This window comes from Dolomitihabitans soli (assembly GCF_022213955.1).
Classification (GTDB): Bacteria; Actinomycetota; Actinomycetes; order Streptosporangiales; family Streptosporangiaceae; genus Streptosporangium_A; species Streptosporangium_A soli.
In genome coordinates, this window is record NZ_JAKNTW010000039.1 from 56,346 (window position 1) to 112,284 (window position 55,939).

At 68.5% G+C, this 55,939-nt stretch carries 56 protein-coding genes and 2 tRNA genes (1 of these 58 running past the window's edge); 26 read left to right on the top strand and 32 right to left on the bottom strand.

Annotation, left to right across the window (positions count from 1 at the left end; genetic code table 11):
- Nucleotides 1-194 precede the first annotated feature (194 nt).
- Together MBA17_RS43555 and MBA17_RS43560 are read left to right on the top strand one after the other, a co-directional pair.
- A complete protein-coding gene (locus tag MBA17_RS43555; protein WP_238503904.1) occupies nucleotides 195-1,133 on the top strand; it encodes a phosphotransferase in 939 nt (312 codons plus the stop codon).
- Between the two features lie 29 nt (nucleotides 1,134-1,162).
- Entirely contained in the window at nucleotides 1,163-2,713 is a 1,551-nt protein-coding gene (locus MBA17_RS43560) for an amino acid permease (protein WP_238503905.1), read from the top strand.
- On the opposite strand, the gene lipB is transcribed toward MBA17_RS43560, so the two are convergent.
- The 3 genes from lipB to MBA17_RS43575 all read right to left on the bottom strand — a co-directional run bounded on the left by lipB (nucleotide 2,710) and on the right by MBA17_RS43575 (nucleotide 4,168).
- Nucleotides 2,710-3,345 (bottom strand): lipoyl(octanoyl) transferase LipB, encoded by a 636-nt coding sequence (gene lipB / locus MBA17_RS43565; RefSeq protein WP_238503910.1) that lies wholly within the window; start codon nucleotides 3,343-3,345, stop codon nucleotides 2,710-2,712. The two genes, MBA17_RS43560 and lipB, sit on opposite strands and share 4 nt — an antisense overlap.
- 17 nt (nucleotides 3,346-3,362) lie before the next feature.
- Nucleotides 3,363-3,575: a PspC domain-containing protein gene (locus tag MBA17_RS43570; RefSeq protein WP_238503912.1), complete on the bottom strand. Its 213-nt coding sequence runs from the start codon at nucleotides 3,573-3,575 to the stop codon at nucleotides 3,363-3,365.
- A gap of 92 nt (nucleotides 3,576-3,667) precedes the next feature.
- On the bottom strand, nucleotides 3,668-4,168 hold the full coding sequence (locus tag MBA17_RS43575; RefSeq protein WP_238503914.1) for an HAD domain-containing protein: 501 nt from the start codon (nucleotides 4,166-4,168) through the stop codon (nucleotides 3,668-3,670).
- Nucleotides 4,169-4,280: 112 nt separating this feature from the next.
- Between MBA17_RS43575 and MBA17_RS43580 the strand changes: the two genes are divergently transcribed.
- Nucleotides 4,281-5,810, top strand: a complete 1,530-nt coding sequence (locus tag MBA17_RS43580; protein WP_238503916.1) for a M28 family metallopeptidase — start codon at nucleotides 4,281-4,283, stop codon at nucleotides 5,808-5,810.
- Between the two features lie 103 nt (nucleotides 5,811-5,913).
- Here MBA17_RS43580 and MBA17_RS43585 read toward each other — a convergent pair whose 3' ends face one another.
- Nucleotides 5,914-6,948, bottom strand: coding sequence for a hypothetical protein (locus MBA17_RS43585; RefSeq protein WP_238503919.1), 1,035 nt, complete (start codon nucleotides 6,946-6,948; stop codon nucleotides 5,914-5,916).
- Complete coding sequence (locus MBA17_RS43590; protein WP_238503921.1) at nucleotides 6,945-7,445, bottom strand: SigE family RNA polymerase sigma factor; 501 nt, start codon at nucleotides 7,443-7,445, stop codon at nucleotides 6,945-6,947. The genes MBA17_RS43585 and MBA17_RS43590 overlap by 4 nt, the downstream gene beginning before the upstream one ends.
- Nucleotides 7,446-7,600: 155 nt before the next feature.
- Between MBA17_RS43590 and MBA17_RS43595 the strand changes: the two genes are divergently transcribed.
- The 4 genes from MBA17_RS43595 to MBA17_RS43610 all read left to right on the top strand — a co-directional run bounded on the left by MBA17_RS43595 (nucleotide 7,601) and on the right by MBA17_RS43610 (nucleotide 12,548).
- Nucleotides 7,601-8,437: an undecaprenyl-diphosphate phosphatase gene (locus MBA17_RS43595; RefSeq protein WP_238503923.1), complete on the top strand. Its 837-nt coding sequence runs from the start codon at nucleotides 7,601-7,603 to the stop codon at nucleotides 8,435-8,437.
- Between the two features lie 137 nt (nucleotides 8,438-8,574).
- Nucleotides 8,575-9,426, top strand: coding sequence for an SPFH domain-containing protein (locus tag MBA17_RS43600; protein ID WP_238503925.1), 852 nt, complete (start codon nucleotides 8,575-8,577; stop codon nucleotides 9,424-9,426).
- Complete coding sequence (locus MBA17_RS43605) at nucleotides 9,419-9,595, top strand: type II toxin-antitoxin system antitoxin (RefSeq protein ID WP_455432964.1); 177 nt, start codon at nucleotides 9,419-9,421, stop codon at nucleotides 9,593-9,595. Before MBA17_RS43600 ends, MBA17_RS43605 begins: the two co-directional genes overlap by 8 nt.
- A 106-nt stretch (nucleotides 9,596-9,701) precedes the next feature.
- The gene (locus tag MBA17_RS43610) at nucleotides 9,702-12,548 is read left to right on the top strand and encodes an ATP-dependent RNA helicase (RefSeq protein WP_455432965.1); all 2,847 of its coding nucleotides are present in this window, start codon (nucleotides 9,702-9,704) and stop codon (nucleotides 12,546-12,548) included.
- A 295-nt stretch (nucleotides 12,549-12,843) separates the two neighbouring features.
- On the opposite strand, the gene MBA17_RS43615 is transcribed toward MBA17_RS43610, so the two are convergent.
- Nucleotides 12,844-13,881: a CU044_5270 family protein gene (locus MBA17_RS43615; protein ID WP_238503926.1), complete on the bottom strand. Its 1,038-nt coding sequence runs from the start codon at nucleotides 13,879-13,881 to the stop codon at nucleotides 12,844-12,846.
- Nucleotides 13,874-14,473, bottom strand: coding sequence for an RNA polymerase sigma factor (locus MBA17_RS43620; RefSeq protein ID WP_238503927.1), 600 nt, complete (start codon nucleotides 14,471-14,473; stop codon nucleotides 13,874-13,876). Before MBA17_RS43620 ends, MBA17_RS43615 begins: the two co-directional genes overlap by 8 nt.
- A 37-nt stretch (nucleotides 14,474-14,510) precedes the next feature.
- On the opposite strand from MBA17_RS43620, the gene MBA17_RS50800 reads away from it, so the two are divergent.
- Together MBA17_RS50800 and MBA17_RS43630 are read left to right on the top strand one after the other, a co-directional pair.
- Nucleotides 14,511-14,789, top strand: coding sequence for an ATP-dependent helicase C-terminal domain-containing protein (locus tag MBA17_RS50800; protein ID WP_238504121.1), 279 nt, complete (start codon nucleotides 14,511-14,513; stop codon nucleotides 14,787-14,789).
- Between the two features lie 118 nt (nucleotides 14,790-14,907).
- Nucleotides 14,908-16,173 carry an ATP-binding protein gene (locus MBA17_RS43630; RefSeq protein WP_238503928.1) on the top strand — a complete coding sequence of 422 codons (1,266 nt, stop codon included), beginning with the start codon at nucleotides 14,908-14,910 and terminating at the stop codon, nucleotides 16,171-16,173.
- 80 nt (nucleotides 16,174-16,253) lie between these two features.
- Here the strand turns inward: MBA17_RS43630 and MBA17_RS43635 are convergent, their stop codons facing one another.
- The 3 genes from MBA17_RS43635 to deoC form a co-directional block, all read right to left on the bottom strand.
- Complete coding sequence (locus MBA17_RS43635) at nucleotides 16,254-17,120, bottom strand: aldehyde dehydrogenase family protein (RefSeq protein ID WP_238503935.1); 867 nt, start codon at nucleotides 17,118-17,120, stop codon at nucleotides 16,254-16,256.
- A 182-nt stretch (nucleotides 17,121-17,302) separates the two neighbouring features.
- The gene (locus MBA17_RS43640; protein ID WP_238503946.1) at nucleotides 17,303-18,730 is read right to left on the bottom strand and encodes an aldehyde dehydrogenase family protein; all 1,428 of its coding nucleotides are present in this window, start codon (nucleotides 18,728-18,730) and stop codon (nucleotides 17,303-17,305) included.
- Nucleotides 18,731-18,735: 5 nt separating this feature from the next.
- Nucleotides 18,736-19,674, bottom strand: coding sequence for a deoxyribose-phosphate aldolase (gene deoC / locus MBA17_RS43645; protein WP_238504123.1), 939 nt, complete (start codon nucleotides 19,672-19,674; stop codon nucleotides 18,736-18,738).
- Between the two features lie 285 nt (nucleotides 19,675-19,959).
- Between deoC and MBA17_RS43650 the strand changes: the two genes are divergently transcribed.
- The 3 genes from MBA17_RS43650 (at nucleotide 19,960) to MBA17_RS43665 (ending at nucleotide 24,033) form a co-directional block, all read left to right on the top strand.
- Nucleotides 19,960-20,136, top strand: coding sequence for a hypothetical protein (locus MBA17_RS43650; RefSeq protein ID WP_238503948.1), 177 nt, complete (start codon nucleotides 19,960-19,962; stop codon nucleotides 20,134-20,136).
- 123 nt (nucleotides 20,137-20,259) lie between these two features.
- Nucleotides 20,260-23,121, top strand: coding sequence for an ATP-binding protein (locus MBA17_RS50040; RefSeq protein ID WP_274386865.1), 2,862 nt, complete (start codon nucleotides 20,260-20,262; stop codon nucleotides 23,119-23,121).
- Between the two features lie 387 nt (nucleotides 23,122-23,508).
- Entirely contained in the window at nucleotides 23,509-24,033 is a 525-nt protein-coding gene (locus tag MBA17_RS43665) for a hypothetical protein (protein ID WP_238503949.1), read from the top strand.
- Nucleotides 24,034-24,112: 79 nt separating this feature from the next.
- Here the strand turns inward: MBA17_RS43665 and MBA17_RS43670 are convergent, their stop codons facing one another.
- From MBA17_RS43670 to MBA17_RS43695, 6 genes are all read right to left on the bottom strand, one after another.
- Nucleotides 24,113-24,679, bottom strand: a complete 567-nt coding sequence (locus tag MBA17_RS43670; RefSeq protein WP_238503956.1) for a TMEM165/GDT1 family protein — start codon at nucleotides 24,677-24,679, stop codon at nucleotides 24,113-24,115.
- Between the two features lie 227 nt (nucleotides 24,680-24,906).
- Entirely contained in the window at nucleotides 24,907-25,950 is a 1,044-nt protein-coding gene (locus tag MBA17_RS43675) for a UDP-N-acetylmuramate dehydrogenase (RefSeq protein WP_238503958.1), read from the bottom strand.
- 87 nt (nucleotides 25,951-26,037) lie between these two features.
- Nucleotides 26,038-26,466, bottom strand: a complete 429-nt coding sequence (locus tag MBA17_RS43680; RefSeq protein ID WP_238503960.1) for a MaoC family dehydratase — start codon at nucleotides 26,464-26,466, stop codon at nucleotides 26,038-26,040.
- Nucleotides 26,467-26,468: 2 nt separating this feature from the next.
- Nucleotides 26,469-26,918 (bottom strand): MaoC family dehydratase N-terminal domain-containing protein, encoded by a 450-nt coding sequence (locus MBA17_RS43685; protein WP_238503972.1) that lies wholly within the window; start codon nucleotides 26,916-26,918, stop codon nucleotides 26,469-26,471.
- 134 nt (nucleotides 26,919-27,052) lie between these two features.
- Entirely contained in the window at nucleotides 27,053-27,217 is a 165-nt protein-coding gene (gene rpmG, locus MBA17_RS43690; protein ID WP_030921771.1) for a 50S ribosomal protein L33, read from the bottom strand.
- 81 nt (nucleotides 27,218-27,298) lie between these two features.
- Nucleotides 27,299-27,372: transfer RNA gene (locus MBA17_RS43695), tRNA-Met, on the bottom strand.
- Nucleotides 27,373-28,022: 650 nt separating this feature from the next.
- Here MBA17_RS43695 and MBA17_RS43700 point away from each other — a divergent pair.
- The 5 genes from MBA17_RS43700 (at nucleotide 28,023) to MBA17_RS43720 (ending at nucleotide 32,831) form a co-directional block, all read left to right on the top strand.
- Entirely contained in the window at nucleotides 28,023-28,613 is a 591-nt protein-coding gene (locus tag MBA17_RS43700; RefSeq protein WP_238503974.1) for a nuclear transport factor 2 family protein, read from the top strand.
- A gap of 101 nt (nucleotides 28,614-28,714) precedes the next feature.
- Complete coding sequence (locus MBA17_RS43705; RefSeq protein WP_238503976.1) at nucleotides 28,715-29,254, top strand: EF-hand domain-containing protein; 540 nt, start codon at nucleotides 28,715-28,717, stop codon at nucleotides 29,252-29,254.
- A 227-nt stretch (nucleotides 29,255-29,481) separates the two neighbouring features.
- The gene (locus MBA17_RS43710; RefSeq protein ID WP_238503978.1) at nucleotides 29,482-30,900 is read left to right on the top strand and encodes a serine hydrolase domain-containing protein; all 1,419 of its coding nucleotides are present in this window, start codon (nucleotides 29,482-29,484) and stop codon (nucleotides 30,898-30,900) included.
- Between the two features lie 176 nt (nucleotides 30,901-31,076).
- Complete coding sequence (locus MBA17_RS43715) at nucleotides 31,077-32,264, top strand: UDP-N-acetylglucosamine--N-acetylmuramyl-(pentapeptide) pyrophosphoryl-undecaprenol N-acetylglucosamine transferase (RefSeq protein ID WP_238503980.1); 1,188 nt, start codon at nucleotides 31,077-31,079, stop codon at nucleotides 32,262-32,264.
- Between the two features lie 249 nt (nucleotides 32,265-32,513).
- Nucleotides 32,514-32,831, top strand: a complete 318-nt coding sequence (locus tag MBA17_RS43720; protein WP_238503982.1) for a hypothetical protein — start codon at nucleotides 32,514-32,516, stop codon at nucleotides 32,829-32,831.
- Nucleotides 32,832-33,164: 333 nt separating this feature from the next.
- Here the strand turns inward: MBA17_RS43720 and MBA17_RS43725 are convergent.
- From MBA17_RS43725 to MBA17_RS43740, 4 genes are all read right to left on the bottom strand, one after another.
- Nucleotides 33,165-33,240, bottom strand: a tRNA-Thr gene (locus MBA17_RS43725).
- Between the two features lie 275 nt (nucleotides 33,241-33,515).
- Nucleotides 33,516-33,947, bottom strand: coding sequence for a hypothetical protein (locus MBA17_RS43730; protein WP_238503984.1), 432 nt, complete (start codon nucleotides 33,945-33,947; stop codon nucleotides 33,516-33,518).
- Nucleotides 33,948-34,000: 53 nt separating this feature from the next.
- Nucleotides 34,001-34,210, bottom strand: a complete 210-nt coding sequence (locus MBA17_RS43735; RefSeq protein ID WP_238503986.1) for a transposase — start codon at nucleotides 34,208-34,210, stop codon at nucleotides 34,001-34,003.
- A gap of 313 nt (nucleotides 34,211-34,523) precedes the next feature.
- Nucleotides 34,524-34,832: a MerR family transcriptional regulator gene (locus MBA17_RS43740; RefSeq protein ID WP_238503988.1), complete on the bottom strand. Its 309-nt coding sequence runs from the start codon at nucleotides 34,830-34,832 to the stop codon at nucleotides 34,524-34,526.
- Between the two features lie 864 nt (nucleotides 34,833-35,696).
- Here MBA17_RS43740 and MBA17_RS43745 point away from each other — a divergent pair.
- A complete protein-coding gene (locus tag MBA17_RS43745) occupies nucleotides 35,697-36,977 on the top strand; it encodes a sensor histidine kinase (protein WP_238504001.1) in 1,281 nt (426 codons plus the stop codon).
- A complete protein-coding gene (locus MBA17_RS43750; protein ID WP_238504003.1) occupies nucleotides 36,974-37,633 on the top strand; it encodes a response regulator transcription factor in 660 nt (219 codons plus the stop codon). The genes MBA17_RS43745 and MBA17_RS43750 overlap by 4 nt, the downstream gene beginning before the upstream one ends.
- On the opposite strand, the gene secY is transcribed toward MBA17_RS43750, so the two are convergent.
- Nucleotides 37,623-38,936 carry a preprotein translocase subunit SecY gene (gene secY, locus MBA17_RS43755; protein ID WP_238504004.1) on the bottom strand — a complete coding sequence of 438 codons (1,314 nt, stop codon included), beginning with the start codon at nucleotides 38,934-38,936 and terminating at the stop codon, nucleotides 37,623-37,625. The genes MBA17_RS43750 and secY overlap by 11 nt on opposite strands.
- A 125-nt stretch (nucleotides 38,937-39,061) precedes the next feature.
- Nucleotides 39,062-39,646, bottom strand: coding sequence for a short chain dehydrogenase (locus MBA17_RS43760; protein ID WP_238504006.1), 585 nt, complete (start codon nucleotides 39,644-39,646; stop codon nucleotides 39,062-39,064).
- Nucleotides 39,647-39,679: 33 nt separating this feature from the next.
- Here MBA17_RS43760 and MBA17_RS43765 point away from each other — a divergent pair, with 33 nt between their 5' ends.
- Nucleotides 39,680-40,066, top strand: a complete 387-nt coding sequence (locus MBA17_RS43765) for a RidA family protein (RefSeq protein ID WP_238504008.1) — start codon at nucleotides 39,680-39,682, stop codon at nucleotides 40,064-40,066.
- Between the two features lie 45 nt (nucleotides 40,067-40,111).
- On the opposite strand, the gene MBA17_RS43770 is transcribed toward MBA17_RS43765, so the two are convergent.
- A complete protein-coding gene (locus MBA17_RS43770; protein WP_238504010.1) occupies nucleotides 40,112-40,444 on the bottom strand; it encodes a YnfA family protein in 333 nt (110 codons plus the stop codon).
- A gap of 99 nt (nucleotides 40,445-40,543) precedes the next feature.
- Nucleotides 40,544-41,842, bottom strand: a complete 1,299-nt coding sequence (locus tag MBA17_RS43775) for an erythromycin esterase family protein (RefSeq protein ID WP_238504012.1) — start codon at nucleotides 41,840-41,842, stop codon at nucleotides 40,544-40,546.
- A gap of 122 nt (nucleotides 41,843-41,964) precedes the next feature.
- Here MBA17_RS43775 and MBA17_RS43780 point away from each other — a divergent pair, with 122 nt between their 5' ends.
- From MBA17_RS43780 to MBA17_RS43790, 3 genes are all read left to right on the top strand, one after another.
- Complete coding sequence (locus tag MBA17_RS43780) at nucleotides 41,965-42,726, top strand: TioE family transcriptional regulator (protein ID WP_238504014.1); 762 nt, start codon at nucleotides 41,965-41,967, stop codon at nucleotides 42,724-42,726.
- Between the two features lie 509 nt (nucleotides 42,727-43,235).
- Nucleotides 43,236-43,511: a hypothetical protein gene (locus MBA17_RS43785; protein ID WP_238504016.1), complete on the top strand. Its 276-nt coding sequence runs from the start codon at nucleotides 43,236-43,238 to the stop codon at nucleotides 43,509-43,511.
- 452 nt (nucleotides 43,512-43,963) lie between these two features.
- A complete protein-coding gene (locus tag MBA17_RS43790) occupies nucleotides 43,964-44,275 on the top strand; it encodes a winged helix-turn-helix domain-containing protein (RefSeq protein WP_238504018.1) in 312 nt (103 codons plus the stop codon).
- A gap of 58 nt (nucleotides 44,276-44,333) precedes the next feature.
- Here the strand turns inward: MBA17_RS43790 and MBA17_RS43795 are convergent, their stop codons facing one another.
- The 8 genes from MBA17_RS43795 to MBA17_RS43830 all read right to left on the bottom strand — a co-directional run bounded on the left by MBA17_RS43795 (nucleotide 44,334) and on the right by MBA17_RS43830 (nucleotide 53,472).
- Nucleotides 44,334-44,927 (bottom strand): hypothetical protein, encoded by a 594-nt coding sequence (locus MBA17_RS43795; protein ID WP_238504020.1) that lies wholly within the window; start codon nucleotides 44,925-44,927, stop codon nucleotides 44,334-44,336.
- Nucleotides 44,928-45,066: 139 nt separating this feature from the next.
- Nucleotides 45,067-46,776 carry a nitroreductase family protein gene (locus MBA17_RS43800; RefSeq protein WP_238504032.1) on the bottom strand — a complete coding sequence of 570 codons (1,710 nt, stop codon included), beginning with the start codon at nucleotides 46,774-46,776 and terminating at the stop codon, nucleotides 45,067-45,069.
- Nucleotides 46,773-47,435 (bottom strand): hypothetical protein, encoded by a 663-nt coding sequence (locus MBA17_RS43805; protein ID WP_238504034.1) that lies wholly within the window; start codon nucleotides 47,433-47,435, stop codon nucleotides 46,773-46,775. The genes MBA17_RS43800 and MBA17_RS43805 overlap by 4 nt, the downstream gene beginning before the upstream one ends.
- 17 nt (nucleotides 47,436-47,452) lie before the next feature.
- Entirely contained in the window at nucleotides 47,453-48,802 is a 1,350-nt protein-coding gene (locus MBA17_RS43810) for a YcaO-like family protein (protein ID WP_238504036.1), read from the bottom strand.
- The gene (locus MBA17_RS43815) at nucleotides 48,759-49,658 is read right to left on the bottom strand and encodes a thiopeptide-type bacteriocin biosynthesis protein (RefSeq protein ID WP_238504050.1); all 900 of its coding nucleotides are present in this window, start codon (nucleotides 49,656-49,658) and stop codon (nucleotides 48,759-48,761) included. The genes MBA17_RS43810 and MBA17_RS43815 overlap by 44 nt, the downstream gene beginning before the upstream one ends.
- Nucleotides 49,655-52,117, bottom strand: coding sequence for a lantibiotic dehydratase (locus MBA17_RS43820; protein WP_238504063.1), 2,463 nt, complete (start codon nucleotides 52,115-52,117; stop codon nucleotides 49,655-49,657). The genes MBA17_RS43815 and MBA17_RS43820 overlap by 4 nt, the downstream gene beginning before the upstream one ends.
- 2 nt (nucleotides 52,118-52,119) lie before the next feature.
- Nucleotides 52,120-53,247 carry a hypothetical protein gene (locus MBA17_RS43825; RefSeq protein WP_238504065.1) on the bottom strand — a complete coding sequence of 376 codons (1,128 nt, stop codon included), beginning with the start codon at nucleotides 53,245-53,247 and terminating at the stop codon, nucleotides 52,120-52,122.
- A 36-nt stretch (nucleotides 53,248-53,283) separates the two neighbouring features.
- Nucleotides 53,284-53,472 (bottom strand): hypothetical protein, encoded by a 189-nt coding sequence (locus MBA17_RS43830; RefSeq protein ID WP_238504087.1) that lies wholly within the window; start codon nucleotides 53,470-53,472, stop codon nucleotides 53,284-53,286.
- A gap of 954 nt (nucleotides 53,473-54,426) precedes the next feature.
- Between MBA17_RS43830 and MBA17_RS43835 the strand changes: the two genes are divergently transcribed.
- The 3 genes in view from MBA17_RS43835 to MBA17_RS43845 are tightly spaced (at most 26 nt apart) and all read left to right on the top strand, a layout consistent with a single transcriptional unit that may run on beyond the window.
- Entirely contained in the window at nucleotides 54,427-55,266 is an 840-nt protein-coding gene (locus tag MBA17_RS43835; protein WP_238504089.1) for a hypothetical protein, read from the top strand.
- 26 nt (nucleotides 55,267-55,292) lie between these two features.
- Complete coding sequence (locus MBA17_RS43840) at nucleotides 55,293-55,604, top strand: hypothetical protein (RefSeq protein ID WP_238504091.1); 312 nt, start codon at nucleotides 55,293-55,295, stop codon at nucleotides 55,602-55,604.
- Nucleotides 55,605-55,615: 11 nt separating this feature from the next.
- Nucleotides 55,616-55,939, top strand: partial view of a hypothetical protein gene (locus MBA17_RS43845; protein WP_238504093.1) — the 5' portion only. Its footprint extends 165 nt past the window's final position; only the first 324 of its 489 coding nucleotides appear in the window; it begins with the start codon at nucleotides 55,616-55,618; its stop codon lies beyond the right edge, outside the window.

The window sequence follows — 55,939 nt, forward strand, 5'->3', positions numbered from 1 at the left end:
TGGACCAGGCGTGTACGGCGGGCCCGAACATGCTGGTGCGCAGCCCGACGGGCCTCAAGGCGTTCCCCCAGACGGAGCGTTCGGCACGTCCCCGATCCCAACCAGCCGGAATGGTCGCGTGATCGAGATCAAGCTGTAACACTTGGCAACCAGGATCAGATCAATGGTCTGAAGACAGGCCAAAGGAGACCTGGATGCCTGATGCCCCCGCGGATCCCATCCGGCTGGTCACGGCCTGGGCGGGATGCCCGGTCACGGCCACCGAGATCAAGGGTGGGCTCAGTCACCGGATCGCGCGGGTCGACTCGGGTGACGGACAGTCCTGGCTGATGCGCGTGCTCGACCCACGGGTCTCGGAGGCGGGCCTGGGGATCCCGCTGGAGCAGGAGATCGCCAACACGATCCAGGCGGCGAGCACCGGGGTAGGCCCCCGCGTGGTGCACCGGCTGCCCGGCCGGCCGGTGCTGCTCCTGGAGTTCATCGACGGGCGCACCCTCGACGCGCCCTCCGTCCGCGATCCCACGATGATCCCGCTGATCGCGGACGCCTGCCGGCGGCTGCACGCCGGGGCGAGGTTCGCCAACGACTTCTCCATCTTCCGCAAGCTGGAAGAACTGCTCGCGCTCTGCCGTACGCACGGGCTGCCCGTCCCGGCGGGCTACACCGACCGCCTGCCGGTGGTCGCGGAGATCGAGCGGGCGCTCGCGGCGCACCCGCTGCCCGCCGTCCCCTGCCACAACGACCTGCTGCCGGAGAACTTCATCGCGGCGGGCGACGTGGTGCGGATCGTCGACTACCAGCTCTCCGGCAACAACGACCCGGCCTTCGAGCTCGGCGACATCGCCGCCGAGGCCGACTACCACCCCGACCTCACCGACCGCCTGGCCAGGGCGTACTTCGGCGAGCCCGATCGGCTGCTGCTCGCCAGGGTCCGGCTGTTCCTGATCATGTCGAACATCACCTGGACCCTGTGGTTCTCGGTGCACCACGGCCTGCTGAAGGACCAGGCCGCGGCGGCCGACTTCGACTACGCCGCAGAGGCGGCGGACAAGTTCCGGCAGGCCGGACGAGACCTGGACGACCCGGGCTTCGGCCGGCTGCTCGATGACGTCCGGGGGCTGCCCCCGGAATAACCCCCCGCAACGCGCAAGGAGGCTGGTCGATGACCAGGCCCGAAACCGTCGACGAGGACACCAGAAGGCTCGCGGAACTCGGCTACACCCAGGAGCTGTCCCGCACCTGGAGCGGATTCTCCAACTTCGCCATCTCCTTCTCCATCATCTCGATCCTGGCCGGCTGCTTCACCACCTTCGGACAGGCCTGGAACAACGGCGGGCCGGTCGCCATCTCCTGGGGCTGGCCGCTGATCTCGATCTTCATCCTGATCATCGGTCTGTGCATGTCGGAGCTGGTCTCGGCGTATCCCACGGCGGGCGGCATCTACTGGTGGGCCACCAAGCTGGGCAAGCCGATCCACGGCTGGTTCACCGGCTGGCTCAACCTCATCGGGCTCATCGCGGTCACCGCCTCCGTCGACTACGGCTGCGCGACCTTTCTCAACATCACCCTCAGCAGGCTGACGGGCGGAGCCTGGGAGGGCACGCTCACGCAGGCGTTCCTGCTGTTCGTGGTCGTGCTGGCGCTGCACGCCCTGATCAACATCTTCAGCCACCGGCTGATCTCACTGCTGCAGAACATCTCGGTGTGGTGGCACGTCGCCGGCGCCGCCGCGGTCGTCGCGATCCTGGCCTTCGCCCCGGAGAACCACCAGTCCCTCGGGTTCGTCTTCACCGAGACGATCAACAACTCGGGCTTCGGCGAGGGCGAAGGGCTGTCGTTCTGGTTCTACGTGCTGCCGCTCGGCTTCCTGCTCACGCAGTACACCATCACCGGCTTCGACGCCTGTGCGCACGTGTCGGAGGAGACCCAGGGCGCGGCGCTGTCGGCCGCCAAGGGGCTGTGGCGCTCGATCTTCTACTCCGCGATCGGCGGCTGGATCCTGCTGCTGTCCTTCCTGTTCGCGGCGACGAACGTGGACCAGATCAACGAGGAGGCCGGCTTCGTCGGCGCGATCTTCACCACCGCGCTGTCGTCCAACCTGGCCACGGCCGTCTTCGCCATCTCCACGATCGGCCAGTTCTTCTGCGGAATGAGCTGCGTGACCTCGATGTCCCGGATGACCTACGCGTTCTCGCGGGACGGCGCCGTGCCCGGGTGGCGGCTCTGGTCGAAGGTCGACCGGAACAGGACCCCGGTCAACGCCATCGTCGCGGGTTGCGTCATCGCCGCCCTGATCACCCTGCCCGCGCTCTACGCCCCTCCCGGCAGCGCCACGCCGGTCGCCTTCTACGCCGTCGTGTCGATCGCGGTGATCGGCCTCTACCTGGCCTTCCTCATCCCGATCTGGCTCAGGTTGCGGGTCGGCGACGCCTTCCAGCCCGGCCCGTGGACGCTCGGCCCGAGATACCGGGTGCTCTGCTGGATCGCGGTCGTCGAGATCGCGGTCATCTCCGTCTACTTCGTCATGCCGTTCTCGCCGGCGGGCGTCCCGTGGAGCCCGGACTTCACCTGGACCTCGGTGAACTACGCGCCGATCGCCGTCGGGGTGGTGCTGATCGGCATCGCGCTGTGGTGGGCGCTGTCGGCCAGGCACTGGTTCACCGGGCCGCGCCGTACGGTCGAGGACGTCGACGTCACGACCACGAAGATCTAGCGCGCCTCGAAGGCGGCGGCCATCGCGGCGCGGACCTCGTCCATTCCTGCCGGGGAGCCCTCCCTGGTCACCGAGGTCATGTCGACCTCGGGCATGCCGCAGGGGATCGCCCAGTGCCACGGGTCGAGGTCGCCGTCGACGTTGAGGGCGAACCCGTGGCTGGTGACCCCGCGGCTCTGCCGCATGCCGATCGAAGCGATCTTGCGGCCGGTCTCCCTGGTCCACACGCCGGTGAGCAGCTCGGAGCCGGGCGGGGTGTCCCTGCGTTCGGCGGGGACGCCCAGCGCCGACAGCCCGTCGACCAGCCGCAGCTCGACCTCGCGGACGTAGTCGACGATGCCCTCGTCGTCACCGAGCTTGACGATCAGGTAGCCGACGAGCTGGCCGGGACCGTGGTAGGTCAGCTGCCCGCCGCGACCCGTGGTCAGCACGGCGATGCCGCGTGCCGGGTCGGGCAGGTGCTCGGTCGGCGTGCGTCGGCCGACGGTGTAGACGGCGGGGTGGCTGAGCAGCCACAACGTGTCACTCCGGGCGTCCTGCTGACGCTCTCCGACCAGCTCGGCCATGCGCTCCATGGCCTTCTCGTAATCGACCAGATCGTCCTGGATCACCGACAGCGGCCGTTCCCTCATGGGAACCAGCTTACGAGCTAGCCGTAGGTGTGGTGGCTGTGGGTCGTCGCACCGGGGCGGGGGCCCTTCGGGAGGACGACCCACATGATGAGATAGATCACGAACTGCGGCCCCGGCAGGATGCACGAGAGCACGAACAGCAGTCGGACGAAGTTGGGGGACCAACCGTAGCGCTCAGCGATACCACCGCAGACGCCTGCGATCATCTTGTGGCTGGTTGACCGATGCACCGGGTTCCTCCTGTTTGTGTTGGTTCACCTAGTAGAACGAAGTCGCCGTGCGGCACCGTTCCACCACGGACCCTGAGATAACCCTGAACCCACTACCCTGACCTTTTCGAAAGCCACGTCCGGGCCTGATCCAGATCGTCGTCCGTCAGCCCGCAGCGCGGATCGACGTGGACCAGCAGAAACTCATCCACACCCGGATGCAGGCGCAGGAACTCCACATCGGCCTCCCAGGTGAGATCGTCGAACCACACGAAGGGACGACGACCGGCGTACGCCGCGATGTGCGGCGTCTTGAACATCTCCCCCTGGTTCGCCCGGTCGAGCGCCGGCATCTCGATGACCGGCAACGCGGGCAGGCCGATGCAGGGACCGATCCACTCGTTGGCCGCGTGCTCCCAGGTCGTCGCCCAGACCAGCTCAGCCCCGGTCTCGACGGCCAGGGCGAGCAGCTTCCTGCCGTGCGCGGGACTGAGATGAACCCGGTACGGCACGCCGTCCACCACACACTCGCGCGTCACGAAATTTCGCATTTTGCCGCCCAAAGGGTTGAGCACCCCATCGACGTCCAACAGCAACAGCGGGCGCTCGACCATGGCCGGTATCGTCACCGACTCGGGCGCGGGCTGTCCAGGGGGCCCTGGTCTGGAAAGCCCGGTCGGGTTACGTTGCGCATGATCTATGGCCCAATTCTCCTGGAGGAGCCCGATGCGATTGAACATGCGACGGAGCATGCTTCGCACCCTGGCCGTGGCCACGGCCATCACACTCCCCCTGGCCGCCGTGCCACCCGCGAACGCCAGCCCCGTGTCCGATGTCTTCTCCAAGATACTCATGAAGACCGTCAAGGGCTCGAACGTCAAGAAGCATCTCGACGCCTTACAGGCGATCGCCACCGCCAACGGCGGGAACCGGGCGGCGGGCACCCCCGGTTACGACGCCTCGGTCGACTACGTGGCGGGGAAACTCCGCAAAGCCGGTTACAAGGTCAGCACGACCGACGTGGAGTTCCCCACCGGGTGGGAGGAGCTCTCGCCCGCCGTACTGCAGCAGACCGCGCCCACCCAGACCACCTACACCTCCCCCGGCGACTTCGTGACCGTGGTCTCCTCCGGGTCGGGCGACGTCACGGCCGAGATCCAGGTGGTCGATCCGGTGCTCCCGCCGCCGCCCACGCCCGGCTCGACCGCGGGTTGCGAGGCCGCCGACTTCGCCGGCTTCGTACCCGGCCGGATCGCGCTCATCCAGCGCGGCACGTGCCCGTTCGTGCAGAAGGCCGACAACGCCAAGGCCGCCGGGGCCGCAGCGGTGATCTTCTTCAACGAGGGGCAGCCCGGCCGTACCGACCCGTTCGTCTTCGACATCGGTGAGTGGCGTTACGGCTTCCCCGTGGTGTTCACCAGTTTCGCGGTGGGTTCGGACCTGGCCGACACCCCCGGCACCGTCGTGCACGTCAAGACGGACACCAAGATCGAGCTCGGCAAGACCAGGAACGTCATCGCGGAGACCCGGTTCGGCGACCGTGACGACGTGGTCATGGTGGGCGCTCACCTGGACAGCGTGCCCGAGGGCCCGGGGATCAACGACAACGGCTCGGGCACCGCGGCGATCCTGGAAGTCGCGCTGCAGATGAAGCACTTCCCGGTGCGCAACAAGGTGCGCTTCGCGTTCTGGGGCGCCGAGGAGCTCGGCCTGGTCGGTTCCAACCAGTACGTGGCGGAGCTTCCCCCGGCGGAACGCGACCGGATCAAGCTGTACCTGAACTTCGACATGATCGCCTCGCCGAACTACGCCTACAAGCTGTACGACGGCGACAACTCCGACAACGTGGGATCGCCCGCCGGGCCCCCCGGATCGGCGCAGATCGAGCAGCGGCTGGCCAAGTTCTTCGACAGCCGCAAGCTCGGCCACGTCGGCACCGACTTCGACGGCCGCTCCGACTACGGGCCGTTCATCGCGGTGGGCATCCCGTCGGGCGGCATCTTCACCGGCGCCGAGCAGCTCAAGACCGCCGCGGAGGTCGCGATCTTCGGCGGCCAGGCGGGCGTCGCCTACGACGTCTGCTACCACCAGGCGTGCGACACCATCGGCAACGTCAACGCGACCGCCCTCGACCGCAACTCGGACGCCATCGCCGACGCCACGGCCGCCTACGCCTTCGACCTGTCCACCATCCCCGCCCGCTCCACCGCCGCCACCACGCGGTCCCTCCAGCCCACCCCCCACGACGTGTCCTGACCCATCCCGTACGGCGGCGCCCCGCGAGGGCGCCGCGGGGTAGGGCTCGCGAAACGGCGCGCCCTACCCCGCGAACGTGCGCCCTACCCCGCGAACGTGAGTGTCACCCGCGTGTCGGCGCAGGCACGGGCTCTGCACGCGTCGGCTTGGGCCCAGGCTTGGCACGCGGCGGCTCAGAGACCGGATCCTGCGCACGTGGCGGCTGAGGCTCGGCACGTGGCGGCTCCGGCGCCGGGTCCTGCGCACGTGGCGGCTCGGGCACAGCAGTGACCGTACGCGTGGACTCCGGCTCCATCGCACGCGTAGGCTCCGGCGTCGGCGGCGTATCCGTCAGCTCTAGCGTCGGCGTATCGGTAGGCTCCGGCGTCGGTGGCGCGTAGGTGGGCTTCGGCAGAGGCTCAGCCGGGCTGTCGTAGACGCCGATCGCCCAGGAGCCCGGCCGTTCACCGATCTCCGCCTCCAACTGCTCGACGCCCGTCGACCGGAACAGTGTGCGGAAGGTGTACTTCCCGTGGCACTTCTTCGCCTGGGGCGCGCAGTCCTTGGCCCTGGGCCCCGACTCGTAGATCGGCGCGTCTGCGGGAAAGACCCAGACCTTCATGCTCTGCGGCCCGTCCAGCCAGCCGTCGGGGGCGGACCTCTCGTCGTGGTGCCCTCCCCCGTCGCCGCTACAGCGGCGCAGGCTGCCACCGGCCTTTCCGCCCTTGAGCTTCTCCCTGATCAGCACCCACATCCGGGGATCGGAACAGACGACCTTGTTACCCGTGTAGTAGCTGGTGGGAGTGAACTTGATCGTCTTGCCGGAGCCGACGGTCGTGAACCGCTCGGAGTGGATCAGGGGCATCGTGAAGTCGACGGCGCCGAGCAGCACCCGGAACGTCTTAGGCAGTTTCGGGCCGGACTCCAGCCGGGCGGAGTCGGCGGGGACCTGCTTCACCTGCGGGGCGCCCGCGGCGAACGGGGCGGTCACCGCGACGACGGAGACCACCGCGGCCCCCGCGAGCACCGTGCTCACCGCCCTGCGCCGCAGCCGGATCCGCCGGCCCCGCCGTACGATGTCGTCGAGCCGGGGGGAGCCGTCCCCGGCGGCCGCGCGCTCGGACAGGAGTTCGCGCAGGTCGTTCTCGGTGTGGGTCAACGCCTTGCCCCCTCAAGTTTCAAGGTCTGGATGTCCGGGTCGACGCGCAGGTGGGTGAGTGCCCGCCTGAGCTGGGTCTTCGCCGTGCCGAGCGAGCAGCCGACGGTGTCGGCGACCTGGATCAGCGTGAGGCCCTCGAAGTAGTGCAGGACGATCACCGCCCGCTGCCGTGGCGACAGTGCGCCGATCGCGGCCCAGAGCGCGGCCTGGTCGCCGACCTCCGCCGCGACGTCGCGGGCGTCGGCGCCGTCGGGCAGCACGTCGGTCGGCACCTCCCCGCGCCAGCGTCTGCGCCACCAGGAGGCGTGCGTGTTCACGATGATCTTGTAGACATAGCGGTCGGGATCGCCCTCGATCCTGCGCCAGGCGAGCCACGCCCTGGCCAGCGCCGTCTGGACCAGGTCCTCCGCCTGGCCCCAGTCTCTGGAGAGGAGGTAGGCCATCCGGCACAGCCGTTGGTGCCGCTGTGCGACGTACTCGGCGAAACCGCCGTCCATCTAACGCCTCCGTCTCATCGTCCTCACGGTGACTACCGGCTGGGACGCTGTTTCGGATGACACCTCGGCCACATATGTTCGTCGGCTCCGCTAGCCTCGCCTAGAAGTTTCGCTGAGGCCGCCGGCATGTCTCCGGCCTGGTCTCCCCTTGGAAGGTGTCTGGCTTGATCGGCTGGTTCGAGGCAACGGTGCTGGGCGTGTTGCAGGGGCTCACAGAGTTCCTGCCGATCTCCTCCAGCGCCCATATTCGCGTGGTGTCCGCTTTCTTCGGTTGGAAGGACCCGGGCGCCGCCTTCACCGCCGTCATCCAGCTCGGCACCGAGGCCGCCGTGCTGATCTACTTCCGCAAGCGCATCGCGGACATCGTCACCACCTGGACCCGTTCGCTGTGGACGCCCGCCCTCCGCTCCGACCAGGCCGCGAAGATGGGCTGGTTCGTGATCGCCGGCAGCATCCCGATCGGCGTGCTGGGCATCACGTTCAAGGACCAGATCGAGACCACGCTGCGCGACCTGCGGCTGGTGGGCGCCTGCCTCATCATCTTCGGCCTGCTGCTCGCCGTCGCGGACCACATGGCACGCAACGAACTCACCCTGGACAAACACCTCAACCTGCCCCACTCGGTCACCTACGGCCTGGCCCAGGCGCTCGCCCTGATCCCCGGCGTCTCGCGCTCGGGCGGCACCACGGGCGCGGGCCTGCTGCTCGGCTACCGCCGTGAGGAGGCCGCGGAATACTCCTTCCTGCTGGCCATCCCCGCCGTGCTGATGTCGGGCGTGCTGGAGTTGTTCGAGATCGGTGAGCACACGCCTCCGTGGGGACCGACGATCCTGGCCACCCTCGTGTCGTTCGCGGTGGGCTACGCCGCCATCGCCTGGTTCCTGCGCTACATCAGCAGCCACCGTTTCACCAGCTTCGTGATCTACCGGGTGCTGCTCGGCATCCTGGTCATCGCCCTGGTGAGCTTCGGCGTCATCCCGGCCATCGGCTAGGCCGAAGTCCTGCGCCGGGCAGCCCGGCGAGGCCGTACGCGGGGGTCCGTCTGGTGATCCCCGCGTTGACACCTGTCGCGCGGGCGCCCTTTGCGAGCTATCGTAGTGATATCACTTCAATAGCAAAGGTGAAGCGTATGGATCGTCCTGCCTTCCGGGTCAACGGTTTCGCCGTAGTCATCTCCCTACTCGTCCTGGCCGGGATCCTGGCCGCGATCGGCGCCGCGGCCGGCGAACTCCCGCTGATCGTCGCCGGGGTCGTCTGGGTTCTCGTCACCGCCTTCGTGGCGACCGGGTTCACCGTGGTCAACCCGAACGAGGGCCAGGTCGTGCAGTTCCTCGGCCGCTACATCGGGTCGGTGGGCGACCAGGGCTTCCAGTGGGTGCGGCCGCTGACCACCAGGCGCCGGATCACCCTGCGGGTCCGCAACTTCGAAACGGCCAAGCTCAAGGTCAACGACGCCGACGGCAATCCGGTGGAGATCGCCTCCGTGGTGGTCTACCGAGTGGTGGACGCCGCAAAGGCCGTCTTCTCCGTGGACGACTACGAGGAGTACGTCGCCATCCAGTCGGAGGCGGCCGTACGGCACCTCGCCACCTCCCACCCTTACGACTCCCACATCGACGGCCGTACCAGCCTGCGTGACGGCGCGGAGGTCGCCGAGGAGCTCACCACAGAGCTGCGTGAGCGCACCGGCCTGGCCGGGATCGAGGTCATGGAGGCCCGGATCACCCACCTGGCCTACGCCCCCGAGATCGCCCAGGCGATGCTGGTCCGCCAGCAGGCCGCGCAGGTCGTCGCCGCGCGCACGCACATCGTGGAGGGCGCCGTGGGTATGGTGGGCCTCGCCCTGGAACGCCTGGCCGCGCAGGGCATGGTCGAACTCGACGAGGAGCGTAAGGCGCAGATGGTGTCGAACCTCCTGGTCGTCCTCTGTGGCGATCGGGCGATCCAGCCGGTGGTCAACACCGGCAGCTTGTATGGCTGAGCGCAAGAAACTGTTGCTCAGACTCGACCCGGCCGTCCACGAGGCGCTCGCCCGCTGGGCGGCCGACGATCTGCGCAGCGTCAACGCCCAGATCGAGTACGCCCTGCGCCTCGCGCTCAAGAGCGTCGGCCGTACGCCCAAGCGCGACCCCGACCCCACGGACGAGTGACGTGCCTTCCGACCCGCCCACCCCTCCGGCCCTGCCCGACCCGCCCGCACACCGGGCGGTGCCTGGTGCGACCGCCCACTCCCCCGACCCGCCCGCACACCGAGCCCTGCCTGATCCGCCCGCGCACCGGGCCCTGCCCGACCTGCCGATTCGCCACGTCCTGCCGCGACTGCTCGACGAGCTGGGCCGGCACGGCGCCGCCGTACTCACCGCCCCGCCCGGAACCGGGAAGACGACCGTGGTGCCGCTCGCCCTGGCGGAGGCCGGGATGCGCGTCCTGGTCGCCGAGCCGCGCCGCATCGCCGTACGCGCGGCGGCCAGGCGGATGGCCGGTCTGGTGGGCGGCCGGGTCGGGGAGCGGGTCGGGTTCACGGTGCGCGGCGAGCGGCAGGTGGGGCGCGACACGCGGATCGAGGTCGTCACCACCGGGGTGCTCCTCCAGCGCCTCCAGCGCGATCAGGAACTGCCCGGCGTCGACGTGGTGATGCTCGACGAGTGCCACGAACGCCACCTCGACGCCGACACCGCGCTCGCCTTCCTGCTCGACGTCCGCGAGAACCTCCGGCCCGATCTCCGCCTCATCGCCACCTCGGCGACGACCGACGCCGCCCCCTGGTCCGAACTCCTGGGCGGCCCCGCCGGCCCGCCAGCCCCCGTCGTCCACGCCTCCGGCACGATGCACCCGGTCACCACGATCTGGGCCCCTCCCCTCAAGCCCCTCCCCCCGCCGCACGGCATGCGCGTGGACCCGGCCTTCCTCGCACACGTGGCCACCGTCGTCACCCGGGCCCTGAACGAGCACGACGGCGACATCCTGTGCTTCCTCCCCGGCGTCGGCGAGATCGGCCGCGTCGCCGCCCTGCTGCACGGAACCACCGCCCCAGACCCCGCCCCAGACCCCGCCCCACCGGCCCGCGCACACCACCCGCAGGACTCGGCGCCCCCAGACGCGAACGCCCGGCAGGCCCGCGACCACACGCGGGACAGGGGACCGGCAGGCGTCGAGATCCTCCAGGTCCACGGCCAGGCCCCCGCGCACGTCCAGGACGCGGTGCTGGCCGGGGGTACGGCCCGCCGCGTCGTGCTCGCCACCTCCGTGGCCGAGTCGAGCCTGACCGTGCCCGGGGTGCGGATCGTCGTCGACTCCGGCCTCGCCCGGGAACCGCGCACCGACCACGCGCGCGGCCTCGGCTCCCTCGTCACCGTCCGCGTCTCCAGGTCCTCCGCCGACCAGCGGGCGGGACGCGCGGGCCGTGAGGCTCCCGGCATCGTCTACCGGTGCTGGCCCGAAGCCGAGCACCAGCGCCTCCCCGACCACGCCCAGCCCGAGATCGCACTCGCCGACCTGACCGGCTTCGCCCTCCAGGCCGCCTGCTGGGGCACCCCCGACCCCACCGCCCTGGCCCTCCTCACCCAGCCGCCCCCCGCCGCGATGTCCGCCGCCCTCGCCACCCTGCACACCCTCGGCGCCCTGCGAACACCCCAACCGGCACCGGGCACACCACGACCGACCTCAGCCGCACCGCGACCAGCACACGCCACGCCAGGACCGGCACAGGTCACGGCGGGACCGGCACAGGTCACCGATCGCGGACGCCGGATGGCCGGCGTCGGCGTCCATCCCCGCCTGGCCAGAGCCCTCCTCGACGCGGGCCCCGACGCGGCCGAGGTGGTCGCGCTCCTCTCCGAGCCCCTCCCCCGCGACGCGAGCGACGACCTGGTCGAAATCTGGCGTACGGCCCGCGGCGGCCGCCAGAACACCGCCGGCTCGTCCCGCACCGGCCCGTCCGGATCCAGGACGACCACATCCGGGACGACCACATCCGGCCCGTCCGGATCCGGGACCACGGCTTCCGGGACGAACAGGTCCGGAGGAACCGGTTCCGGGTTCACCGGGTCTGCCGGGTTCACCGCGCGGTGGCGGCAGGAGGTCAGGCGGCTGGCGCAGGCCGTACCCGGGGGTGGGCGGGCCGGGAAGGCTCGGGCCATGTCCGACGACGCGCTGGCGGGGCTGGTGGTGGCGCTGGCGTTCCCCGAGCGGGTGGCGCGCAGGCGGGGCGGCGGCTACCTGATGGCGTCGGGCACGGAGGCGCAGGCGGGCAGGGGGTCACGGCTGGGAGAGGCCGAGTGGGTGGCCGTCGCGGTCGCCGACCGGCCCACCGGCTCCGCGTCGGCGCGGATCAGGCAGGCCGTCGTCATCGACGAGGACACCGCGCGGCTGGCCGTACCGCCGACGACCGAGAGCGAGGTCAGCTGGCGGGTGCCGCCCGGAGGACGCCGGGGCGACGTCTCGGCCCGCACGATCGAACGCCTCGGCGCGATCGAACTCTCCGCCGTCCCCCTCCGCGCCCCCGACCCCGTCCTCCTCCGCGAGGCCCTCCTGTACGGCCTGCGCACCGAGGACGTGCTCACCTGGTCCAAGGAGGCCGTCGCGCTACGGGAGCGGATGGCGTTCTGCCACCGGGCGATCGGCGACCCGTGGCCCCCGATGGACGATCTCATCAGCCTGGCGGACCGCTGGCTGGAACCCGAGCTGGGAAGAGCCCGCCGCCGCGCCGACCTGGAACGCATCGACGTCACCAGTGCCCTGAAACGCCTGGTCCCCTGGAGCACCCGCCTCGACGCCGTGGCCCCGGAACGCATCGAGGTCCCCACCGGCTCCAAGATCCGCATCGACTACTCCGGCGACCAGCCCGTCCTCGCCGCCAAGCTCCAGGAACTCTTCGGCTGGCAGGACACCCCGAAGATCGCCGGCGTCCCCCTCCTGATCCACCTGCTCTCACCGGCGGGCCGCCCCACCGCCGTCACCGCCGACCTGGCCTCCTTCTGGCGCGAGGGCTACCACGCCGTCCGCGCCGACCTCCGCGGCCGCTACCCCCGCCACCCCTGGCCGGAAGACCCCCTCTCAGCCACCCCGACCCGCCGCCTCAACCACCGCCGCCAGACCCCCTGACCAGCAGAAACACTCCTCCGATTTACCCAGTAAACCGCCTCCGATTTACCCAGTAACTCATCGAGATCTACCCCAGCAACACCCCTCGGATTTACCCATCAAGCCCTCCCACCTGCGGCGATCCGGAGACCGAAGAACACGGCCGGCGAGCCGGTCGAAGCGGCGGCCGGCCACCTCTGCCCGAGAAGCGTCGGCCCCGAAGACCTCCGCCACCAACGGCGAACAGCAGAAACCTGGCTCTGCCGTACAAACAGCCGCACCACACCCCGGCGAGAAGCGCAGATGGCTGGGTTGTTCACTGTTCGACGGGGGCGTGGTCGGCGACCGAGACCTTCAGCAGCGCCGAGGAGGTCAGCACGCTTCCCACCGGCGCCTTGGCCCGGACGGCGTCCGTTACTACCCTTCGCACACCGAGGTACCTGTAGGTCTTCCGATCGAAGATGTACTCTTCCCGGATGCCGAGCGCCGGTTCGGTCCTCGCCGCGGCGACGCCCGTGCGACCTGCCGCGTCGACGGCCTCGCCGACGGTGGTGACACCGGGAATGGCCGCCGCCGCCCGGAACAGCGCGGCCCGCTGTGCCGCCGGGAGATACGCCTCGGTGAGCATGCCCCCGACCCGCTGCCACGCGTCGGCGTCGGCGCGTGCGCCGTGGCTGAGACCGGTGTAGAGATGCTGATACATCTTCGCCGGGTCGGTGGGAAGGCGGCTCAGGTAGGCGTAGTCCGTGCGCAGATACTCGACGCGCTCGTCGAAGTCGGCGAGTTTCTCCGGGCCGCTGCGGCCGAGGCTCTCCCGCGCCACGGGCGGAATCGGCCAGCCCGGGTATGCGCTTGGCGACAGCCCCTCTCCCTCGATGAATCCGCCCGTCGAGTCTCCTTCCACGGGCAGCCAGACCTTGCGCTTCGACCGGGACAGATAACGGGAGTGGCCGCCGGCGTCGTTCACCTCCACCGTGTCCATCGTCTGCGACTCGAAGATCAGGAACTGCCCGGGTTTCGGGTGCAGCTCCGGGAACCTGCCCGCGTTCTCCGCGGCCCGTTTGAGGACCGTTTCCGCCTTCACGGGCATCACATGCAGGACCGGGGGAGCATCCAACTCCGTGTCACCGGCCACCACCAGGATCCCGGCCGCCACCGCCACGACGGCCATGCCCGCCGCGAGGCTGAGCCCCAGACGGCGTACGGCACGCGGACGCTCACCGGAACGGCTGAGGCGGACCGGTGGTGGATCGGCGATGGCGGCCAGCAGGCGGTCCTCCTGAGCCTGGAGGTCCGCCGGACCTGGCCGGGGAATCTCCGCACGCAGACGTTCGAGCTGGGTCATCTCATTCATGGACGGATTCCTCGCTGACGGTCGCCATGGGATTGATCCCACCGAGTTCTTGACGAAGCCTGTGCCGCGCCCGGTTGACGCGCGACCGCACCGTGCCCAGGCGTACGTTCAACGCCTCGGCCACCTCCTGGTAGGTGAGGCCGCCCCACGCCACCAGCAGCAACGCGTCGCGGTGCCCCCTGGGCAGGGTCGCCAGCGCGCCCGCCAGGCTCCGGCGGGACGCCTCGGCGCTGACCCGCTCATCGCTGCGCTCGGCGAACGACTGCGTCACCGGATCGACGCCCCTACGCTCCAGGATGCGCAGCTGCCGCACCTCGGTCCGCACATGCCTGCTCATCAGGTGGGTCGCGATGCCGTACAGCCACGGCCGCGCGTTGGGGCGGGTCAACTCGTAGCCGGCGCGCTGCCGGAACGCCACCAGGAACGTTTCGGCGACCACGTCCTCGGCCACGCCGTCTCCCAGCCTGCGGGTGACATATCGCGTGATGTCCGGGGCGTGGCGACGGAAGACCTCGGCGAACGCCTCGGGCTCACGCCGGGATCGTTCGATGAAGGAGGCGTCATCGACCTCTTCCCGGCTCAGCTGACTCATTCTGTGGCCTCTCGGCTCTGGATCCGGACACCCGTTGTTGCCAACCCGGCCACGAACGGTTCCCGCCCGGCCTCATCACGCCGGGTTCCCGCCGCCGCCAAGCTCCAGGAACTCTTCGGCTGGCAGGACAGCCGGCGTCCCCCTCCTGATCCACCTGCTCTCACCGGCGGACCGCCCCACCGCCGACCTGGCCTCCTTCTGGCGCGAGGGCTACCACGCCGACCTCCGCGGCCGCTACCCCCGCCACCCCTGGCCGGAAGACCCCCTCTCAGCCACCCCGACCCGCCGCCTCAACCACCGCCGCCAGACCCCCTGAACAGCAGAAACACTTCTCCGATTTACCCAGTAAACCGCCTCCGATTTACCCAGTAACTCATCGAGATTTACCCAGTAACCTGCTCGAAGTTACCCACTAGCCGGTGCATCATGGGGTGGTGTCCCCACTGCTGACCGAGATCCGTCCACGCCATCTAAGATCAACAATCGAACATCGACTGGCTACGGAGCCCGTGCTCGTCTTGTCCGGACCGCGTACCGCGGGCAAGAGCACCCTGCTCGGCCAGTTGGCCGCCCAGTCCGGACAGCCCATAATCGATCTTGATGACCTGGTGACTCGCCAAGTGGCCGTGAACGATCCCGGTTTGATCGTCAGCGGTGAGTCCCCGGTCCTCATCGATGAGTTCCAACATGTTCCCGAAATCCTGTCGGCGATCAAGGCCGAGCTGAACCGCGACCTGAGGGCAGGGCGCTACGTTCTCACGGGGTCAACTCGCTATGCCACCCTGCCAAGAGCCGCACAGTCTCTCACCGGGCGCGTGCACCTCATCGACGTCCTCCCACTCTCTCAGGGGGAGATCTGCGGACACCGGGAAACCTTTCTCGACGCCATCCTGGACGAGCCACGGCAGCTGGTAACAAGCGGGGTTTCCGCGACTTCGAGAGAGGAGTACGCCGAACGCGTTCTCGGCGGGGGCTTTCCACTCGCCCTGTCCAGGGCTACTCCGGCTGAACGCGGCCGATGGTTCCGCGACTACATCAACGTGATCGTCACACGTGACGTCCTGGAGATTTCCAAGATCCGGCAGCGATCCGCGTTGCCACGTCTTCTCCGGCGGCTCGCCAGCCAGACCGGCCAGGTGCTCAAGATCGCCGAAGCCGCCCGCGACAGCGGTCTGGAGCAGTCGACGGCCGACAGATACATCACCCTGCTGGAATCCGTCTTCATGATTCACCGGCTTCCCGCCTGGGGAAACACCCTCGCGTCCCGGGTCGGACACCTGCCCAAGGTCCATCTCATCGACTCGGGACTCGCCGGGTGGCTCATGGGCATCACCCCGGAGAAACTCGCCGCAAAGAACCCCGCCGCGCTAACAGAATTCGGGCATCTCGTCGAGACCTTCGCTGTCGGTGAGATCCTCAAGCAGCTGAGCTGGTCTGATCACTCAGTGGAGGTCGGCCACTTCCGCAGCCACGACGACCAAGAAGTCGACCTCATTCTCGAAACCTGGGACGGACGGGTCGCAGCCGTCGAAGTGAAGGCCGGTTCAAGGGTGACGGGTCCGAGCCTCAAAGCGATGACCACGCTCAGAGATCGCTTGGGCGACAGATTCATCGGTGGTGTGGCGCTCTACCTCGGGGCTCGCGCCTACACCTTCGACGAACGAATCCACGTCGTCCCGCTCGATCACGTTTGGCGGTGAGTCCTCGTCACCGGATCGGACCGGCGAAGGCCCCGACCACCGTTGACGGTCGTCGGGGCTCTTCGCAGACCGGGCAGTCGTCAGATGCCGACCGGGTGCCAGACGGTCTTGGTCTCCAGGAAGGTGGTCATCCGGTCGAGGCCGGGGTCGGCGAGCCAGTCGGTCTTCGCGGGGCGCAGGACCCGTTTGAGGTTCTCCGCCGCCTCCTGCTCGCAGGTGCGGGCGAGGTCGGGGTCGCAGCCGGTGAGGTCGATGCCGTTGACGTCCATGTGGCCGGCCAGCCAGGGCGCCAGCTCGCCGGTGTGGCCGGTGAGGATGTTCACCACACCGCCCGGCAGGTCGGAGGTCGCGAGCACCTCGGCCAGCGTGATCGACGGGAGCGGCGCGCGTTCGCTCGCCACCACCACGCAGGTGTTGCCGGTGACGATGACCGGCGCGACGACCGAGACGAGGCCGAGCAGCGGTCCGAACGGGGGCGCCACGACCGCCACCACCCCGGTGGGCTCCGCGGTCGAGAGGTTGAAGTACGGCCCGGCCACCGGGTTGGCGGCGCCCTGGATCGCACCGATCTTGTCCGACCAGCCCGCGTACCAGACCAGCCGGTCGACGGCCGCGTCGACCAGCTCACCGGCCTTCCGCGCCGACACGCCGTCGGCGTCGACCACCTCCGCGACGAACTGCGCCCGCCGCCCCTCCATCATCTCGGCGACCCGGTAGAGGATCTGCCCCCGGTTGTACGGCGTCGCCCCCGACCAGCCGGGGAACGCCTTGCGCGCCGCCACGACCGCGTCCCGCGCGTCCTTGCGCGAGGCCCGCGCCGCGTTGGCGAGGAAGTCTCCCTTGGAGGAGCTCACGACGTAGGACCTTCCGCTCTCGGAGCGCGGGAACGCCCCGCCGACGAACAGCTTGTAGGTCTTCCGTACGGCTAGCCGCCCGGTCTCACTCATCGCCGCGCCCTCTCCATGTGCTCTGGCGTGCCAGCCGTTCGGGCACGAAGACCTGGTGACAGCGGCTGACCCCGCAGCGGTGCGCGTACCAGCCGCGGCGCGCGGTGGTCCGGCCGGCTCGGGCCAGGTCGTGCCCTTGCGTCAGCTGCGACCGGCGGGCACGCCGCCGGTTCCGGCGATGCTCACACATCGAGATACGCCTCCAGCCCGTGCCTGCCGCCTTCTCTGCCGTGCCCGGACTCCTTGTATCCGCCGAACGGCGAGGCGGGGTCGAACCGGTTGAACGTGTTGGCCCACACGACGCCGGCCCTGAGCTTGTCGGCCATCCACAGGATGCGCGAGCCCTTCTCGGTCCACACGCCGGCGGACAGGCCGTACGGGGTGTTGTTGGCCTTCTCCACCGCCTCGGCCGGAGTGCGGAAGGTGAGCACCGACAGCACCGGCCCGAAGATCTCCTCGCGGGCGATCCTGTGCGACTGGGCCACGCCGGTGAACAGGGTCGGCGGGAACCAGAAGCCCTTGTCGGGGAGCGGGCACGACGCCGTCCAGCGTTCGGCCCCCTCCAGCTCGCCCGACTCGGTGAGGGAGCGGATCCTGGCGAGCTGCTCGGCCGAGTTGATCGCGCCGATGTCGGTGTTCTTGTCGAGGGGGTCGCCGAGGCGCAGCGTGCCGAGCCTGCGTTTGAGCGCGTCGAGCAGTTCCTCGGCGATCGACTCCTGGACCAGCAGCCGCGACCCCGCGCAGCAGACGTGGCCCTGGTTGAAGAAGATGCCGTTGACGATGCCCTCGACGGCCTGGTCGAGCGCGGCGTCGTCGAACACGATGTTGGCGGCCTTGCCGCCCAGTTCCAGCGTGACCTTCTTCCCGGTGCCGGCCACCGACCTGGCGATCAGGCGGCCGACCTCGGTGGAGCCGGTGAACGCGACCTTGTCGACGCCCGGGTGGTTCACCAGGGCCGCGCCGGTCGCGCCGGCGCCGGTCAGGATGTTCACCACGCCCGGCGGGAGGCCCGCCTGCACGCAGATCTCCGCGAAGGCCAGCGCGGTCAGCGGGGTCGTCTCGGCCGGCTTGAGCACCACGGTGTTGCCGCAGGCCAGCGCGGGGGCGATCTTCCAGGCCAGCATCAGCAGCGGGAAGTTCCACGGGATGACCTGCCCGGCGACGCCGAGCGGGCGGGGATCGGCGCCGAATCCGGCGTGACCCAGCTTGTCGGCCCATCCCGCGTAGTAGAAGAAGTGGGCCGCCACCAGGGGCAGGTCCACGTCACGGGACTCGCGGATCGGCTTGCCGTTGTCGAGCGACTCCAGCACCGCCAGCTCGCGGGCCCGCTCCTGGATGATCCTGGCGATCCGGAAGAGATACTTGGCGCGTTCGCGGCCCGGCAGCGCGGCCCACGACTCGAACGCCTTCCTGGCGGCCGTGACGGCCCGGTCGACGTCGGCCTCGTCGGCGGCGGCAACCTCGGCCAACATTTCCTCAGATGCCGGATTTATCGTCTTGAAGGCGGTTCCGCTGCCGTCGACGAAGTCACCGTTGATGAACAACCCGTACGACGGCTTGATGTCGACGACGTCGCGCGACTCCGGCGCGGGGGCGTACTCGAATCTCATGGCCGTCAGTCCAGGGTGAAGTAGTCGGGGCCGGCGTACCGTCCGGTGGCCATCTTCTGGCGCTGCATCAGCAGGTCGTTCAGCAGGGAGGAGGCGCCGATCCGGAACCACGCCGGATCCAGCCAGTCTTCGCCGGCGGTCTCGTTGACCAGCACGAGATACTTGATCGCGTCCTTGGTGGTGCGGATGCCGCCGGCGGCCTTCACGCCGACCATCCGGCCCGTCGCCGCCCGGAAGTCGCGAACGGCCTCAAGCATGATCAAGGTGACGGGAGGCGTCGCGGCGGGTGACACCTTCCCCGTCGAGGTCTTGATGAAGTCGGCGCCGGCCAGCATCGCCAGCCATGAGGCCCGCCGTACGTTGTCGTAGGTAGCGAGCTCGCCGGTTTCCAGGATGACCTTCAGGTGGGCGTCGCCGGCGGCCTGCTTGACCGCGACGATCTCCTCGAAGACCCTGGCGAGGTCGCCGGCCAGGAAGGCGCCCCGGTCGATCACCATGTCGATCTCGTCCGCGCCGGCCGCCACGGCCAGCGCGGTGTCGGCCGTCTTGACCTCCAGCGACGTCCTGCCGCTGGGGAACCCGGTCGCCACGCTGGCGACCTTCACCCCCGACCCGGACAGGGCCGACGCGGCACAGGCCACGAGGTCGGGGTAGACGCAGACGGCGGCCACCCGGGGCACCGATGGCTCCCCAGGATCAGGACGTACGGCCTTGGCGCACATCGCGCGGACCTTGCCGGGGGTGTCGGCGCCCTCCAGGGTGGTGAGGTCCACCATGGAGATGGCGAGATCGATCGCCTCGGCCTTGGCCGTGGTCTTGATCGATCGGGTGCCTAGCGTCGCAGCTCGCTGGTCGGCGCCCACCCGGTCCACACCGGGCAGGCCGTACAGGAAGGCGCGCAGCGTGGCGTTGGACGATGCCACATCCGCGAGCGGGGTAGTCAGTATTGACACATGCCCAGCATCGCCGACCGGCTCCAGTGATTCCAAACCGGACCCGGCCGAGGGTGGTCACCCCATTTCGTCAACATTCGCTCGTGTCACCCCTATCTCACCCTCATCCAGGCACCCTTACTGCCCGGACTCCCAGCTCGACCCTCCTAGGTAGTCCTAGCCGGGCGTCTCCTCCGGCTAGGACCAGACATAAGGCATCCGCCCGATGTGGCGGGGGGCGCCTTAGGGCGAATCTTAAAGAGTCAGCAACAGAGCGAAACCCAAGGAGACCCCCAAATGGGACCCGAGATGCACTACCAGCTCATCCAGGAGCGCGTGACCGAGCTGCACGAGATCGCCGACGCCCACCGCCTCGCTCTGGAGGCGCAGAAGGGACGCAAGGGGCGCGAGGGGCGCGAGCGGTCCAGCCACCGGCTTCAGCGCATGGTGTTCGGCAAGCTTCGCCTGTCATGAGCCCCCACGGAAGGCCCGGCCGAAACCTCCCTCTCGGCCGGGCCTCACAGCCCCCTTGAATGGGCTTTTAGCTGTCAGAAAACCAGGCGAACCACCTGCTCGGGACATGCCATGCTGGAAGACATGATGGGTCGGACGGTGAGCCCCGTCTTCGTGGGACGGGAAGCCGAGTTAGGCACGCTCACCGAGGCGTTCGAGGAGTCGCGTAAGCGCTCGGCCGCCGCCGTGCTCCTGGGCGGCGAGGCCGGCGTGGGCAAGAGCCGCCTGCTGGGCAAGTTCACCGAGCAGGCCGCCGCCGACGGCGCGCACGTGATCGTCGGCGGTTGCGTCGAATTGTCCACCGAAGGTCTCGCCTACGCCCCGTTCACCGCCGCGCTCCGCCAGCTCGTCCGCGAGATGGGCACCGACGAGGTGTCCGCCCTGCTGCCCGACGGCGCGGACCGCGACCTGGCCAGGCTGCTGCCCGAGTTCGGCGAGCCCAACGGCGACACCGAGACCGACAACGCGCGGGCCCGGCTGTTCGAGCAGGTCCTCACCCTGCTGGAGCGGCTGGCCGAGCGCAGGCCCGTGGTGCTGGTGATCGAGGACATCCACTGGGCGGACAGATCCAGCCGCGACCTGATCGCCTTCCTGAGCCGCAACCTGCGCACCGCCCCCGTGCTGATGCTGCTCACCTTCCGCTCCGACGACCTGCACCGCCAGCACCCCCTGCGGCCCGTGCTGGTCGAGCTGTGCCGTGTCGACGGCGTCGTCAGGCTGGAGCTGCCCCGCCTCACCCACGACGAGGTGGCCGCCCAGATGGCCGGGATCCTGGGCGCCACACCCGAGTACCGCAAGGTCGCCAAGGTCTACGAACGCAGCGAGGGCATCCCGTTGTTCGTCGAGGCGCTGCTCGAGGCGGGCGCCGAGTGCACCTTCCCCGAGTCGCTGCACGATCTGATCATCGGTTCGGTCGAGAGGCTCCCCGAGGACACGCAGCGGGTGCTGCGCACCGCCGCCGCCGGCGGGATCAGGATCGGCCACGCGCTGCTCTCCGCCGTCAGCGGCCTGGCCGACGCCGATCTGGAGAGCGCGCTCCGCCCCGCCATCGCGGGCAACGTGATCCAGGTCGCCGACGGCCGCGCCTACGTCTTCCGGCACGCGCTGATCCGCGAGGCCGTCCACGACGAGTTGCTCCCCGGCGAGCACACCCGGCTGCACGCCAGGTTCGCCGAGGAGATCGACCGCGACCGCACCCTGGTGCCTCCCGGCCGCGCCGCCATCGAGATCGCCCACCACTGGTACTCCGCGCGCAACGACCCCTGGGCGCTCTCCTCGGCCTGGGAGGCGGCGGGCAAGGCCGCCAGGGCCTTCGCCTACACCGAGCAGATGCAGCTCCTCGAACGCGTCCTCGCCCTCTGGGAGAAGGTGCCCGACGCGGCGGCCCGCACCGGCACCGACCACACGACGATCCTGGAGCTGGCCTCCGAGGCCGCCCACGCCAGCGGCGAGATCGACCGGGGGACGAAGTTCGTCAAGGGCGCGCTCGCCGAGCTCGACGAGAAGGCCGAGCCCGAGCGGGTCGCCGAGCTGGTCGTCCGGCTCTCACTGTTCCAGCGGCAGAAACTCAAGCCCGGGTCGTTGCGCAACCTCCGCTACGCCGCCGACCTGGTGCCGTCGCCGGGGGCCGCGCGCGCCCGGGTGCTCGCCAAACTGGGCTCCGCGCTGATGTTCGGCGGCGAGACCGTCGAGGGCAGCATGCTCACCCAGGAGGCGCTGAGCATCGCCAGGAGCCTGGGCGACGAGGGTGAGGAGGCCGAGCTCCTGATCAACCTCGCGATCGGCCAGTCCATCGCCGGCCGGCTGGAGGAGACCATCGTCACCAACGAGCGCGCCCGGACGATCGGCGCGCGTCTCGGCTCCGGCGGGCTCGTGCTCAGAGCCATGGGCAACAACGTCGACGCCCTGAACAACCTCGGCCGCTCGGAGGAGGCCGTGGCCCTGGCGGTCGAGGGCGAGAAGCTCGCCAGGAAGTACGGCAGATACCGCCTCGACGGCATCTTCATGGCGAACAACCGCGCCGAGGCGCTGGAGACCCTGGGCCGCTGGGACGAGGCACTCGAAGCGATCGAGGCCGCCCTCACCAGGGATCCCGTGCTGCGGACCCGCCACCACCTGCTGCGGCTCAAGGCCGACATCCTCGCCGACCGAGGCGAGACCGGCGCCCTCGAACCCCTCCTGGTCGAGGTGAACGCCTTCGCCACCGGCCACCCCGACGAGTTCACCCAGGAGGCGATGGCCAACATCCGGCTGCTGATGTCGTGGCACCAACTGCGCGGCGAGCCGCTCTCCGCCCTCGAGGTGGCCGAGCGCTCGCTCAACGGGGCGATCATCTCCAGCAAGGCCATGCTCGGCTGGCGGCTTCTCGCGCACATCTGCACCCTCTGCGAGACCGCCGCCCCCTTCGCCCCCGATCAGGCCGCCGCCGTACGAACCGCGACGCGCGAGGTGATGGCCATACTCAACGTGGACGGCCCGGTCGCCGAGGCGTATCAACGCGCCTGCGTCGGCGACCACGACGACGCCGCCGCGGCCTTCGAGCGCCTCGGCCGCCCGCACCCGATGGCCAAGAACCTCCTCCTCGCCGCGTCCGCCGTCGCCTCGACCGACCGCGAAGGCGCCGCGACCCGCCTCCGCCAGGCCCACCCCATCGCCGTCTCGCTCGGCGCCACCCCCCTCGTCGACGACATCGGGTCCCTGGCCCGTCGCATCGGCGCCCCTCTCACCACCGCCCAGGAACCGGCCGCCGAGCTGCTCACGCCGCGCGAGCTCGAAGTCCTCCGCCTCGTCGCCAAGGGCCAGTCCAACCGCGACATCGCCGCCGAGCTCTTCATCTCCGCCAAGACGGTGAGCGTGCACGTCTCCAACATCCTCGGCAAACTCCGCGTCTCCAGCCGCACCGAGGCCACCGCCGCCGCCCACCGCCTCACCCTCCTCACCCCGTAACCCCCCATCACGACCGAGAACGTACGGCAGGCCACCCCGCCGCCAACCGCCGCCGACAGCCGGGCTCCGCGGATCCACGCCACTCCAGCGGCTGCGGCCGGGGTCCGTTACGCCTCGCCCCTTGACGATCTCCGCTGGTTTTCCAGGGCAAGCGGGGTACGGGTTCGGCGGCTCCGTGGGCGAGGGCGTGCACGGCGGGGCGGAGGAGGCCGGTCCTCCACCTTGGCGAATCAGAGGGTCCGGTCATCGAATGGCTACAAGTGGTGTTGCTCTTCGAGAGATCGGCACAGAATCATGCCGGGTTCGGCCATGACTTACCTGCGGGGTGCGGTTCGTCGCCCAGCTCGGGTACCGAGACCCGAGACATCTCTTATGTTGGGGGCCAGGGTGGCAGGCGAGCCGATCTCACTGGATGAACTGCTGACGCACCAGGACGAAGCGAGTTCGCTGTCGACGATCGAGGCTGTTCCCGACGATCCCGACCGGGTCATGATCACCCCGTTCACGCCCGGCCTGGGATGCCTCTGCTCCCACGCCTTCTCGGTGCCGAAGGAGACCATAGACTCCGTCACGACCACCGACAAGGTCAAGGACTGCTGCGGCAAGATGCTGATGGTGGTCGAGATCTCCTTCGCCGATCCCATCCTGAACGACGTCTACCGGCAGATCAGCGACTCGGCCCGGACGATGGCGGAGCCTCGGCGAAGCGCGGGCGCAGCGGAACACGAGAGCTGGTCCGCATACGGCGGGCCGTCGAAGTCCATCTGCCAACTGGAGCATCGGGAATGCGTCCGTAGCTGCGCCAGGCACTACCATCCCAACACCTACGCGTACCGCCGGTGCGTCGAATTCTGCGACGACGCCCTCCTCGAGTGCGAGTCCCATCACTACGCCGGCCACCATCGTTTCTGACCCCTTCCCAGCGGCCGGGGGAGGCCGAACATCGCGCCCGGCGTGAACCTGCCGGACCTCGGCGAGGCCGGGCAAGCCGTCAGACCAGCGCGTCGACGATCAGGACCACGCCGAAGATCGCGAACGCGGCGGCGGCCCCGTAACGGATGATCTTCTCGGGGAGGTGCTTCCCGAGCATGCGGCCCACCATGATCGCGAGAGCGTCGGCCGCGACCATGCCGACCGTGGAACCGATCCAGGTTCCGAGCCATCCATGCTGGGTGGCGAGGGTGATCGTGGCGAGCATCGTCTTGTCGCCGAGTTCGGCGAGGAAGAAGGCGACGCCGACGGCGATGATGGCGGACCGGGTGGTGCGGGTGGCCTTCTGCGATTCCTCGTCGGTGAGTTCGTCGCCGCGGAGGGTCCACAGGGCGAAGCCGAGGAAGGCGATGCCCGCGATGACGGCGATCGTGGTGGTCGGGAGCAGATCACCGGCGAAGCCGCCGAGGGCCACGCTGGCCAGGTGGACCAGTGCGGTGGCGAGGGTGATTCCGGCGAGTACCGGCCAGGGTTTGAACCTGGTGGCGAAGGTCATCGCCATGAGCTGGCTCTTGTCGCCGAGTTCGGCTACGAAGATCACGACAAGGCTGATCCAGAACGCTTCCAAGGGGGACTCTCGCCCTTTCCTCCGGCGCGGCCGGGCCAGAGCGAGCACCCGGGGAGTTCGGGCATGCTTCGGCCCGGCAGCGGATAACGGCTGCCAGACCGAAGGTCTCGTCCGCCTTCGTCAGGCCCGCGTGACCGGGCGCCGGAGCGCCAGTATGTCGATCACGCGATTGGGACTACTCCCCCTCGGGTGTTTCCACCTGACTCTAACATCCGTTGCGCACGGGCCTATTCCGCGAGGGAGAGCCCGATCATCACCGGCTCGTTGACCAGGGTGACGCCGAACTTCTCCAGCACGCCGTCGCGCACTTCGCGGGCGAGGTCGAGCAGATGCCGCGCCGTACCGGATGTTTCGGGGTTCGTCAGGGCGAGGGTGTGCTTGGTGGAGATCCGCACCGGGCCCCGGCGGTATCCCTTGGGGAAACCGGCCTGCTCGATCAGCCACGCCGCGGGAACCTTGACCGTCCCCTCGGGGGTGGCCCAGCGGGGGAACCCGGCGGCGCGCGACTCCAGCTCGGCGGCCTGCGAAGGGGTCAGGATCGGATTGGTGAAGAAGGAACCGGCGCTACGGGTGTCCGGATCGCCCGGATCGAGCACCATCCCCTTCGACCGCCGCAACGCGAGCACCGCCGTACGGGCGTCGGCCAGCGGCACCCTCTCGCCGAGCGGGACCCCGAGCCGACCGGCCAGCTCCTTGTAGGCGACCGGGCCCGACAGCGGCGATCGGGCCAGGGAGAAGGTCACCGCGAGCACCAGATGGCGCTCCAGGTCGGCCTTGAAGGCGCTGTGCCGGTAGGCGAACCCGCACTCCGCCGCGCCGATCTCGCGGACCTCGCCGGTGACCCGGTCGAGGACGCGCACGCGTACGATCGTCTCGGAGACATCCTGCCCGTAGGCGCCGACATTCTGGATCGGGGTCGAACCGAGCAGCCCGGGAATGCCCGAAAGGCACTCGATGCCCGACCAGCCTTCGGCGACGCTCCGCGCGACCAGCGTGTCCCAGTCTTCCCCGCTCTCCGCGGTCACCAGCACCCGGTCGCCGTCCTCCGCGATCCGGACCCCACGCGAGGCGACGTGCACGACCGTGCCGTCGAACCCGTCGTCGGAGACGACCAGGTTGCTGCCGCCGCCCAGCACCAGCACCGGCCCCTCGGCCTCGGTGACCGCCGAGACGAGCTCCGCCGCCGAGGTCGCCTCGACGAACGTGCGGGCCACCCCGCCCAGCCCCAACGTGGTGTACGGCCCGAGCCGTACGCCTGACAACCGCTTCATGCATTTCCCCAACGCGCTGAGACCGACCTGGCCAGCCTAAGGGGCACGCAGCAGATGGAGCCACGCGGTCGGCCCGCCGCCGGTCGCTCAGGCGAGCTGGACGACCGCCCGCGCTCTGGACAGCACGCGTGAGTCACCCGACTTGGCGGTCAGCATGACCACGACCCGCTTGTCGTCGAGCTTCTCGGTCACCACGCCGCTCACCGTGATCGTCGCGCCCTCGTCGTCGTCGGGGACGACCACCATCGAGGAGAACCGGACGCCGTAGTCGACCACGGCCGCGGGATCGCCGGCCCAGTCCGTGACGAACCGGCCGCCCTGCGCCATGGTGAACATGCCGTGCGCGATGACGTCGGGCAGGCCGACGGTCTTCGCGAAGCGCTCGTTCCAGTGGATGGGATTGAAGTCGCCGGACGCCCCGGCGTACATCACCAGGTTGACCCTGCGCACGGGGTAGTCGACGGGCTTGATCTCGAGGCCGGACTCGACCTCGTCGTACTTGATCGTCGCGGTCATGGCTAGGCTGCTCCCCCGCGCTCGACGATGGTGTTGTACGTGGTGCAGACGGGCTCGCCGGCGACGGTCGTCACATCGCTCCGCACCGTCAGCATCTCGTTGCGCCCGACGGTGCGGATGTCGGTGATCGTCGAGTCGTAGACCAGCTCGTCACCCGCGTAGATCGGCCGGATGTACTCGAACCGCTGTTCGCCGTGGACCACCATCGCGAAGTTCAGGCCCAGTTCGGGATCGACCAGCGCCTCTCCCGCTCCCGAGAGGCTGAACACGATCGGAAACGTCGGAGGTGCCACCACGTCAGGGTGGCCGGCCTCGCGCGCGGCCTCCTGGTCGCGGGAGATCGGGTTCGTGTCCCCGATCGCCGCCGCGAACTCCCTGATCTTCACCCGGCTGACCTCGTAGGAAGCGGACTGCTTGTAGGTCCGTCCGACGAACTCACGATTCAACGGCATCGTGCAGAGCTCCTTTGCGCTCTCCTGCATTCCGCATGAAGACACGACAAACCGGCGCCCGTCGGGACGCCGGTCGTACGCAGTCTTCGAGTGTCGCTGAAGCAGCCGCTCACGGCCACCACGCGCAGTGAACCCTAGCGGGTCTCGCGGTGGGCCTGGTGCGTCTTGCAGTTGGGGCAGTACTTCTTCAGCTCAAGCCGGTCCGGGTCGTTGCGCCGGTTCTTCCGCGTGATGTAGTTGCGGTGCTTGCACTCCTGGCAGGCCAGCGTGATCTTCGGCCTAACGTCGGTGGCAGCCACGTGGGAGTGCCTTTCTACGTTTGGGACAGGTGGACAACCCACCCCCAGGTCGCCTCGTGAGGAGGGACCCGGGAAGGGTAGTAGCGGAGGCCGGACTTGAACCGGCGACACAGCGATTATGAGCCGCTTGCTCTGCCTGACTGAGCTACTCCGCCTGGAGGCCGGCAAAACAAACCGGCACCCAAGAATACCCGACCTCCGCGTGTGCCGTGGCACAGCGATCAGGCGGGAACGTCGCTCAAACCAAAGGCCCCAACCAGCAGGTCAGGGCCCAAGAACGATCGAGCCCCTCATGGAACCCACCACGGAGATCCGGTCTTGGCTGCCGCCAGGGCAGATTCCTCAAGGTGTCGACCAGACTACCAGCGCCCGCTTCCCGCCGCGAACCGGTACCTCCCCTCCCCACTTCGCTCAGCGAGAACGTGAACGGACGCCAACCCCGCTGGTTCGCCTCTGAGGGGTGGGAACCCTGGCCTTCTCGCTCGAAGGAAGGCGGCGGGAGGCTGGGACCGATCCTCGCTCCCGGCACCGACCGCGTGGACGACGTGATCGTCTGCGTGGCGATCCTTGCGAGCAGGGCGAACCGGCCGCCGGAGCGCGTACCCGGTCCATCTGACGCACGGACGTCTCCACAAATCGCATAAAGCACCTTTCAAGAATATAACGGACGGACATAAATGCTTAAACAGCATCATAAGTGCGCTCAATACCGCTAATTTGGAGAAGCTTGAGACAAGCTCCGAGGTAGCCGTCCGGGCAGGGTGGAACGATGGAGGGGGGCATAGGAAAGAACAAGGGGCAAGTCATGAAAATTCGCAGAATAGTGGTCAATGCGATTGTCCTGTTCATCGTGGCCGGGGCAATGGCCATGCCGGGCACGCCGGCCCATGCGGGTGATTCCCGCATGACGGAAATCGGGGACCAACGTCCGGCGCTCGGAACTCGGAGTGCCGTCCCGAGAAGGGCGGACTCGTGCTCGCAGGACAGCAAGAGAATCATCCGCCAGGCCTTCGACGCGTGGCGCCGGGGGACCGGTTCCATCACCGACGTGTTCGCTCCCGATATCGTCTGGCGCATCGAGGGACGCTCGCTGGCGTCCAAGGTGTACCGGGGCAAGAAGCAGTTCATGGACGAGGTGATGGCGCCCTTCGTCGCCCGGTTCAACCGGTCGCCGAACCCGTTCCGCCCGACCCTGATCCATGACCTCCTCTGTGACGACGACACGGTGGTCGTTTACTGGAGCGGTCGCGGAGTCGCCAACGACGGAAAGACGTACGAGAACAGCTACGCGTGGTTCATGAAGATGCGCGAGGGCAAGGTCGTCAATGGCGTCGCCTTCTACGAAAGCATTTCCTTCAACGAACTCTGGACCCGCGTCCCTCCGCGCCAAACCTGACGCAGCCCTTTCATGGCGCACGACCATCCGTCCAAGGGCCCACTTTTCTGAGCGGCCTCAGGACCGTGATGACGGCGCGCTTCCAGGCAAGGACCCGCCTTATGTTCGCAGCCGCCGGCCCGCCTCACCGCAAGATATGCGAACTCTTCGACGCCGTCGACGCCGATCGTGACGGCTATGTCGAGTGGGCCGACTACCAACGCCTGATCGACAGGTATCTGTCGGGCTACCACCTCTGCAGGGACGACCGCAGGGCGATGGCGCTCCAGACGGCCTACGCGCTGTACTGGCAAGAACTGGAGCGCCATGCGGACGGCGGCCGGCGCGTGGACAAGGACGCCTTCGCCATCGCCCACTGCCTCGTCAACCTCGGCCGCACCTTCCAGGCGCTCAACGGCATCATCCACGCCGTCCTGGACATCACCGACACCACGCACGGCTATCAGATCGGCGCGGAGAAGTTCGCCCGCCTCCTGCAGGTCCTGGGCATCACCGCACCGGCCGCCGTGGAGTTGTTCGCCCGGTTGGACACCAACGGCGACGGGAGGATCGGCTGCGAGGAGTTCGCACGGGCGGCTCGGGAGTTCTTCGTCTCGGGGGACCCGGACGCACCCGGCGGCCTCCTCTTCGGCGTCCTGTAACCCGTTCCACCCGGGACATCCGTATCTGGGCCAAGGCCGGCTCTCGAACCGCCCAGGGCGCTTCTTCGACGGATACCGATGACCTCGACACGGCGGTCTCCGAAAGCTCATGACCGACCTTTCGCCCGTGCGAACAGTGTGCGCTGTTGCGTACAACCGCTTCCATGCGTACAGTGTTCGCAACGGAGCACTTCGTACGCTCCGCCCCCCTGCCGAAGGAGAATGTCATGACGATGAACGTGAACCGGGACACCGAGAACCCAGGCCGCCCCTTCTCCCCCGACCACTGGCAGGCGCGGCTCGACGAGCTGCGCGCCGCCTGCCACGTGCCGGGCGCGACGCTGGCCGTCCTGGTCGACGGGAACATCCACGAACTGGCCAGCGGCCTGCTGCACCGGGGAACAGGGGTGGAGGCGACCACCGACTCGGTGTTCCTGGCCGGTTCGATCGCCAAGGTCTACACCGCCACGCTGATCATGCAGCTGGCCGACTCGGGGAGGCTGGACCTGGACGCGCCGGTCGTGGATGTGCTGCCGGAGTTCGCCACGCCCGATGCCGAAGCCACCAAGACGATCACCACGCGCCAGTTGCTCAGCCACACCGGCGGTGTGACCAACGACTTCACCTACGACTCCGGCCGCGGTGACGACTGCCTGGCCAAGTACGTCGAGGCCGCCAGGGATGTGGCGCTGGACTGCCCGCCCGGGACCGCGCCCTCCTACGGCAGCCTCGGATACGTCGTACTCGGCCGCATCATCGAGGTGCTGACCGGCCAGACCTGGGACCAGGCGCTGAAAGACCGGCTCGTCGCCCCGCTCGGGCTCCGGCAAACGATGACGCTGCCGGAGGAGGCGCTGCGGTTCCGCGCGGCGATGAGCCACCTCGGCGAACCGGGCCAGGACCCCGACCCCGCGCCGGAGTGGGATCTCATGCCACGCTCGGCCGGGCCGTACGGCAGGGTCATCGTCTCCGCCGGCGACCTCGCCCGTTTCGCCAAGATGCACCTGGACGGCGGCGCCGCGCCCGACGGCACCCGAATCCTGACCTCCGACGCCGTCGCCGCCATGCAGCGGCACGTGGTCGACGTCCCCGACAAGTGGACCGTCAGCGCCGACGGCTGGGGCCTGGGCTGGACCCTCTACGACTGGGACGGCATCGCCGGTTTCGGTCACGACGGCGCCGCCATCGGGCAGTACGGTTACCTGCGGGTCGTCCCGGAGGCCGGCGTGGCCGTCGTCCTGCTGACCAACGGCGGCGGTGCCCGCCGGCTCTACGCCGACCTGTTCCGGGAACTCCTGGCCGAGCTGGCCGGGGTGCGCATGCCCGACGCGTTCGGACCGCCGGCCCAGCCGCCCACGGTGGACATGACGCCGCTGGTGGGCACCTACAAGCGCGAAGGCGTCGTCATCACCGTCTCCCAGCAGGACGACGGCGGCGCGCGGATGCTCTACGAGTTCGTCGACGGCATGAAGGACCTCTCCCCGCCCCTCGACATGGACCTGAGCCCGGTATCCGAGACGGTGTTCGCCGCCTCCGGCGCCGGCCCCTCCTTCAGCGAGGAATACATGCCCGTCGTCTTCTCCACCCTGACCAACGGCACCCCATGCGTGTACGTCGGCATGCGCGCCACCCCTAAGATCACCTGAAGGCGGGTCGCCGGGCGTATCGGCCAGGGCGAGGGCAAGCCCGGCTGCGCCCGATGTGGTCCTCGCGGAGCTTCGGTGGTGGCCGCGCAGTAACTCCAGGACTGCTACCGCCCGCATGTTTCGGCTACCCCAGGCGCGGGGTGAGTCCCCGACGTGGTCAGATTGGGAGCACCTCAGTGAATGACGCCTCCGCCGACCGTCTCGCTCCAGAGCGGCCCTTCCGTTTGATCGTCACAGGAGGCGGGACAGGCGGCCACACCTACCCCGCTCTCACCGCCGTACGCACCCTCCAGGCCAGGCTCGCCGCCGGCGGCAGGGCGCTTGAGGTGTTGTGGATCGGAACGGCTGACGGCCTGGAGGCCCGCGTCGCACCTGCCGAGGTCATCCCGTTCGCCGCGGTCGCCACGGGCAAGATCCGCCGCTCCAGCAACCCGATCAAGATGCTGTCCCCAGCCAACCTGCGGGACATGATGCGCGTGCCCCTCGGCATTGTGCAGGCCCGCAGGATCGTGGCAGGGTTCCAGCCCGATGTCGTGCTTGCGACCGGCGGGTACGTCGCCGTCCCGGGCGGCCTGGCGGCCCGGCTCTGCCGCCGCCCTCTTGTACTGCACGAGCAGACGGTGCGCTTGGGGTTGGCCAACCGGAAGCTGGCCAGTTCGGCGACCCGGATCGCGGTGTCCTCGCCGTCGACGCTGCCCCTGTTGCCGGAGGCTCTGCGCGGCGCCGCAGTCGTCACCGGCAACCCGGTCCGGCCCGAGGTGCTGTCCGGGCACGCCGACAAAGCCATCAAGGCGCTGGGTCTGTCGGCCTTCGACCGGCAGCTGCCCACGGTCTACGTCACCGGCGGAGCCCAAGGCTCCCGGCAGATCAACAACGTCGTCCGGGACGTGCTGCCGTGGCTACTCGACCACGCGAACGTGATCCACCAGTGCGGGCCGGGCAACGTCGACGGGCTGCGGCAGCATGCCGCCCGCCTGCCCGTCGACCGCGCCGGACGTTACTACCTCACCGAGTTCGTCGGCGCGGAACTACCTGACGTCCTGGCGCTGGCCGATGTCGCGGTATCGCGGAGCGGCGCCGGCACGCTCGCCGAGCTGGCGGCCCTGGGCAAGCCCGCTGTGTTCATCCCGCTCGCCGGCTCGGCGGGCAACGAGCAGGCCCACAACGCGAGGCACATGGTCGAGGCGGGGGCGGCCGTGGCCCTGCTGAGCGAGGTCACCGCGAGCAGCCTGCGGGAAGCGGTCGGCCCGCTCCTGACGGACGCCGACCGGCGTGCCGCCATGGCGGAGCGGGCCCGGGCGCATGGCCGGCCGGACGCGGCCGACAGACTGGTGGATGTGATCCTGTCCGTCACGTCCGGCTGACCCGCGATCAGTTCCAGGTCGGCCTGGATCGCCTGCAGCGGGGCGAGGATCGCGAGCAGCCCGAGGTAGGCACCCGCTGTTCCGGGGCGGGGGCGAATCAGCTCGGTCGCTGGTGCTCGTCATGCCGGTCCGTTATGCGAGGAACATGCCATAACCACCGCAATATGGAGAACCGGTGACTTCTCGCCTTCGGCAATCCATGCTCATCTTGAGCTCTACCACCCGACGGATTCGTGAGGAGCCACCCACATGAAACTCCGCAGACTCCACACCACGGCCGTACTTGCGGCAGCGGTGAGCATCAGCGTCCTGGCTGGTGCCGCACCCGCTTCCGCCGCCACCCAGACCAGCGCGACCGCCGCCACCCAGACCAGCGCGACCGTGGCCGCCGGCTGGCCGACACGGGACTGGTACCTGCAGGGCCCCTACCAGACCCTGGCCGCCTGCGACCTCGCCTACGAGGACGCTGCGCAGAACGGTCAATACACCGCGCTTCTCTACTGTCACTGGTTCCGCGGGGGTGGCCCTTATCTGGCGGGCTTCTACTACGAGGTATACATCCCCTGAGCTTCAACACGAAGAACCCCCCGCCCTCCGAAGAAGGCGAAGCGTCTCAAGGTCGGAGTGGGGCCCTGTCAGTACGGCCGCACGTCAGGGGCCCCACGCCGTCAGCATCTCGCGGGTGGTCAGCCCAGCGGGTACGGCCGGCCAGGCGGGTGCTCGTCGATGTCGGCCCCGGACGCGTTGCTGGCGCCGTTCCGGGACGGCAGGCGCGTGTCGCCGTATCCCGCGCGGGGGACGGTGATCGAGTTCCGATGGCCGATGCGAGTAGTTGATCGAGCAAACGCAAAACGCCCGAGTCCAAGGGAGCTTGGATCGGGCGTTTGGGCTGTTCAGGAGTGGAGCCCCTTTACGGAATCGAACCGTAGACCTTCTCCTTACCATGGAGACGCTCTGCCGACTGAGCTAAAGGGGCGGGTCACGTCGCGCTTTCGCGCTGCGGACAGGTGTAACCATACACGCCGCTCCCGGCTGATGCGAATCGGAAACACCGCCTCGAAACCCCTCGGGATCGACGCCGCAGACGGGCCGCTCGCCGTACCGGACCGAGTGTCTGCGGGGACCCGAAACGGACGCCGACGCGGGTCGGAAGGGCGCGTGTGACGGCCTCGCCCGCCTCCCCCAGCTCTGAGATCGACATTGCATGGAGGCGGCAGGGTCGTCCACCGTTGCCACCGCGCCACCTAGTGGTCAGGGCGTGGCGAGTGTGCCGGTGAGCGTGTCGGCGGAGTCGTTCGGACGCGGGAAGTCGCCTTCGACCTGAAACTTCGTGAAATAGCCGGAGCGGGTGTCGCTGAGGGTGATCGTCGCCGGGTACGGCTTGTCCAGGCAACCCGGGAGACACCATGTGCCGCTGATCGCACCGGTGCCCACGGCGGTCTTCGGGCCCCAGCTTCGCCAGGTGATCCGGTTGGCCGTGGTGAACTCCGACAGCACCAGATCGGCCGGGCGTTCGTCGGCCCGGCCCTGCTCGGCTCCATAAAGATTCCACACGCGGATCGGCGCGGCGGTGATGCCGGCCGTGGCGACGGTGTCGGCCGTGCCCGCCGCGCAGGAGGCCGTGAGACCCAGCGCGGCCACCGTGAGGCCCAGCGCGGCTACGGCGATTGCGAACCTCTTCATCGCTCCCCCTCCAGGGTCGGGATACCCGTTGCACCTGAGGGATAGCCTCGCAGCTACGTAACGGAGATGTGACAATCCGTGACGGCCGAATGGAGCGGAACCACTTCGCACAGCTCGGCCAGGTCGACATATCCGGCAACCTGGGCGACCGTCACGCAGTCGGCGACCAGCCAGCCATGTCTGCGCAACCGCAGCACCTGCCGGCCCGCGCGAACGGCAGGAATGATCTCGTACCCACCCGGCCCGACCCATCGCCTGTCCACGAACGCACAGACTAGGCCCACGCCCCAAGAGTTCCGTAAAGCGACACGCGCCACATTTGTTATGGATTGCAGGTGTCTGGGACCGGTCCATTGCGGACGCTGCGCACCGCCTTCATCGCTGGTTCTCCAAGAAGGGCGGGGCGCCAACGCTCCGACGTGGACGGATGCGTTGTGGACGCGGGCGGCCGGGAGCACGAGCCGGTCTCGACGTTGGGCACGCCCGAACACGGATGGTGGGTGGATTCAATGCCGTCTCGGCGAACCGTGACAAGGCCCGGCCGGGATCGTCACATGGCACGATCCCGGGGTCGCGTCAGGACTGGTCGCGCATCTCGGCGTTGATCCGCTGGGCCTCAGCGAGCTGGTCTTCCAGGATGATGATGCGGCACGCGGCTTCCAGCGCGGTGCCCTCATCGACCAGTTGCCGGGCGCGGGCGGCCAGGCCGAGCTGGTAACGGGAGTAGCGGCGGTGACCGCCGGTCGAGCGCTGCGGTTCGATCAGTTTCGCCTCGCCCAGGCTGCGCAGGAACGCCGGGGTCGTCCCGAGAATCTCCGCGGCGCGGCCCATGGTGTAGGCGGGGTAATCGTCGTCGTCCATCTTGCCTTGTGGGGTTGGGCCCATCGCACCTTCCAACGTCACGAGGGGCCCCGGTGCCGTAGCACCGGGGCCCGAGGTTTGGTTACCACTGTCACCGGCACGTTCGCCGGTTCGTCGTGTCCGCGCCGGCCGTCTGAGACGACGTGCGGTACGGGGATCGCGTAAGCGTGACCGAGGACCACCTTTCGTTCCGATGGGACTGCGGTACCCGCCCGGCGAGACTCAGCCGAGAGCGGGCGATCCAACGACGTGCAACCCTCCCCTTCTCCTTCGATCGTTCACTTGCCTTTCTCATGCACGCGCGTCACCGGCTGGAACCACCGCACCACCATTCCGGCCCCAGCAACGCCTGACCTTCGTGCCCTGCGCCGCCACCTGCCACCGGCTGGAACCACCATGGAAACATCCCGGCTCCAGCACGCCTGACCGATGGGTCCTGCGACATCTACGCCACCGGCTGGAACCACCGCTTCGCCATTCCGGCTCCAGCACGCCTGACGTTCAAGCTCTTCGAACTGTGGCGGCAGCTCGTCATCTGCCGCGTCTTCTTGATGTTCTCTTCTCTTTCGACAACTGAAACGATACCCCGGCCGAATACGAATGTCTACATAGATCACTGGAGGTTTTCTTGACCCTGAACGTGAGTCCGGTGATCGTCCACAGCGGCCCGGAGGCAGCCGTCCGGGTTCGGCTATCCGGATTCAGGGCCGAGGGGTCCGGGGCTGGTTCGGTTCTGAGGGGTTGGGGCTGAGGGTTCGATTCCGTTTCCGTGATGGCTGGATATGTACAGCTATGCGGCCATGCCGACGCCCCGCGAACGGGACCGCAGCCCTCCTTGTCAGCCGCGTTGGCTAGGATCATGCGTAGTCGCAAGTTGGGTGGGGGAAGGTGGCCGAGCAGACGCACCCGAGCCGCCGGACCCATCGGGCACCCGGCGCGATCCTGCGTGGCCTGCGGCATGACCTGACGCTCGTCGCCGTGGTCGTCGCCATCCTGATCTGGGTCTTCATGTCGGGCATGGAGGCCGCGTGGATCTGGGTGGTCTCCGCGGTGGCCATGCTGGAGATGGTGCGCAGACGCCGGCTGTGGCCGACCCATCTCCCCCGGCCCGGGGAGTTGCCGGTCATCCTGGTGCTCGCCTGGGCGGGCTGGCTGGCCGTACCGTGGACCGTCGGCACTCCCGCGCAGGCCAGGGCGACCGCCACCGAACCGGTCGATCACGACGTGGCGGCGCAGCCCGCGCACCAGCGCGAACACCGGCAGCTGTCCCCCGGCACGACCCCGGCTGACGCGCACGCCCGTATCCTCGGCGAGATCCACAACGCGGCCGTGGTCGAGGAGCACACCGGCGATGCCCCTACCGCCGCGGACCAGAGTCGCGGCGTCGGCGCGGCCCACAACGCCGGCGACCGGAGTCGCGGCACCGGTGAGGCGCACGGCGTCGCCGCGCGGGCCGCGCTTGAGGAACGTAGCCGGATCGCCGGTGAGGTGCACGACGTGGCGGGGCACGGGCTCGCCACAATCGCGATGCAGGCGGGTGTGGCGCTGCTGATGTTCGAGGAGCGTCCCGAGCAGGCGCGCGAGTCGCTGGAGGCGATCCGCGAGACGAGCCTGCAGGCGCTGAACGAGCTGCGAGCCACTCTCGACGCCATGCACCCGATGCCCTCGCAGGAGCTGCACCGCATGATCGACGGCGTCCGCGCGGGCGGCCTGCCCGTCGACCTGGAGCTGGGCGAGCTGAGCACGACGATGCCCGCGCACGTCCACGCCGCCGTCTACCGGGTCGTCCGGGAGTCGCTGACCAACGTCATTCGGCACGCCGGGCCGACCAGGGCCCTTGTCCGGGTGGCCCACGAGCCGTGCGCGGCCGGAGTCTGCGGCGACCTGGTGGTGGAGATCGCCGACCGGGGCGCCGACACGGCCGCCCTCCCGCCCGACGAGGTCCGAGAGCGAACCGGCCCACCGGCGATCCACGAGGACCAAGGTCACCTGGGCGCGCAGGCCGCTCGCGAGGACCGGAGCCCGGCCGGCATCGGGGCGGTACGAGAGGGACGCGGCCTCACGGGCATGCGGGCGCGGGTGGAGGCCGCCGGCGGCACGCTCAGCGCGGGTCCCCGCGAGGGCGGCGGTTTCCGCGTGGTGGCCCGCTTCCCACGGGCGATCGTGTGATCAGGGTCGCCCTCGCCGACGACCAGGCCGTCGTCCGGATGGGGCTCCGGGTCCTGATCGAGCGCGAGAACGACCTGGAGCTGGTCGGCGAGGCGGCCGACGGCAAGGCGGCCCTGGAGATCGTACGGCGGGCCCGTCCCGACGTGTTGCTGCTCGACATCCGGATGCCGGGCATGGACGGGCTCGACACCCTCCGTGCCATCGCCGCCGATCCGGACCTGCGGACCACCCGGGTCGTGGTGGTGACCACCTTCGAGCTCGACCGGTACGTCTTCGAGTCGTTGCAGGCGGGGGCGAGCGGTTTCCTGCTCAAGGACAGCGCCCCCGACGAACTGGTGCACGCCGTACGCGTGGTGGCCTCCGGGGAGGCGCTGCTCTCCCCGTCGGTGACCCGGCGGGTGATCGGCATGTTCGGCCAGCACCTGACCGCCGACGGCGTGACCCCGCTGGCCGGACTGGACCAGCTCACTCCCCGGGAGCGCGAGATGGTCGCCTGGGTCGCCACCGGGCGGTCGAACGAAGAGATCGCCAAGGAGCTGGTGATCAGTCCCGACACCGTGCGCACCCACGTGAGCCGGGCCATGGTCAAACTGCACGCCCGCGACCGGGCCCAGCTCGTCGTCTTCGCGATCAGGGCGGGCCTCTCTATCCCCTGAGGAAGCCCTCGTAGTTGCGCTGCTGGAGCTGGCTCTCGATCTGTTTGACCGTGTCCAGCCCCACCCCGACGATGATCAGGATGCTGGCCCCGCCGAACGGGAAGTTCTGCTGCGTGCCGGGATCCCGGAGCAGGATGAACGCGATGATCGGGATCATCGAGAGTACGCCCAGGTAGACGGCTCCCGGCGCGGTCATCCGGTTGAGAACGTAGTCGAGATACTCCGCGGTCGGCCGTCCGGGCCGGAGACCCGGCACGAACCCGCCGTACTTCCGCATGTTGTCGGCCACCTCCACCGGGTTGAACGTGATCGACACGTAGAAGAACGCGAAGAAGATCACGAGCACCAGGTAGGTGACCATGTAGACGGGGTGATCGCCGGAGACGAGGTAGCGCTGGATCCAGGTGGACACCGGGTTCGCCTGCGCGCCGGACAGCGACACCGCGAGCTGCGGGATGTAGAGCAGCGACGAGGCGAAGATGACGGGGATGATCCCCGCCTGATTGACCTTGAGCGGAATGTACGTCGAGGTCCCGCCGTACATTCTGCGTCCGACCAGGCGTTTGCCGTACTGGACGGGGATGCGGCGCTGGGCCTGTTCCACGAAGACCACCGCGGCGATCAGGAAGACGCCGAGCACCAGCATGATCACGAAGGCGAACGGGTTCTGCCGCAGGATGTTGGTCAGGTAGGAGGGGAAGACGGCGATCACCGAGGTGAAGATGAGGATCGACATGCCGTTGCCGACTCCCCGGTCGGTGACCAGCTCGCCGAGCCACATGATCACAGCGGTGCCGGCGGTGATCGTGATCACGACGGTGGCCACGGTGAGGAATTCCTGGTCGACCAGCAACGGTTCCCGGCACGAGGGGAAGATCTGCCCTGACCGCGCCATCGCCACCACGGCGGTGGCGTTGAGCAGCGCGAGCCCGATCGTCAGATATCTCGTGTACTGCGTGACCTTCGCGGTGCCGGCGTTGCCCTCCTTCTTCAAGGTCTCCAGGCGCGGGATCACCACCGTGAGAAGCTGCATGATGATGCTCGCCGTGATGTACGGCATGATGCCGAGCGCGAAGACCGACAACTTGAGCATGCCGCCACCGCTGAAGAACTGCACCATCGCGTAGATGTCGGCCGCACCGCCCGACTGCGCCTGAGTCAGGCAACGCTCCACGTTCGCCAGGTGGACGCCGGGCGCGGGAAGCAGTTGCCCGAGCCGGAACAGCGCGACGATCCCCAGCGTGAACAGCAGTTTCCCGCGCAGCTCACGGGTGCGGAACACGCGGGCGAAAGTGGTCAGCACGGCGCCACAGCGCCCTCATCGGCAATCACAGCGGCGATTCTCGCCAACGCACCCCCGCGCGGGCATCCGCTCAACCGAGGCTCCGCCGTACGCGAATCCGCGTACGGCGCAGCCTCGGGCGCAGGTCAGGGGACGAGCGTCTGGCCGCGCATCGTGCCCTCGACCACCTTGGCGTACGTCTGCGCCACCTCGCTCATCGGTGTCCCCTGGTATCCCTTGAGCCCCAGGTTGTCGAGGGTCTCCTGGATCCAGCCCGGGCTGACGACGTTCAGGCGGATCCCTCTCGGCATCTCCGGCGCGGCGCTGCGGACGAAACCCTCAAGCCCGGAGTTCACGATCGCGCCCACCGCGCTGCCCGGGATGTGGTCCACGAAGGTGCCCGCGGTGAGGGTGATGGACCCGTCGTCACGCACCTCGCGCAGCGCCCGCCGTACCAGGGACACCTGCCCCAGCAACTTGCTCCGCAGGCCGGCGGCCACATCCTCGTCGGTGAGCCGCTCGATCGGTGTCAGCGGCGCGTTCGCCGCCGCGCAGACCACCGCGTCCACGTCGCGCACGGAGGCGAACAACGCGTCGATCGAACCGGCGTCATCCAGGTCGACCTTCACCGAACCGCCCCGCGAGGCCCGCACGACCTCGTGCCTGCCCTCCAGCGCGGCGACCACCCCGACTCCGATGGTCCCGGTCGCACCGATCACGATTACCTTCATCTCGCAGCCCGCCCGTCGTGATAGAGATCATCCATGCCTTACTTCGCTCATGTCGATCCCGCCGACTCTCCCGTGGCCATGGGCGGCTACACCCAGGCCATGTCGGTCAAAGGAGCTTCCCACCTGCTCTTCGTGAGCGGTCAGATCCCGGAATCACGCTCCGGAGAGGTGCCGGAGGACTTCGAGGACCAGTGCCGGCTCGTCTGGCACAACCTCACGGCCGCTCTGACCTCGGCCGGCCTCAGCGTGAACGACCTGGTCAAGGTTACGACCTTCCTGTCCGATCGCAGATACGCCGCCATCAACGGAGACGTGCGCCGCGAGATCCTGGGTGACCACCGGCCCGCGCTCACAGTGATCATCACCGACATCTTCGACGACCGCTGGCTGCTGGAGATCGAGGCCATCGCAGCCGGATGACGCGCGCCTTCCCGGAGACCAGGTCCTCGGAATCGGCTCAAACCGCTACCCACGTGGGGCGTACATGATGACGAGCACGCCGAGCAGGCAGACGCCCGCTCCGACGACGTCCCACCGATCCGGCCGGAATCCGTCCACCAGCATGCCCCAGCCCAGCGAGCCCGCGACGAACACGCCTCCGTAGGCCGCCAGGATCCGGCCGAAGTCGGCATTCGGCTGCAACGTCGCCACCAGCCCGTACAGCCCCAGGGCGACGAATCCCGCACCGATCCACAGGACCCCCCGCTGCTCCCGCACGCCCTGCCACACCAGCCAGGCGCCCCCGATCTCGGCGAGCGCGGCCAACACGAACAGCAGCAGCGAACGAGCGACAGTCACGACGACGACTCTACGAGCCGGACGGGCGTGCCCTGATGCGTGCCCTGATGCCTGCCCTGGTGATCGTGGCAGCCTCGGCCGCTCCGCGACGACCGGTGGTCAACGGGTGGGCGTGCCCGGAGTGATGTCCTTGAGGAAGGCGACTCCATCGGTCTCCCCCAGCTGATCGGGATCCAGCGGAAAGTACCCGTAGTCGGTGGCATCGTCGGTTCGCAGGGCCGGTTCGGTTCCCATGTCGTCGAGAGCTGCGGCCAGGCGTTCCGAGTTGATGACGTAGCGGTTCGCCGGGAGCGTGGACAGGATTCCCTCAAGGGTGTCGGCCTGCGGCGTGTCGAGTCCCTGGTGCCGCGCGGCTCCGAGGGCCGAGGCCACGAACGCGTACTGGTCGCCCAGCCGGGTGTTGACGATCGCCCCGGCGCTCCACCACTCCAGCACCCGGCCCTGCAAGGACCCCCAGCCCGGCGGTAGTCGCCATTGGCTCCTGGCCTTCTGAAGGTGCCGGTTGTGGGCGAAGACCAGGGTCGGACCGCGCCGTGCCTGTCCGTCCACAATGGCGTTGAGATTCTCGGCCATCATCGCGTCCCGCAGGCTCATGAGCCGCAGGAGGCGCATCTCGGACGTGTCGGCCATCGAGACGTGGTACCGAAGCAGCCCCAGGGCGGTACGCCCGTGAAGACACGCCCGCCACCAGTCGTCCTGCGACGTCGCGGAGATCAGGCGTGGGGACTCCGACATGAGCAGGGTCAGAAGGTCGTCCGCGATCAGGCGCAGCTTCGCGACGTCGGCGGACGATCCCACCGACCGGGAAGGGTCCATGACCGCCTCAGGGGTGGTCCAACGCGCATCGTCGCCGATCAGACGATCGATGACGTGAGCGGTGCAGGGGATCAGATCGGCGTCCAGCCGGGCCGCGAGGTAGCCGTGGAGCGCGGTGAGCACTCTCCTGGGACTGTCGGCGCCGGTCATCTCGATCGGTGCGTCGAACCCGAAGAACCGGAGCCGGTCCGCGGCGGGGGTGTCCCGGTTGTACTCCCTCATCCAAAGGACGAGCTCGCGGGCCGCCGCCGACTGGCCGAATCCAGGGCTGAAGCCCTGCCGCATCACGTCATCGAGCGACCCCGCACCCTCCGCGACGAACTCGTCGACCATCAGACCGGCCACGCAGTCGCTCTCGATCGCGATCGACCGGTAGCCCTCGTGCTCGACGAGATGCTGGAACAGCTGGTTGCGCAGCCGTGGAAACGCCTCCTCCCCATGCGTCGGCTCCCCGAGGCCGAGGAGGCGGGGCCTCGTCGGGAGCGACTGGAGAAACTCGGCGAACGCGACTTCGACACCGCCGGCGACACCGACATCGGCGAGGGCCCAACCGGCGGCTTGCACTGAAGCGCGAGTGGTCATGGCGGATCCCGTCTCTCTCGATGCGCTGGCGATACCTTCTACCGTATCGTTGAACCTTCAGTTGAAACTTTTCTCGTTCTGAGGGCGTCCAACCGCGGCTGATCTCAACCACAGGGGGCAGTGTGCGCCGTGAGCGACTACGGCCGGTCGACCTGGCACGTGAACACGGCTTGTCCACGCAGGCCGTACGAAACTATGAAGAAGCGGGCATTCTCCCGCGAGCAGACCGCACACCGCACGGGTACCGGGTCTACACCCCCCTGCACGCCCTGGCGCTTCGCGTCTTCGCCGCCCTGATACCGGCATTCGGCCACCAGACCGCGACGGCGATCATGCGGGCCGTGAACCAGGGCGCGGTCGAGGACGCCCTCACGCTGATCGATGAGAGCCATGCGCAACTCCTCAACGACCGGACAACGCTCGCGGCCGTCGAGAAAGCACTCCGTGACCTGGCGCCGCCTGGACTGCCCGCCCCGCCCCACCCCGGAGCCACCTTTGTCGGGCCGCTTGCCCGGCAGCTGGGAATCCGGCCCGCGACCCTGCGCAAATGGGAGCAGGCCGGCTTGATCCACCCGCAACGAGACCCCAGGACCGGTTATCGCGTCTACGCGGCCACCGACGTTCGGGACGCCCACCTGGCTCACCAACTCAGGCGCGGCGGATACCTGCTGAACCAGATCGCCCCGCTCCTCGCCCAGGTACGCGCAGCCGGCGGCGTGGCACCCCTCGAAGCCACTCTGAACGACTGGCACGGCCGGCTCACCCTGCGCGGCCGCTCAATGCTGGCAGGCGCCGCCGAACTTCACACCTACCTGCGGAGTACGGCGGAAAGCCTCCGGAGTACGGCGGACAGCACCGCCGCACCATCGCCGGGCCCGGCCTGAGCACAGAAGACCCCCGCAACCGCTTCCCGCAGGTCAGTTCTCGGCCTGCGAAGTCTCAACTGCGCCATCGCCTGCGAGCCGCGACTGCCTGCCGTCCGGGGGCGGGCGAACCCGCTACGGACAGTTCGAAGTCGGCATCAGCGTCACAGACGCACGATAACCGTAGGCCGGAAAGCCTGAGTCTCCGACGGGCTGCCACCGATCGTGTGAAGCGATCACGAACCGCAACCAGCGATTACCGAGAAAGGCTAATCGATAAATTAGCCGATTATGGATTCATTTCCTGTGGCGACCACTGACTGAATGAGCTAATGTGTCGACATATCAGGATGATCTACCGATGTCGTGATTGATCGCACGGGGTGATCAATGTCAGCCGATCAGAACGACGATTGGACCGAGCGATCCCGTTGTACAGATTCCGGCTGGACGCCGAGAGAAATCCTGCCGTGCAAACAGGTGGTCAGGCGCCACGACATCCACTTTCACTCCTACTTTGGAAGGTCGTCATGAAATACGCTGTAATCGCTTTGCTCGCCCTCGGGTCGGCGCTGGTGGCCGGCCCCGCCCATGCGAATACGCCGGTCGATTCCTCTCGACCGGTCATCGGGTCGGTGGAAGGGTCCTGGCTGCCGTGGCCAGGGCCGCGCTGCCCGGAGCGGGCTCCGGCCGGCGCGACCTTCGTCCGCGTCGTCCAACCGCCGTACGGGCTCGCCTATGACCTCTACACATCGCAGAGAGCGGACGGGTCCACGATCTATCACCAGGTCTACTGCCCGCGATAACCATCGGCCGAGCCCATACTGTCGTTCACGGCCATCGCTCTGACCTCCTTCGATCCTGTGCTTTCGCACTCGGAGGATCACGCGATGGCCGTCCGCATTTCACGACGCCACGCCATCCGGCTGACGAAGCTCATACATCCCGGCCCTTGCCCAGGTGCGGGGATTCGACCACGGCATGACTCTCTTCGGCGGGTTCGGGTGGCACGGGCGAGATCACTCGGTTCCGGCCCGCGCGACATCGTTCCGGACTGTTCCGAACTGTTCGAGACGGCCGAATACCTTGATTGCGCACGCCGCGATCCCTTCAATGAGGCATCGTTCGTGTCCGCAGGACTCTGTGAACTCCTCGGGCGGCGGACCAACCCATTCCTGCGTTAGGAGTCGATATCAGGTCTGGGAATCGCGCCCAAGAATCTGTCCGTATCAGTTCGGGAGAAAGTAGGACCGTTCCGATGAACGGCTCTGTCACCCATCCTCGCCTGGAAATTGACGCCGTGATTCATCCGCCTATTCGATTCTCGGTCATCGCAATTCTGTCCAGGCAAAAAAACGTCGAGTTCGGCAAGATGCGCGATGCGGTCGGCATCAGCTCGGCCGTTCTGTCGAAGCACATGACATCGCTGGAGGCAGCTGGATACATTCACGTCCAGAAGGGATACGTAGGCAGGCGGCCGCGCACCTGGCTTTCCATAACGGCGTCGGGGTCTGACGCGTTCGAACGGCACACGGCCGCGTTGCTGGCGATCTCGCGAGGTCCGACCTGAAGGCAAGGACAACCGGAATCGGTTGATCTCGGCGTGCCGGCCACGGAGTTCCAGGGTTCTAGGACTCTCCCGTCCACCCGCCCGCTGTTCCCCACGGGCTGATCGCCGGGTCGGACATGGGGAAACCGCAGGCGAACGCCAAGAGCGGGCTTCGGGCGCCGCCCGGTCGGAAATCAGCCAACGGCATCCCCCAGGGAACCAGCCCGCCGAAAATGGATCCGGCGAGCCCACGCCCGCCCGCGGCCAGCCACATGCTGTGCGCGGCCACCCCTGCCTGATGCATGGCCAGCCTGTGGGCATGGGCGCCGGCTGCCGCGATGGGGGGAAGATCGCATGTGACCACGGTTACGAGGGCCGCGTCGGCGAACTCATCCTGCAGCAGCCAATCGCGGGCTGGGGGAAGCTCAAGAAGGAAGGTGAGCTGCCTGCCGGCGGGGTCCACGTCGTAGAGTCCGGGCCGCAGCCCCTCCACCCGGTAGGCGGCGGCCAGGACCTGGACCTGCGGAACCGTTGCCGCCGTGTCGAGAGCCGCCCGTGCCGACGACGGAGCCTGGAGGACGCCGGCCATCGTCGCCTGGTCGATGCCGACCTGACGGTAGAAGCGGGTGGCCTGACGCAGGGCCAGTACGGTCTTCGGGTCGACCGTGGGCACGCTCGCCGGAGGAAGGTGATGCGCGTGGGCTCTCTCCGCAGGAGGGTTCCCCCGCCATGCCCGGCCGGTCCTGTCCTGGTGATGAGACCGCGTGATGAGGTCGTTCACGATCTTCATCGGCCGGTAACCGGGAGTCCAACTAGTCATGGGCGGCGCTCTCTCGTTCGGGACCGATGCTCGTACGGCGGAGCGTGAGCACACTGGTGACGGGCGTTTGCTGGGCATCGAGGTCGAGGAGGTCGATCAGCTGGGTGTCGTCCCACTCCGCGAGTGCCGTGACCGTCCATCCGAGATGCGCGGCCTGGAACGCCAGTTGCCAGGTCGCGACGCCGGAGTCCAGGTTGATGATCCGATATCCGAAGCTCTGATACTTCTCTACGAGCTTCAAGCAATCACCGGCCAGGACCAGCACGGCGTCCGCCTGAGTCCCGGCACCCGGGACGGCGTCGGCAAGGTGCTTCGCGGGCACCGCGATCCGGCTACGCAGCAGGAGGTTGGCCACCGAGTCGTATACGTGCACCACCGGTTCCAGCCCCGCCCGGTTGGATTCCAGGGGTATCAGGTAGGCCGTCTGGGAGCCCATGTTGCCGCCGGTGGGAGCCCAGCGACGACGGGTGGACGACCGCGATGTCGTCGCGGGGATGATCTCGCGGATACCGAAGGAGAACTCCAGCAGAGCCTTCAGCTCCGAGCCGGCCTCGCCGGCGGCGTCGATCGGCTGCCAATCACGCGGGCGGTCGAAGAAATGGAGTTCGATGTTCGAGGTGCTGTAGTGGCCCTGGTGCGCGCCGGGCGGGATGTACCGGCGAGGTGGCAGGGTGACTTCCTGTTCGAAGGCGACCACGATCAGGTCGTCCTTCTCGATCGGTTCGGTGCCCGGCAGGCAGGACACGCACCCGGGAAGCTGGACGAAGGTCTCGACCTCGGCCGTCCAGGCGCTGAAGTCGATGACGGTGACCGCCGACTCGTCGTAGAGCGACTGCACCCCTGTCGCCAGGCCGCACACCTCGTTGCTCAGCATTCCTGCCAACAGGTCTTCCTGCCAGGGGAGGATCGTCGCGGCCTCGTCCGAACGCTCCAGCGGACGCTGCGCGCGATAGCACGGCAGGCAGCCGGACCAGCCGTCCTCGAAGAGCGGGCTGATCAGGGCACCCGAGCCGGTCACGGAGACGAGGAACCAGCGTCCGCCGCTCGCCCGCACGAAGGTGTCGAAGGCGGTCATCCCGTCCAGGTCCAGCGTGCCGTCGTCGATCACGACGGCGATCGGAGCCAACGGCAGAGGGGCGGGGCCGAGGGGCACCTCCTCCTCCCGCGTCGATGTCACGCCGCACTCGCCGAGCGCCCGTACCAGCGTCGATCGCAGCGTGGAGGGGGGACCCGCGACCACGACCGGCTGCCGCGCCAGCTTCAGGGCCGCGTGCACGCCGGAGGGATTGCTCCGGGTGGAATCCACATTCCTGCTCAGATAGCTCAGCACGTTCGCCGGAACAGGAGTGTGCTCCAGCGCGCGCGTCTCCTCGGGCGTGGGAGCACACTCCAACATGCCACAGGAGTACAGCAGCGAAAGAGCCGTCCTGACGATGTCTGCGGAGGGGAGGCCGAGCGACTCGGCTATCTCCGCCGCGGAGCGCCGCCCGTCCAGGAGGGGAAGCAGCCGCCGTACGAATTCGACATGCCGGCCGCTGAAGAGCTGGGGTTTGGCGATGCCCTCGACGAGCAGTTCGCCCTTGCGCACCTCCGCGATCACGAGTCCGTCCACGACCTTGAGGTGGTCCGGAAGCGACAGCTGTGGGTCCCGGGCGATGGCGGCGGCGATATGCCGCGAGTCCATGGTGCCTTCGGTGTTCACGCGTCCCTCCTTGATCCGGCGCCCGCAACGGTGAGATGGTCGGCGAGACCGCGCCACGAGCGGTCTCGCCGCGAGATCGACGTCGAGACGGGATAGCAGCGGGGGCACCCGTGCACCCCCACCGTCCGCCCCTGCAGGAACTGGGATTTCGCCAGGTTCACGGCCCGGTAGGCACCGTGTGTCCCGGTGTCGCCGCTGTGCAGCGCGGCCAATCCCCACTGCGCGAGCCCAGCGGCCGTCAGCACATGGGAGGGCAGGTGGCCACCAGGCCCCGCTGGGTCCCTGGCGTAGAAGGCGTGCAGGTCGGACAGCGGCTTGCCGACGGTCGAATGCTGTATGGACCGGCGTTCGAAGCACTCGGCACACGCTCCGGTCCCTCCGGGGAGGGCCAGCGGACCGGCTCTGAGCCAGCGCGTCTCATGCACCACGGGGACGAAGGACGCACCCCACTTTCCGACCAGCTCGCCGACCGTCACCACCAGCTTCGAGTCATGCCGCGAGGTCACCAGAACGTAGGCGTCCGCGCGTGGCAGAAGACTGGTCAGCACGCCGTGCCCCTGGGCGAAGAGAGTCGGCTCGCCGTCCACCCCCCGCCGCTGGAGCACCGTGGCCACGTCGGCCGCGAACGGCCCGATGGCGATGACATGTGTCGTGTTCATCTCATTCTCCGGACTGGTCAGGCGAAGGGTTGCGGCCACGGGTTGAGGTCCGGCTCGGCGTGCACCGGCAGGCCCATGCGCTCGGGGGCCGTGTAAAGCCTGGGGGTGCCCAGGAACCGCGCACGATGGGCGAAGCTCAGCGGGACGAGTTCGGGGACGATGACCCGCACCACACGCAGACCCGTCGCCCTGGCCTCGTCGGAGGTGATGTCCACGGCGTAGACCGTGCACCCTGCGTCCTGGAGCTTGCCCACCACCCATGACAGGCGCTCGGCTGGGGAATCCGGAACCACGGGGACCATGTCGGAGAGCCGACGCCGGTGCGGGGAGTCCAGGAGGAAGTCGAACGCGTGCTCACGTTCCGCCACCGCCATGTGAACCGCGCCGTCGAACACGTCGATGAAGTCGTCCAGCGGTTTGTCGTGCGGCTTCTGGTACTGCATGGCCAGCCGCCCGGAGGACGACTCGCGCATCACCTTGAGCACGGCCTGCCGGGGATCGAGCTCCGTGGCGCACATCACGTAGGTGCGCACCTTCGTCGCCTGGGGATCTATGTCCACGCTGTAGACCGTCGGAATGCCCAGGTCGGTCGTCGCGTCGAAGAAGTGGGTTTGCAGGCCGGACCTGGAGGAGACCTCCAGCGCCTGGTCCAAGGCCGGGTCGGAGACGTCGATCTCGATCCTCGGTAGCGCCAGCCGCTGCAGCCAGGTGAGCGCGATGCTGTCCCGCTCGACACACTCGAGCACGGCGCCCAGCAGGGCGCTGTCGTAGTCGAAGTGCGCCGCCGTGCCCGTCGAGATGGGCAGCCAGAACCGTTCGCCGCGGCTCACGACGGGGATGTGCAGGTAGACCATGGCAGCCGGCACCCATCGAGGTTCCCCGCTGCCCAGGTCCACACCGCGAACCCAGCGCATCGGCGCGTCCGGGTCGGGAGCCACGAGCGGGCAGGCTGGGGCGGCCAGTTCGGACTCGGAACACCGCGGAACCCGGTTCAGGTCCAATGCCTCGTCCCCGAGGGAACGCGCGCTGGCCCACAGGAACTGCTCCGAGTCCCACAGGCAGCTGGAGTAGCGTTCGATCGCCTCGACCGTGGCGGTCAGCCTGGCGGTCTCCTCGGCAAGTCCGCTGCCCGCGCCGTCCAGAGCAGCCCACGACATGACCTGGGGCGCGTCCACCGTGCCGGGCAGGATCGACCCGAGATTACCCATGCCCGCGGTACATACCGGGAAGCGCTGCCGTCCGGTGGTCATCGGGATGCGAGTGACGAGGTTGATCAGGGCGCCCCGGGCGTCGACGAGCGAATCCAGCCGCCGCAGCGCGGCCTCAACGGTGGTCGGCGGCGGGCCGGCCATTGGATCGGTGCTCACTCGCATCGGCATCCTCCTTCGGTGTTCCACCCAGCAGGGCGGCGAGTACGGCTTCGTCACCCGGCGTGATCCCCAGCCGGTTGTTGTGCAGGTGCAGTAGGTGGAACACCCACTGCCAAATGGTGAGAGGCACACCGCCGGCGATCGCCTCGGAGGCGGTCGTCCGGATCGCGCCGCCGTACCTTTCTGCGTCCTGTATGAGGTGCGGGGGGAGAGTGTCCCCGGCGGCGGCGACGGCGGGCTCCAGGCGGGCGGCCGACGAGGCCGCAGCCGTACGGCCGGCGGGTGCGAAGGGTTCGTCCCCGCCTGTCCAGTACCAGAGGTACTTGGACCAGAACAGCTCATCCGCGCCGGGCAGGCAGTGCCGGAGGGCGTTCTTCATCGTCAGCGCCGCGAGGGCCTGACGCTGGAGATAGTCGAGGCCTTCGCCGACCGCCCGCAACGTGATCTCACTGGAGAGCATGAAATTGCCCTCGGCCACCCGGACACCTTCGACGCCACCGTACCGGCGCAGCTCGGGCTCGTAGAGCCGGACGTCGACGGCTTCCCAGTAGTCCATGGGCGGTGCCCCCGGCACGGACACGACCGGTGTACCCGGTTCGGTCTGAACCTTGCGCAGGAAGTCGGGAAAGCGGCTGACGAGGTCGGTGTAGACCTCGTCCAGGAGCCCGGCCGGCCCCTGAACGCGCAGCCTGACGTGCGGGCCGCCGACGTCGAAATACCGAAGGAAGAACCAGCGGTCCCGCTCGGTTTCGGTCTCGATCAGGCCGCGCGCCCCTGCCACGATCTCCTGGACCACGCTGTCCAGCCGATCGAAGGCGCCGGGATAGATCGCGCAGTAGAGCCAGGAATTCATGATCGGCACCCGTCCCAGCTCATGTGGGCGACGTACTCCGTTGTGCGCGGATGTCCGTCGATCACGGGCGAGTTCTCCCCGAGCCGGGGGAGAGCTTCCTCCATGATGAGGATCTCCTTCGCCGAGAGCGAGTCCAGCAGGCCCGAGACCGAGAGGGGCACGGCGCTGGACAGCCAGAGCGGCTTGCGGGACTTGGCGAACAGGTCGGGCTCCGTGGTTCCGCGGCGCACGAAGAGCTCATCCGCGAGCCCGTGCGCCCGTGCCCAGTCGCGATAGGCCGCGAAGGTCAGGGCCGGGGTGGACGCTTTCACCTCGGCCAGCAGTTCTTCCGCGCTCACCATCCAGTGCGCTCTACGGGTGACCACGTCGCCGACGCGTTCGCGAGGGCGGTGCACGACTCCGGTGGGCCGCTCAAGACGGAGCAACAGCGAGGCGGTGCCCGACACTTCGGGAGCCGTGCAGTACCACGGGCTGGCGATGGTGGACAGCACGTTGGCGGGGCCGTCCAGTATGCGGCGGGGAACGAGACCGGAGTAGAAGGGAACGACAGGGCCGTGCTCGTCCTCCACGACCAAGGTTCCCGAGCGCTCGTCCAGCCGGATCCGCAACCGGTCCAGCACCACCGGCTCTCCCGCCGGGACCAGCCCGCCGCCGATATCGAGCGCGGGGACACGGCCCGTGCATCGCGCTTGGACGGTATTCCAGTCCGAGGCCACGTTGAGTTCCAGAGGCCGTGAACCCTCCGGCGCCAGATGGTCGAGCCACGCCTGGAGCGGGTCTTCGAGGAGCCGGGGGGCCAGCAGCTTGCGGAAGCGGGCGGTCACGCCTCCGGTGCCGTCCATGATCTGGTTCAGGACGATCACCTGTTCCTGATCTTCCAGGGTGGCGAGCTGGAACAGGATCGCGAAGGCGGGCCGGAGCATCGAGGGCCCCTGGCCGATGTCGAGGAGCGGAGCGTCGGACAGCCGGACGTCGATGTTGCGCCGCAGATGAGGGCCGGGCGTGGTCATGTAGAGGGAGAGGAATGCCGGCAGCGAGAGAGAATCATGGACGGGCGCGACATGTCGTCGCCAGAACTCCAGTGTGCTCGCGTACTGCGGCAGGACGTTCAGATAGGCCGACAGCCGTCGGCCATAGCCGGAGAGGGCGTCCTCGACCCACTTCGGCAACGCGGGCAGGGGGTCATCCCTGACGACGTCTTCCCGCACGGCCAGGTCGGGGACCCGTGGCGCCGTGGCGGTGGCCGTGGCCTCGTCGAGTTCCACGGCCTGGCGCGTGATGCGCGAGGCGAGAGCCGCGCGCAGCCGGGGCGCGGCTTCGGGCATCTGAAGCATGCCCTCTCGCATGTCACGCATCGCATCGGCCACTTCCGTCCCCATCGCATCCGTCACGCCGGGCGACTCGGCCAGCGCCGTCATCGCGTGGTGGGCGTCGTAGTCGTCCGGAGCCCAGGCCGATTCCAGGCGGAGAAGTCCCGAGTCGGTCAGCCGGGCCACCCGAGACCAGGACGCCCGCGAGTCGTCCCTGCGAAGTGCGGCGAGTACTTGGTCACCGGACATGCCATGGGGCACCGCGCGTGCCTGTTCGCGGTGGACGGTCATGTCCGTCAGCAAATCCTCGCGCCAGAAGAAGCTGTTGGTCTGCGTGTGGGAGTACGTGGCTCGCAGCATGCGGGTGCCGTCAAGCCGCCGGGAAGGATGGAAACGCAGGTGGCGGCCGGCGGACTCGTGCGCGCAGAAACGCTGGAGGAGCCGAAGATAGAGAGCCTGAGGCAGGGTCGCGACCGCCTGGTAGGAACCTCCTTCCGCGCTGCCTCCGGGACCTTCGCCGCCGATCGAGCACACCGCCACCGGGCTGAACCAGCCGAGGGGACTCGTCTTGACCGTCGCACGCACGAAGTAGTTGAAGAGCGTGCGTACCAGTTTCCGCCTCGTCTTGGCCCCCGCACGGGCCGGATCTCCCCGCAGGACGGTGGCCGTGACCTCCGGCGAGACAAGGGAGAGAGCCTTGATCATCTCATCCGTGCCGGCCTGCTCGATCAGCTTGGCCTCGGCCTCGGCGAGTTCCGCTTCGAAGATCTCCGTGTAGGCCGTCGTGGCCGCCTCGGACCGCTCCAGGAACGCCAGCCACCGCGTCAGCGCCTGCCGCGCATCCGGAGCGAGCCGGGTCGCCACCCGATTTCGCGCGTCCTCGGAGATTCGCGGGACGCGGCCGTTGTGCACATCCCTTCGGAGGCCTACCGCGGCACGGCGCTCCTCGGCGGGCAGGGTGGGCACGAGTTCGTACAGCGCGTCGGCCAGCGGGTCCGTGAGCGTTTCCAACTGGAGCCTGCACTCACGCATCTCGTCTAGCGCGGCCATCGCCCGGCCCGCCCGGAGCATGTAGGGCCCTGTCGCCGCGTATCCGGAGAAGCGCACGAGGGCGAAGGGCGCGATGGCCGCGGATTCCAGGAATCTCATTCCTATCCCCCCACCGATGCGACGAACCGAGCGACGAGCAAGGCCACGACAGCCAGGTAGGCGAGCGCCAGCAGGCCGTATCCGAGATAAAGCAGGCGAAGCCGGCGACTGGCGAGCTCGTGGTGATGCGAGGAGGGAAGACGGAGAACACGGGTGAGCAGGTACTGGATCGCCCTGCGACGGAACGAGTGATGGCCGGTCGCCGCCTCGATCGCGTGTAACCCGTCACTCGGCAACAAAGGGTTGACGTCGTTCGCGAGGGTCAACAGAAGGGTGTACGCGACCGCCGCGGCGAGCGCGCGGAGCGTGGGGTCATCTGCGGCGAAGGCCAGCGTTCCCGCTATGCCGGCGTTCAGCGCGTCGACGACGATCCCCGACGTGGTGATGACGACCAGCGGTGTACGGCGGTTGAGCCGGTAGGCGTGTGAACGATCGACATACGGTCTGGGCAGAATCCAGAACCAGAAGGCGATCCCCGCCTCGGGAACCGGCACACCGTAATAGCGGCAGGCCAGCCAGTGGCTGGCCTCATGCATCGTCAGGTGGAGCAGCAGGACGAGCGGGATCGCGATCGAGGCGCTCCCGAGGGCCCCGACGTCGAGCAGCCGGGTCGCCGCCAGTACGGCCACGCCGACCGCCAGCAGGGCGACCACGCAGACGAAGGCCGCGGCGGCGATTCGCGTCAGGCTCCGGGGCGTCGCGGGCCTGCCCGAGACCGCCGGTGGAGAGGAGTCACGCACCAGCACGAGCCGCCGCATGGGTATCTCCGCCAGAACCCGGGCAGCCCGGCCACGCAGGCCTTTCGCCGGGGGTGGGACGTCGAGCAGCCCCATCTCGCGGATCTCCGACAGGAATCTCGTGACCGTACGCGCCGCGACGGACTCCTCGACCTGGAACAGGTAAGCAAACTTCTGAGCCAGATAGCCGGCGGTGACGCCTTTTTGCAAATGCGGGACGAACATCCGCGCGCTGCGGCCGAGCTGAAAATATCGCCCGATGTCCTTCCGGTACAGGAGCACACCGGGATTGTTTTCGGAAACAATCTCCACAGACGGGGCGAAGGCGACCGGGAGATCCCAGGCCGGCTGCGCGTCATCCACCAAACCGGATGCGGCATGGGAGCGCGGCATCGGACTGGGACCTCCCTTCTTCCTAGTCTCTCAAGCTCAGCCGGTGACGGATGAGCCAGCGGTGGAGACGGTGCCCGCGCTGCTGCACGTGCCGGTGGAGAAGGTGAAGGCGCTGCTCAGGCTGGAGCCGAACGAGCGACCGGCCTCCATCTCGTCACCGGACAGCTCACGAGCGAAGAGCTCGAAATCCGCGGCGAAATCCGGCGCGAGGCCATGATCCTGCATAGTGAATCCCTTCGATTTGCCTTTCCTTGGACAATGTGACTATTGCATGCACTGATTGATCGAGTGAAGTTGAATTTGATGTGACGTGGATCACATATGCAGCAAAGAAAAACCAGTTTCCCTTAGGGAACTAGATTAATCGATGGAACTAATTGATTATTGAGCCCATTTCATCCTGACGGCACAGGTCGCCGAGCCGTGGATCCCGGGCCGGAAGCGACTGCCGTACTTGGCCATAGAGCGACGAGACCGGCGTGCGTCGGCTGAAACCCGCAGGCCCCGCAGTACGGGGACCGTCATCAACGGCCCGCCCCGTTCGGGCCGGGTAAGACGAGCACCGGCTCTCGCGCCACCGTCAGGTCAGGTCGCTCCGAGGCTGCGGGCCGGCTCGTCACCGGTGTTCATCGCAGGGTGAGCGGGGTTTCGGATTCGATGCGGGTCAGCTTCTCCGGGTTGCGGACGTAGTATCGGTGACCCCCGGTCTGAGCTTCTCGAGACCTGAGCGTCGTTGACCGCTCTTGATGGCCCGTTAATCGCCCGGCGATGCGGGAGGAGTCCGCGAGGCCGTGGTCCGCCATCGACGAGCGAGAAAGCGACCAGCCCACCGCAACCCACGAAAGAAAAGCCGGACCAGCCCGAAGAGAAATGCGACCCCGAACAACAGAGAGCACATGAGCAGGACTTCGCCGAGCAACTCCCGATCACTCTCGCGTGCCCATTCGATGAATAGGGACGAGGCGACCATGCCCAACAGGTACCCGAGCATCGCCAATGCCTCACCGTACCTGCTTCGCATGAGCTGATCTTAGGCTGATCCCAACGCCCGGGGCTCTACGCATCCATCCGAAGCTTCCGGGCCGAAGTAAGGCCGTACGGAACTGGCGGTCCCTCTAACGGTCTCCGCGGGCAAAGGTGACGATTGCGATAGCCTCGATCGGAGTTGAAACTGGGGGGGTGAGTCGCGCGGTGCCGGAGCCACTCGACGACGCAGAGCTCGATCGCCACATAAACGAGACGCTCGCGCTCATGGAGCCGCTGCGGGCGGGGGAAACGCCCCACGGACACGTGCGGGGCGAGCCGGAAGTCCACGGTGAGACCCAGGACGGACAGGTACGCGTGGTCGTCCGCCCTGGGGTCGTCGAGCTCATAACCCTCGACCCCCGCCTGCTGCGACTCCCCCCGGACAGGCTCGCCGAGCTGGTACGGGAGGCCGCCAACGTGGCCATCGCCGATCTCCTCGGCCGCTCCTCCGCCGACGTGCCCGATCTGGCCGAGTTGTCCAGGACGCTGCACCAGATCCGGGACGAGGCCCTGTACCGGATGGATGTCATCTCCCAGTCGATCGCCTCGGGGATGGCCAGAATCCGCGAGCGGACCTCCGTCGCCGGGGACTCCTATCCGCGGGGCTTGGAAGACCTCATCGACATGACGCGGCGCAACCTCGACGACGCGCTGGCCGGCGTGGACGGCGTGGCGGAGCCCGTGCGCGGAGAGGGAGAGGCCGCCCGAGGGCAGGTGCGGGTGGCGGTGACGGATGGCCGGGTGGAGTCGGTGCTGATCGGCCCCAAGGCGATGGCGGCGGGCTCGCATGAGCTGGCCGAGCACCTGCGCGAGGCGATGAACGCGGCTTTCGAGGAACTGCCGCGCGCCAGACGCCGCCAGGGCGCGGCCGGCGTGGACCCGGCGGAACTGGCCCGCCGGGCGCGGGAGACGCAGGGCGCGAGCATCGCCCAGATGCACGCCGCCACCCGGGCACTGCGCGACATCATGACCAGCGTCCAGGGACCGGAGTGAGGTGCTCGGTGGACTCCGAAGGAATCTTGTACAAGCCCACGCACACGGATCGGGCCGCCACGGGCGTGGGGGCGTCGGCGAAAGAGTTGCAGGAGTACCTGGCAGCCTTCGACCAGGAGCTTGCCGGGGACGGCGATGCGTTCGGCGCTGACGACCTGGGCGCCCTCATCGCGACGATCTACGGGGCCATCCATCAGATGGCTTTCGAGTCCTACGGCGACAACACCGGTGAACTGGGGACGTACGCCGGTGATCTGCAGGCGATGGGCGTCAACCAGAAGCGGAGCGAGGAAGCGGCCGGGGTCGAGGTCGACAACGTTCGAGAGAAGCTCGGGTAGTCGCCGTGGGGATGCAGCTACCCGCCGGGCTCGGCAAAGTGATGAACATGGCCGGTCGCCAATGGCCGATGAGCGACGAGGAGAAGCTTCTCAAGATGGGCTTGGCCTGGCTCGGCGTGAGCGGCGTCCTGGGAGGGCTGGCAGGTGGCGCCGACGCGCACGCCGCCGGAACCTGGTCGGCGCAGGAGGGCAAGAGCATCACCGCCGCCCGTGACGCGTGGGATGCCGAGGACTCACCGCACAAGAACCTGCTCGACGGCCTGACAGGAGCGGACATCGTCGGTCTCGGGCTGATGGTGTCCGCTGCGATCGTCCTGGTACTCAAGGTGAACTTC

Coding starts and splice junctions, on each gene's coding strand:
- MBA17_RS43650 (WP_238503948.1), top strand. CDS start 19,960: ATGGGACCCGAGATGCACTACCAGCTCATCCAGGAGCGCGTGACCGAG.
- MBA17_RS43730 (WP_238503984.1), bottom strand. CDS start 33,947: ATGAAGAGGTTCGCAATCGCCGTAGCCGCGCTGGGCCTCACGGTGGCC.
- MBA17_RS43805 (WP_238504034.1), bottom strand. CDS start 47,435: ATGAACACGACACATGTCATCGCCATCGGGCCGTTCGCGGCCGACGTG.
- MBA17_RS43605 (WP_455432964.1), top strand. CDS start 9,419: ATGGCTGAGCGCAAGAAACTGTTGCTCAGACTCGACCCGGCCGTCCAC.
- MBA17_RS43600 (WP_238503925.1), top strand. CDS start 8,575: ATGGATCGTCCTGCCTTCCGGGTCAACGGTTTCGCCGTAGTCATCTCC.
- MBA17_RS43685 (WP_238503972.1), bottom strand. CDS start 26,918: ATGCCGTTGAATCGTGAGTTCGTCGGACGGACCTACAAGCAGTCCGCT.
- MBA17_RS43830 (WP_238504087.1), bottom strand. CDS start 53,472: ATGCAGGATCATGGCCTCGCGCCGGATTTCGCCGCGGATTTCGAGCTC.
- MBA17_RS43640 (WP_238503946.1), bottom strand. CDS start 18,730: ATGAGATTCGAGTACGCCCCCGCGCCGGAGTCGCGCGACGTCGTCGAC.
- MBA17_RS43765 (WP_238504008.1), top strand. CDS start 39,680: ATGCCTTACTTCGCTCATGTCGATCCCGCCGACTCTCCCGTGGCCATG.
- MBA17_RS43675 (WP_238503958.1), bottom strand. CDS start 25,950: ATGAAGCGGTTGTCAGGCGTACGGCTCGGGCCGTACACCACGTTGGGG.
- MBA17_RS43555 (WP_238503904.1), top strand. CDS start 195: ATGCCTGATGCCCCCGCGGATCCCATCCGGCTGGTCACGGCCTGGGCG.
- MBA17_RS50040 (WP_274386865.1), top strand. CDS start 20,260: ATGATGGGTCGGACGGTGAGCCCCGTCTTCGTGGGACGGGAAGCCGAG.
- MBA17_RS43740 (WP_238503988.1), bottom strand. CDS start 34,832: ATGGGCCCAACCCCACAAGGCAAGATGGACGACGACGATTACCCCGCC.
- lipB (WP_238503910.1), bottom strand. CDS start 3,345: ATGAGGGAACGGCCGCTGTCGGTGATCCAGGACGATCTGGTCGATTAC.
- MBA17_RS43825 (WP_238504065.1), bottom strand. CDS start 53,247: ATGCCGCGCTCCCATGCCGCATCCGGTTTGGTGGATGACGCGCAGCCG.
- MBA17_RS43815 (WP_238504050.1), bottom strand. CDS start 49,658: ATGAATTCCTGGCTCTACTGCGCGATCTATCCCGGCGCCTTCGATCGG.
- MBA17_RS43790 (WP_238504018.1), top strand. CDS start 43,964: ATGAACGGCTCTGTCACCCATCCTCGCCTGGAAATTGACGCCGTGATT.
- MBA17_RS43615 (WP_238503926.1), bottom strand. CDS start 13,881: ATGAATGAGATGACCCAGCTCGAACGTCTGCGTGCGGAGATTCCCCGG.
- MBA17_RS43700 (WP_238503974.1), top strand. CDS start 28,023: ATGAAAATTCGCAGAATAGTGGTCAATGCGATTGTCCTGTTCATCGTG.
- MBA17_RS43580 (WP_238503916.1), top strand. CDS start 4,281: ATGCGATTGAACATGCGACGGAGCATGCTTCGCACCCTGGCCGTGGCC.
- MBA17_RS43705 (WP_238503976.1), top strand. CDS start 28,715: ATGTTCGCAGCCGCCGGCCCGCCTCACCGCAAGATATGCGAACTCTTC.
- MBA17_RS43820 (WP_238504063.1), bottom strand. CDS start 52,117: ATGAGATTCCTGGAATCCGCGGCCATCGCGCCCTTCGCCCTCGTGCGC.
- MBA17_RS43775 (WP_238504012.1), bottom strand. CDS start 41,842: ATGACCACTCGCGCTTCAGTGCAAGCCGCCGGTTGGGCCCTCGCCGAT.
- MBA17_RS43575 (WP_238503914.1), bottom strand. CDS start 4,168: ATGGTCGAGCGCCCGCTGTTGCTGTTGGACGTCGATGGGGTGCTCAAC.
- MBA17_RS43620 (WP_238503927.1), bottom strand. CDS start 14,473: ATGAGTCAGCTGAGCCGGGAAGAGGTCGATGACGCCTCCTTCATCGAA.
- MBA17_RS43720 (WP_238503982.1), top strand. CDS start 32,514: ATGAAACTCCGCAGACTCCACACCACGGCCGTACTTGCGGCAGCGGTG.
- MBA17_RS43785 (WP_238504016.1), top strand. CDS start 43,236: ATGAAATACGCTGTAATCGCTTTGCTCGCCCTCGGGTCGGCGCTGGTG.
- MBA17_RS43590 (WP_238503921.1), bottom strand. CDS start 7,445: ATGGACGGCGGTTTCGCCGAGTACGTCGCACAGCGGCACCAACGGCTG.
- MBA17_RS43635 (WP_238503935.1), bottom strand. CDS start 17,120: ATGAGTGAGACCGGGCGGCTAGCCGTACGGAAGACCTACAAGCTGTTC.
- MBA17_RS43760 (WP_238504006.1), bottom strand. CDS start 39,646: ATGAAGGTAATCGTGATCGGTGCGACCGGGACCATCGGAGTCGGGGTG.
- MBA17_RS43560 (WP_238503905.1), top strand. CDS start 1,163: ATGACCAGGCCCGAAACCGTCGACGAGGACACCAGAAGGCTCGCGGAA.
- MBA17_RS43710 (WP_238503978.1), top strand. CDS start 29,482: ATGACGATGAACGTGAACCGGGACACCGAGAACCCAGGCCGCCCCTTC.
- MBA17_RS43680 (WP_238503960.1), bottom strand. CDS start 26,466: ATGACCGCGACGATCAAGTACGACGAGGTCGAGTCCGGCCTCGAGATC.